This is a genomic window from Nitrospirota bacterium, from assembly GCA_040757335.1.
Lineage (GTDB): Bacteria > Nitrospirota > Nitrospiria > 2-01-FULL-66-17 > 2-01-FULL-66-17 > JBFLXB01.
In genome coordinates this window covers 56,883-100,532 of record JBFLXB010000004.1, presented here as the reverse complement: position 1 = coordinate 100,532, position 43,650 = coordinate 56,883, and the positions used below count along the sequence as shown (strand labels likewise).

The 43,650-nt window shown below is 65.0% G+C and carries 45 protein-coding genes (1 of these 45 cut by a window edge); 18 read left to right on the top strand and 27 right to left on the bottom strand.

Annotated elements, in window-relative coordinates; translation table 11 throughout:
• Both AB1451_04110 and AB1451_04105 read right to left on the bottom strand, forming a co-directional pair.
• A partial coding sequence (locus tag AB1451_04110) for a hypothetical protein (GenBank protein MEW6682097.1) occupies window positions 1-806 on the bottom strand: 806 nt, incomplete at its 3' end.
• 267 nt (window positions 807-1,073) lie between these two features.
• Window positions 1,074-1,589, bottom strand: coding sequence for a DUF3105 domain-containing protein (locus tag AB1451_04105; protein ID MEW6682096.1), 516 nt, complete (start codon window positions 1,587-1,589; stop codon window positions 1,074-1,076).
• Window positions 1,590-1,693: 104 nt separating this feature from the next.
• Between AB1451_04105 and AB1451_04100 the strand changes: the two genes are divergently transcribed.
• From AB1451_04100 to AB1451_04085, 4 genes are all read left to right on the top strand, one after another.
• Entirely contained in the window at window positions 1,694-2,662 is a 969-nt protein-coding gene (locus AB1451_04100) for a hypothetical protein (protein MEW6682095.1), read from the top strand.
• A 9-nt stretch (window positions 2,663-2,671) separates the two neighbouring features.
• Window positions 2,672-3,631, top strand: a complete 960-nt coding sequence (locus AB1451_04095) for a hypothetical protein (protein ID MEW6682094.1) — start codon at window positions 2,672-2,674, stop codon at window positions 3,629-3,631.
• A gap of 162 nt (window positions 3,632-3,793) precedes the next feature.
• Window positions 3,794-4,168, top strand: coding sequence for a c(7)-type cytochrome triheme domain-containing protein (locus AB1451_04090; GenBank protein MEW6682093.1), 375 nt, complete (start codon window positions 3,794-3,796; stop codon window positions 4,166-4,168).
• A gap of 2 nt (window positions 4,169-4,170) precedes the next feature.
• Window positions 4,171-4,785 (top strand): c(7)-type cytochrome triheme domain-containing protein, encoded by a 615-nt coding sequence (locus AB1451_04085; protein MEW6682092.1) that lies wholly within the window; start codon window positions 4,171-4,173, stop codon window positions 4,783-4,785.
• 63 nt (window positions 4,786-4,848) lie between these two features.
• On the opposite strand, the gene AB1451_04080 is transcribed toward AB1451_04085, so the two are convergent.
• On the bottom strand, window positions 4,849-6,150 hold the full coding sequence (locus tag AB1451_04080) for a UDP-glucose/GDP-mannose dehydrogenase family protein (protein MEW6682091.1): 1,302 nt from the start codon (window positions 6,148-6,150) through the stop codon (window positions 4,849-4,851).
• Between the two features lie 136 nt (window positions 6,151-6,286).
• Between AB1451_04080 and rsmI the strand changes: the two genes are divergently transcribed.
• Window positions 6,287-7,069: a 16S rRNA (cytidine(1402)-2'-O)-methyltransferase gene (rsmI, locus tag AB1451_04075; GenBank protein MEW6682090.1), complete on the top strand. Its 783-nt coding sequence runs from the start codon at window positions 6,287-6,289 to the stop codon at window positions 7,067-7,069.
• Here the strand turns inward: rsmI and AB1451_04070 are convergent.
• Window positions 7,044-8,366 (bottom strand): diguanylate cyclase, encoded by a 1,323-nt coding sequence (locus AB1451_04070; GenBank protein ID MEW6682089.1) that lies wholly within the window; start codon window positions 8,364-8,366, stop codon window positions 7,044-7,046. The genes rsmI and AB1451_04070 overlap by 26 nt on opposite strands.
• Window positions 8,367-8,470: 104 nt before the next feature.
• Window positions 8,471-8,716, bottom strand: a complete 246-nt coding sequence (locus tag AB1451_04065) for a sulfurtransferase TusA family protein (GenBank protein MEW6682088.1) — start codon at window positions 8,714-8,716, stop codon at window positions 8,471-8,473.
• Between the two features lie 174 nt (window positions 8,717-8,890).
• On the opposite strand from AB1451_04065, the gene AB1451_04060 reads away from it, so the two are divergent.
• The 5 genes from AB1451_04060 to AB1451_04040 are packed head-to-tail and all read left to right on the top strand — an operon-like array spanning window position 8,891 to window position 11,686.
• Window positions 8,891-9,616, top strand: a complete 726-nt coding sequence (locus AB1451_04060; GenBank protein ID MEW6682087.1) for a ComF family protein — start codon at window positions 8,891-8,893, stop codon at window positions 9,614-9,616.
• 11 nt (window positions 9,617-9,627) lie between these two features.
• Window positions 9,628-10,008, top strand: a complete 381-nt coding sequence (locus tag AB1451_04055; protein MEW6682086.1) for a zinc ribbon domain-containing protein — start codon at window positions 9,628-9,630, stop codon at window positions 10,006-10,008.
• Window positions 10,005-10,277, top strand: a complete 273-nt coding sequence (locus tag AB1451_04050; GenBank protein MEW6682085.1) for a hypothetical protein — start codon at window positions 10,005-10,007, stop codon at window positions 10,275-10,277. The genes AB1451_04055 and AB1451_04050 overlap by 4 nt, the downstream gene beginning before the upstream one ends.
• A 19-nt stretch (window positions 10,278-10,296) precedes the next feature.
• Window positions 10,297-10,989: a TIGR04283 family arsenosugar biosynthesis glycosyltransferase gene (locus AB1451_04045; protein MEW6682084.1), complete on the top strand. Its 693-nt coding sequence runs from the start codon at window positions 10,297-10,299 to the stop codon at window positions 10,987-10,989.
• Complete coding sequence (locus AB1451_04040; protein ID MEW6682083.1) at window positions 10,973-11,686, top strand: TIGR04282 family arsenosugar biosynthesis glycosyltransferase; 714 nt, start codon at window positions 10,973-10,975, stop codon at window positions 11,684-11,686. The genes AB1451_04045 and AB1451_04040 overlap by 17 nt, the downstream gene beginning before the upstream one ends.
• On the opposite strand, the gene priA is transcribed toward AB1451_04040, so the two are convergent.
• Window positions 11,681-14,146, bottom strand: a complete 2,466-nt coding sequence (gene priA / locus AB1451_04035; protein ID MEW6682082.1) for a primosomal protein N' — start codon at window positions 14,144-14,146, stop codon at window positions 11,681-11,683. The genes AB1451_04040 and priA overlap by 6 nt on opposite strands.
• Before the next feature lie 82 nt (window positions 14,147-14,228).
• Between priA and AB1451_04030 the strand changes: the two genes are divergently transcribed.
• The 5 genes from AB1451_04030 to AB1451_04010 all read left to right on the top strand — a co-directional run bounded on the left by AB1451_04030 (window position 14,229) and on the right by AB1451_04010 (window position 16,970).
• Window positions 14,229-14,885: a DUF3047 domain-containing protein gene (locus tag AB1451_04030; protein MEW6682081.1), complete on the top strand. Its 657-nt coding sequence runs from the start codon at window positions 14,229-14,231 to the stop codon at window positions 14,883-14,885.
• A gap of 6 nt (window positions 14,886-14,891) precedes the next feature.
• On the top strand, window positions 14,892-15,260 hold the full coding sequence (locus AB1451_04025; protein MEW6682080.1) for a metallopeptidase family protein: 369 nt from the start codon (window positions 14,892-14,894) through the stop codon (window positions 15,258-15,260).
• A 50-nt stretch (window positions 15,261-15,310) separates the two neighbouring features.
• Entirely contained in the window at window positions 15,311-15,553 is a 243-nt protein-coding gene (locus AB1451_04020) for a CDGSH iron-sulfur domain-containing protein (protein ID MEW6682079.1), read from the top strand.
• 72 nt (window positions 15,554-15,625) lie between these two features.
• Complete coding sequence (locus AB1451_04015; protein MEW6682078.1) at window positions 15,626-16,471, top strand: amidohydrolase family protein; 846 nt, start codon at window positions 15,626-15,628, stop codon at window positions 16,469-16,471.
• 85 nt (window positions 16,472-16,556) lie between these two features.
• Window positions 16,557-16,970 (top strand): CBS domain-containing protein, encoded by a 414-nt coding sequence (locus AB1451_04010; GenBank protein ID MEW6682077.1) that lies wholly within the window; start codon window positions 16,557-16,559, stop codon window positions 16,968-16,970.
• On the opposite strand, the gene hemG is transcribed toward AB1451_04010, so the two are convergent.
• Genes hemG through hemE form a run of 3 tightly spaced genes read right to left on the bottom strand, consistent with a single transcriptional unit; the run spans window position 16,967 to window position 20,365 of the window.
• Entirely contained in the window at window positions 16,967-18,322 is a 1,356-nt protein-coding gene (hemG, locus tag AB1451_04005; GenBank protein ID MEW6682076.1) for a protoporphyrinogen oxidase, read from the bottom strand. The genes AB1451_04010 and hemG overlap by 4 nt on opposite strands.
• Before the next feature lie 7 nt (window positions 18,323-18,329).
• Window positions 18,330-19,322 carry a ferrochelatase gene (gene hemH, locus AB1451_04000; GenBank protein ID MEW6682075.1) on the bottom strand — a complete coding sequence of 331 codons (993 nt, stop codon included), beginning with the start codon at window positions 19,320-19,322 and terminating at the stop codon, window positions 18,330-18,332.
• Window positions 19,319-20,365, bottom strand: a complete 1,047-nt coding sequence (gene hemE, locus AB1451_03995) for a uroporphyrinogen decarboxylase (protein ID MEW6682074.1) — start codon at window positions 20,363-20,365, stop codon at window positions 19,319-19,321. Before hemE ends, hemH begins: the two co-directional genes overlap by 4 nt.
• Window positions 20,366-20,544: 179 nt before the next feature.
• Here hemE and AB1451_03990 point away from each other — a divergent pair, with 179 nt between their 5' ends.
• Window positions 20,545-21,525 (top strand): beta-ketoacyl-ACP synthase 3, encoded by a 981-nt coding sequence (locus AB1451_03990; protein ID MEW6682073.1) that lies wholly within the window; start codon window positions 20,545-20,547, stop codon window positions 21,523-21,525.
• A gap of 175 nt (window positions 21,526-21,700) precedes the next feature.
• On the opposite strand, the gene AB1451_03985 is transcribed toward AB1451_03990, so the two are convergent.
• Both AB1451_03985 and tldD read right to left on the bottom strand, forming a co-directional pair.
• Window positions 21,701-23,047 carry a TldD/PmbA family protein gene (locus AB1451_03985; GenBank protein MEW6682072.1) on the bottom strand — a complete coding sequence of 449 codons (1,347 nt, stop codon included), beginning with the start codon at window positions 23,045-23,047 and terminating at the stop codon, window positions 21,701-21,703.
• Window positions 23,047-24,444 (bottom strand): metalloprotease TldD, encoded by a 1,398-nt coding sequence (gene tldD, locus AB1451_03980; protein ID MEW6682071.1) that lies wholly within the window; start codon window positions 24,442-24,444, stop codon window positions 23,047-23,049. The genes AB1451_03985 and tldD overlap by 1 nt, the downstream gene beginning before the upstream one ends.
• A 175-nt stretch (window positions 24,445-24,619) precedes the next feature.
• Between tldD and AB1451_03975 the strand changes: the two genes are divergently transcribed.
• Together AB1451_03975 and queG are read left to right on the top strand one after the other, a co-directional pair.
• The gene (locus AB1451_03975) at window positions 24,620-25,477 is read left to right on the top strand and encodes a formate dehydrogenase accessory protein FdhE (GenBank protein MEW6682070.1); all 858 of its coding nucleotides are present in this window, start codon (window positions 24,620-24,622) and stop codon (window positions 25,475-25,477) included.
• On the top strand, window positions 25,458-26,432 hold the full coding sequence (queG, locus tag AB1451_03970; protein ID MEW6682069.1) for a tRNA epoxyqueuosine(34) reductase QueG: 975 nt from the start codon (window positions 25,458-25,460) through the stop codon (window positions 26,430-26,432). The genes AB1451_03975 and queG overlap by 20 nt, the downstream gene beginning before the upstream one ends.
• On the opposite strand, the gene AB1451_03965 is transcribed toward queG, so the two are convergent.
• The 16 genes from AB1451_03965 to AB1451_03890 all read right to left on the bottom strand — a co-directional run.
• Window positions 26,429-26,794, bottom strand: a complete 366-nt coding sequence (locus tag AB1451_03965) for a TOBE domain-containing protein (GenBank protein MEW6682068.1) — start codon at window positions 26,792-26,794, stop codon at window positions 26,429-26,431. The two genes, queG and AB1451_03965, sit on opposite strands and share 4 nt — an antisense overlap.
• A 37-nt stretch (window positions 26,795-26,831) precedes the next feature.
• Window positions 26,832-27,923 (bottom strand): molybdenum ABC transporter ATP-binding protein, encoded by a 1,092-nt coding sequence (gene modC / locus AB1451_03960; GenBank protein MEW6682067.1) that lies wholly within the window; start codon window positions 27,921-27,923, stop codon window positions 26,832-26,834.
• On the bottom strand, window positions 27,920-28,591 hold the full coding sequence (modB, locus tag AB1451_03955) for a molybdate ABC transporter permease subunit (protein ID MEW6682066.1): 672 nt from the start codon (window positions 28,589-28,591) through the stop codon (window positions 27,920-27,922). The genes modC and modB overlap by 4 nt, the downstream gene beginning before the upstream one ends.
• Window positions 28,592-28,613: 22 nt before the next feature.
• Complete coding sequence (gene modA, locus AB1451_03950) at window positions 28,614-29,366, bottom strand: molybdate ABC transporter substrate-binding protein (GenBank protein ID MEW6682065.1); 753 nt, start codon at window positions 29,364-29,366, stop codon at window positions 28,614-28,616.
• A 123-nt stretch (window positions 29,367-29,489) separates the two neighbouring features.
• Window positions 29,490-31,547, bottom strand: coding sequence for a tetratricopeptide repeat protein (locus AB1451_03945; GenBank protein ID MEW6682064.1), 2,058 nt, complete (start codon window positions 31,545-31,547; stop codon window positions 29,490-29,492).
• A gap of 22 nt (window positions 31,548-31,569) precedes the next feature.
• Window positions 31,570-32,256 (bottom strand): c(7)-type cytochrome triheme domain-containing protein, encoded by a 687-nt coding sequence (locus AB1451_03940; protein ID MEW6682063.1) that lies wholly within the window; start codon window positions 32,254-32,256, stop codon window positions 31,570-31,572.
• Window positions 32,246-32,617 carry a plastocyanin/azurin family copper-binding protein gene (locus tag AB1451_03935; protein ID MEW6682062.1) on the bottom strand — a complete coding sequence of 124 codons (372 nt, stop codon included), beginning with the start codon at window positions 32,615-32,617 and terminating at the stop codon, window positions 32,246-32,248. Before AB1451_03935 ends, AB1451_03940 begins: the two co-directional genes overlap by 11 nt.
• Window positions 32,614-33,312, bottom strand: a complete 699-nt coding sequence (locus AB1451_03930) for a c(7)-type cytochrome triheme domain-containing protein (GenBank protein MEW6682061.1) — start codon at window positions 33,310-33,312, stop codon at window positions 32,614-32,616. Before AB1451_03930 ends, AB1451_03935 begins: the two co-directional genes overlap by 4 nt.
• The gene (locus tag AB1451_03925) at window positions 33,296-33,775 is read right to left on the bottom strand and encodes a cytochrome c3 family protein (GenBank protein MEW6682060.1); all 480 of its coding nucleotides are present in this window, start codon (window positions 33,773-33,775) and stop codon (window positions 33,296-33,298) included. The genes AB1451_03930 and AB1451_03925 overlap by 17 nt, the downstream gene beginning before the upstream one ends.
• Window positions 33,747-34,265: a type II secretion system protein gene (locus AB1451_03920; protein MEW6682059.1), complete on the bottom strand. Its 519-nt coding sequence runs from the start codon at window positions 34,263-34,265 to the stop codon at window positions 33,747-33,749. Before AB1451_03920 ends, AB1451_03925 begins: the two co-directional genes overlap by 29 nt.
• Window positions 34,266-34,284: 19 nt before the next feature.
• On the bottom strand, window positions 34,285-36,258 hold the full coding sequence (locus tag AB1451_03915) for a secretin N-terminal domain-containing protein (GenBank protein MEW6682058.1): 1,974 nt from the start codon (window positions 36,256-36,258) through the stop codon (window positions 34,285-34,287).
• A gap of 23 nt (window positions 36,259-36,281) precedes the next feature.
• Window positions 36,282-37,211, bottom strand: a complete 930-nt coding sequence (locus AB1451_03910) for an NAD-dependent epimerase/dehydratase family protein (GenBank protein MEW6682057.1) — start codon at window positions 37,209-37,211, stop codon at window positions 36,282-36,284.
• Between the two features lie 18 nt (window positions 37,212-37,229).
• Window positions 37,230-40,349 carry an NAD-dependent epimerase/dehydratase family protein gene (locus tag AB1451_03905; protein MEW6682056.1) on the bottom strand — a complete coding sequence of 1,040 codons (3,120 nt, stop codon included), beginning with the start codon at window positions 40,347-40,349 and terminating at the stop codon, window positions 37,230-37,232.
• 408 nt (window positions 40,350-40,757) lie between these two features.
• The gene (locus tag AB1451_03900) at window positions 40,758-42,734 is read right to left on the bottom strand and encodes an FG-GAP-like repeat-containing protein (protein ID MEW6682055.1); all 1,977 of its coding nucleotides are present in this window, start codon (window positions 42,732-42,734) and stop codon (window positions 40,758-40,760) included.
• On the bottom strand, window positions 42,727-43,581 hold the full coding sequence (panC, locus tag AB1451_03895) for a pantoate--beta-alanine ligase (protein ID MEW6682054.1): 855 nt from the start codon (window positions 43,579-43,581) through the stop codon (window positions 42,727-42,729). The genes AB1451_03900 and panC overlap by 8 nt, the downstream gene beginning before the upstream one ends.
• A 40-nt stretch (window positions 43,582-43,621) precedes the next feature.
• On the bottom strand, window positions 43,622-43,650 hold the final stretch of the coding sequence (locus AB1451_03890) for a deoxynucleoside kinase (protein MEW6682053.1). Its footprint extends 604 nt past the window's final position; 29 of the gene's 633 nt are visible here — the last part of the coding sequence; the start codon falls outside the window, past its right edge; the stop codon is at window positions 43,622-43,624.

Below are 43,650 nucleotides of genomic sequence, written 5' to 3'. Positions count from 1 at the left end.
GCCCCGAGCACGAAGTTCGACCCGGTGATGCTCACCTGCTGGCTCGGACTGACCCCATACGTGACCGAATTCGGGGACGTGGCGGCGGGGGCCGGCGTCGGCGCCAGCACCTGGAACGCGTTGGGCAGGATCGTGCTTTGTCCCCCCGCGGCCGCCGGGTTATACACCAGGATGTCGTACGTGCCGGGCGGCAACGAGTTGTTGGGCCACCAGAACCGCAACAGCCCGCTGTTCACGAAGACAAACGGGGTACTCGCCGACGCATTGCTGCCTTGTACGGTCCCGCCATTCAGATACCACGTTCCCCCGTCAGTTCCAATCGCAATCCCCGCCCCGAGCACGAAGTTCGACCCGGTGATGCTCACCTGCTGGCTCGGACTGACCCCATACGTGACCGAATTCGGGGACGTGGCGGCGGGGGCCGGCGTCGGCGCCAGCACCTGGAACGCGTTGGGCAGGATCGTGGTTTGGCCCCCCGCGGCCGGCGGATTCGACACCACGATGTCGTACGTGCCCGGCGGCAACGACGTGTTCAGCCACCAGAACCGCAACAGCCCGCTGTTCACATAGACAAACGGCGTATTTGCCGAAGCCGTGATCCCCTGCACGGTGCCGCCCGCCAGGTACCACGTGCCATCAGCGCCCTGAACCGCGATCCCTCCCCCGAGCACGAAGTTCGCTCCCGAGATGCTGATCTGCGTACTCGGCGTGACCCCATACGTGACTGGGGTCGGGGACACCCCGCTGATGACCGGCTGGGCAAACGCCTCGCCGCCGACGGACGCGAAGAGCGCGAGAGACAGCACCGCAACTGAGAGTGCTCCGCCGAGGCGCAGGTGGGCGCCGTTCAATCGAAGGCAACGGAAGATGTCTGTCAACACACCCGTTCTCTCAGCGGTCCGTATCGGACGCACCGGTTCTTCACCACGACGCAAGACGCCCTTGGCCGTAGAACTGCACGGACGGCTGTTTTATTCCGATTTTCCGCGTGGTTTCGCGTTGATCCACCCCACTGGAGTCAGCGGTTGGCGGCCACTATAGCCCTGAGGTTTCCAGCGAGTCAAGCCGGGCCGCTAGCGGCCCGGGGTTCCGGCAGCAGGGGCTGGCGGAGGATGGTGGTCCTGCCCTCGGTACGCGTCGATGAATCGACGCATCGCGGTCTCGTCCCAATGATCCATCGTCGCCAGCCGCCCCCATGCGGTGAGTGCAAATTTGGACGACAGACGGGGCTCGGGCGCCGCGATCACCTGCGTGGGATAGCTGGCCACCAGCCGATCGAGGCCGGACACCACGTCCGGACAAGGATCGTCGCAACGATAGTGGATGATGACCCCGCCATCCTCCAAATTGTGGACCTGAACCTGCCACGGGATCGGAATCCGGTGCATGCCCCAACGGGCCAGCCATGGGACGTGCGGGCCCGACGTCGGGGGTATCGAGTTGTACGGAGGGTGCGGGGATCCCGGTGACTGCAGATGCGTGTTGCCTTGCGCCGGGATGGCTTGACCTGCTTCAAAATCGACTGCCAGGGCAGGGGCCACCATCAGCCACGCAACTCCCAAACCCCACCCGATCCCCCAGCGTTGCACGCGACCCATCCTACGGCGATCACCGGACCATGTCAATCCGGCACTATCTTGATCTGCCGGCATTATCTTGACAGTGCCTCTCGGCCTTAAGTACAGTACGCGGCATGATCGGTTGTCCGTTCGTTCGCTCACTGGCACTCCGGGTAGGGATCGTTTCTCTCGCTTGGCCGGTTGCTGGCTGCAGCCTCTCTCCCCCGCCTGAGTTTGATTTCTCCGCCCAGGAAAGTCGCCTGGTCACGAGCGACGCGTTCGACAACCTCAATCCCGCGTGGAGCCCCGACGGGACAACGCTCGCCTACGTGTCCAACCGCGCAGGATCGTGGAATCTGTGGACGGTGCCGGTCGACGGCGGCGACCCACAGGCGCTCACGACCGGTCAAGGCGAGGATCGGTTTCCCGCGTTCTCCCCTGACGGAACACAGCTGGTCTTTGCTTCCCGTCGATCCGGCAACTGGGATATCTGGGTGGTCAACCGCGACGGCACCGGATTGCGGCAGTTGACCACGCACCGTATGGATGATCTGGCTCCGACCTGGAGCGCGGACGGACAGCGGATTGCCTTCGACTCGTACCGCGACTTCGAGTACAGCATTTACGTGATGGACGCGGACGGGGCGAACCAGCGCAAACTCACGACCGGCGGCAACGGTGATTGGGGCGCCGCGTTCCACCCCTCGGGGGACACCGTGGTGTTCGCGTCCACGCGCACGGGCGACGGCGACATCTATGCCATTGATGTCAACGGCGCGGGACCGTACCGACGGCTCACCGCCACCGAAGGTGAACGGGAGATGATCCCCGCATTCAACCCGGATGGGACCAAGATCGCGTTTGTCGCCGAGCGCAACGGTGGGCGCGATATCTGGGCCATGGAGCCCGACGGCACGCGCCAGGTCCGCCTCACGCGAAACCTCTCCGGCGCCTGGGAACCGCGCTATAGCGTCGACCGCCACCTGTACGCCGCAATCGGATACTTCACGCTGGCGTGGAGCCCCGACGGCGGGGCAATCGCCTATACACACGTCGGCTCCGGCGGGACTGGTCAGATCGGCATTCTGTCGTTGGCGCGTTAGCCGCCGGTGATGAGCGGTTACAGAGTGTCGGCACCGGCGATGGCGGCCGTCATGATTGCGCTGACCGTGAGCTCCGGTCTCATCGGCTGCAGCGCCGCCGCTCCCGGGACCGGCGCCCTCTTGCCGGCTTCCACCTCCGCTCCGCGCCAACTGACCTTCGCGCGGGGGGACGACTTTGCGCCCGCCTGGACTACCGACGGCCGATCGATCGTATTCGTGTCGGATCAACAAGGGGGCTGGAACCTGTGGCTGCTTGAGCTCAGATCTGCGACACCCCGCGCGCTCACGTTTGGACAATTCCAGTACACCAACCCCTTCGTGATGCCAGGCGGACGATCGATCGCGGTCGCCTCGGATCGGGGCTCCGCTACCCGCGCATGGACCGACTTGTGGGTACTGACGCTGGACGATTCGCAAGAGCGACGACTGGTATCGGAAAGCCCGTCAGTCAAGGAATTCACCCCGGTCATCTCCCCGGATGGCCGCTGGCTCGCGTATCTCGACCTCCCCATGAACCGGCCGCCCCAGTATCGGCTCGTCATCATGGAACTCCCGGCCGGGCTTCCCCGCGTGCTCACGGAAGACCGGGTGGTGTTTTCGCCGATCCGATTCAGTCCCGACAGCCGGTGGCTGCTCTACACCGCTTCGACCCTCGGCTCATCCGACGTCTGGACCATTGGAGTGGACGGGGCCGGGGGCCGCGCGCTCACCATGCGACCCAGCAGCGAGATCGCCGGCGATTACAGCCCCGACGGCACGACGATCGCGTTCGTGTCCAACCAAAGCGGCACGGACGAACTGTGGCTGATGGACCCCCAGGGCCGCCAGTCCCGGCAGCTCACCCGTGACGGGGCCACCGCGTCGCTTCCGGCGTTTTCTCCAGACGCCACCCAGATCGCATATACCTCCACGAAATCAGGCAATCAGGATATCTGGCTGATTGGATCGGGGCTGTCCCCCCGCCCGTAACGCACGGAGGGCGTCAATACGCCACACCAGCGTGTTGACAAATCCCAAGACCTTGGGCTAACATTCGCGTCCATCGTTTCTTCCGTCGACGTGGTTTCGCCAGGCGAAGAGCGAGCGGGACATCCCGAAGACTGACGTGACACGTAGGCCAGAGAGCGGCGGATGAAGCGCAGAGTGGGATTGGCAGTCGTGGCAGGGGTGGTGATCAGCGCCACGGTGTGGTTGTTCGCCGGAAAACCGGTCCAGGGGTATTACGGCGACATGGTGCTCAACAGTAAGGCCGAGCAGCGCGGCATGCCGCCCGTGGTGTTTCCGCACTGGATTCACCGCATCGAGTTCAAGTGTAAGGTGTGTCACCCCGCCATTTTCCAGATGAAGTCAGGGGCCAACGATATCGATATGGAAAAAATCGTGTTCAAGGGCGAGTTCTGCGGGAAATGCCACAACGGCGAGACCGCGTGGAAACCGGTGGTGTGCGCCCGATGCCATTCCGGGAAGCCGGGGATGGTCACGGGCCCGCTCCATGGAGTGAATTAGCGATGACCGGGCGTCTGATCAAGGGGCTGGGGCTCGTGGTCGTGACGGGTGCACTCCTCGTGGCATGCACGAACCCCTTTGCAAAAAGAACCGCCGCGCCCGCAGCAACCGTTGAGACAGCAGCGACCCCAGCCCCTCCGCCGGCCGCCGCACCGTCTCCGCCGCTGCCGACCCAGCTGGCCGATGATTTCGAAGACCCCACCGGGATGCCGACCCCTGGAGCACCGTTTGCAAAGGAGAACCGCAACCCAGAGGTGATCCTCAAAAATGTTCCCAGAGACCAGGGCGGCACGGTGGATTGGGTTCAGGCGTTCAAAGACAAACTGATCAGTCCTCGAGAATCATTGGATCCCACCAAACCGCCGGTGCCGCCGTTCGCCTTTGATATCGACATCCCTGCGGTGGGGGCCATGCCCAACGTGGTGTTCCCGCACTTTCCTCACACCTATTGGCTCGATTGCGGGAATTGCCACCCGGACATCTTTGTGATGAAGAAGGGTGCCAACCCGATTTCGATGGTCAAGATCGTGAATGGGGAGTTTTGCGGGCGGTGCCACGGGCGTGTAGCCTTCCCCATCTCGAACTGTTCGCGCTGCCACGTCAAACCCAAAAGCTGAACAACGGGTCAACAAGAGCGTCCGTGGCGCTCCCCGAGTGATCGATCGGTAAACAGCGATTGCTCAGCCTCGTCCCACCCCCACGTAAGTAAAGCCCAGTTCCTTCATCCTGCGCGGATCATAGACGTTCCGAAGGTCGATGAACGTCGGCCGCCGCAAGAGCGTTTTCACCCGTTCGAGGTCGAGATTCCGGAATTGATTCCACTCGGTCATCAGAATGACGGCATCGCATCCCGTCATCGTTTCATAGGGATCGGCGCACAGCGCGACCCCGGGAAGCGCGGCCTGCGCGTGCGCCATGGCGGCGGGGTCGTACGCGCGGATCGACGCCCCGAGTTTCTGGAGCGCGGGAAGAATGGTTAATGCCGGGGCCTCACGGATATCGTCGGTATTCGGCTTGAACGAGAGGCCCAGACACGCGAGCGTGGTTCCGGAGAGATTCCCAACGGCGCGCTGGATTTTCGCAATCATCAGGTCGCGGTGGCGGTGGTTAGCGGCATCCACCGCGCTCAGAATGTGGAAATCGTACTCGTTCCGCTTGGCCAGCGCCAACAGCGCGACCACGTCTTTTGGAAAACAGGACCCGCCGTAACCAGGGCCCGGGTGGAGAAACTTCGACCCGATCCGGCCATCCAACCCCATGGCGCGAGCCACCTGATGCACGTCCGCACCCACCCGTTCACAGAGGTTGGCGATCTCGTTGATGAAGGACACCTTGGTCGCGAGGAAGGCGTTCGAGGCGTATTTGATCATCTCCGCGGTCGCGATGTCCGTGATCACGATCGGGGTCTCGATGAGGTACAGGGGCCGGTAGAGGTCGCGCAGGATCGCGACGGCGTGATCGCTCTCGGCCCCGATCACGACCCGATTGGGCCGCATGAAATCCTCGATCGCAGCCCCTTCCCGCAGGAATTCGGGGTTGGACGCCACGTCGAAATTGACCCGCTCGGTCTGGGATTTCCCGATGATGGCGCGCAACCGGTCGCCGGTGCCCACCGGCACCGTGCTCTTGGTCACGATGACCTTGTAGCCGTTCATGTGTCGCGCAATCGTCTCCGCAACGGTTTCGACCGCCGACAGATCCGCTGATCCGTCGCCGCGCGGTGGCGTCCCCACCGCAATAAAAATGACCAACGATTGCCGGACCGCCTCCGCGGTATCGGTCGTAAACGAGAGGCGTCCTTCCCGTACGCCCTTTTGCACCAACTCCGAGAGTCCGGGCTCGTAAATCGGTACCTCGCCCCGCCTCAAGCGGTCCACCTTCGCCGAGTCGGCGTCCACACAGATCACGCTGACACCGAATTCGGCGAAGCAGGCTCCGGTGACCAGTCCCACGTATCCCGTTCCAACCATACAAATGTTCATGGCGTCTCCTGCATATGCGGATGCCGTTCGGTGACCAACGAACGGCCCGCGTACTATAACAGAGCTGCCTCCGGCGCCTCAACCAGTCGGCGTTGTGTTGCGATCGCGCGCGAGACTCTGTTAGGCTCGGCGGGCCGTGGAGCCATCCGATCACAAGGGAACCCTGTACCTCGTCAGCACGCCGATCGGACATCTCGAAGACATCACGCTGCGGGCCCTCAGAGTGTTAAAGGAGGTGGACCTGATCGCGGCGGAGGATACCCGGCACACGCAGAAGTTGCTCGCACGGTACGACATCCACGGCACGCTCACCAGCTACCATGACTTCAACAAAGAAACCAAGGCGCCCGTGTTGTTGGCTCGGATGCTCGACGGGGCGTCCGTCGCGCTGGTCTGCGATGCCGGAACGCCGACGATCTCTGATCCCGGATATTTTTTGATTACGCGCTGCATCGAGGCGGGTGTACCCGTTGTGCCGATCCCGGGTCCTTGCGCGGCGATCGCGGCGCTGGCTGCGTCCGGGCTGCCCTCGGATCGCTTCCACTTCGAGGGATTTCTCCCCAAACCGTCGGGGCGCCTCGCCAAACGCCTGGCCGTGCTCCGCGACTACCCGGAAACCCTCGTGCTCTACGAATCCCCTCACCGTCTGCTCAAGACGCTGAAGGCCTTACTTGCGGCGTGGGGCGATCGGCCGGCGGTGATTGCGCGAGAGCTGACCAAGATGCACGAGGAGTGCCTCCGTGGGACGCTCAGCTCTGTCATCGCCGAGGTGGAACGGCGTCCTCGACGCGGTGAGATTACGCTGCTGATCGGCGGTTGCGACCGCCTCCGACGGTCTACAGCGATGACTCCCCTGGAATCGGCAACCCAGGACGAGGGTGGTTCCCAACCCGCTACGTTTCACGCCGCTGATCAATGACAAACACGCTCTTGGGGAAACTCTTGGCGTACTTCTTGAGTTGCGCCGCGACCTCGGCGACCTGCATAGGAGACGTAATTTCTCGGCGTTCGTTCGTCACCACCGCGATAGACACCGTCATGATCAGAAACTGCTGGACGACCTCGTTCCGATCCCGGGAGATGATGTAGCCCCGCTCGCGGTCGTCGGAGTCGTAAAAATTGGGGATCGCGGCATCGAACTCCTTGATGATCTGCTGGCAGAGGCCGGAGACGCGTTCGGGCGGACAGATCAAGACGAAATCGTCTCCGCCGATGTGGCCGACGAAAATATCTCGTCGTTCGCCGTCTCCCAGACGCGAGAGAATCTGCCCCACCATCTTCAGCACCTCGCTTCCGCGTGCGTAACCGTAGTGGTCACCAAACGCCTTGAAGTTGTCGAGATCGACGTGACAAAACGCAAATCTTCGCTGGCGCTGAAGCCGCGTGAGCAGGGCTTTTTCGATCGCCAGATTGCCGGGAAGGCGTGTCAACGGATTGGCATCGAGGTTGGTCTCCTCGAGCTCCTTCAGCCGGTGACTCATCCACCGGAAGGATTCCGCCAGATCACCCATTTCGTCGCCGGTCTTGAGCGGCAGCAGATCGTCATACCGCCCCTTGCCGATCAGTTGGGTCGCAGTTTTGAATTGTTGAAGCGACCGCGCCAACGACCGGGAAAACAACAGCGTGAACGTGACGCCGAACACCAGCCCCACCGCACACGTGACCAGAGTCATCATCAGCGCATTACGAATCAGGCCCTGCGATTGTCGGAGCGCCTCCCATTGGGCGGTTTTGAGCGCCTGACTTAAAGAGCGAATCGCCGCCCGAAGGCGTTGGCGCGTTTCGGACACGAGATCGTCCCGGAACGCGCGAGCCAAGACATCGTCGCCGCGCTCCAGCGCTTCGCGCGCCTGAACAGACACGTGGTTGTACTCCACGTGGAGATCCTTGATTTGGTTGAGCGCGGTCAAAGCCCGCCCCGGCAGAACTCCAAACCGCCGGAGCGTCGATTCAAACTTGCCGCGTTGCTCATCCGCCAACGTCCGCAACGCGTGATCTCGTAGTTGGATGTATCGGTGTTCGTATTGGTCCTGAACGTTGAGAGACTCCTCCAATTGTGCCGCCAACTCCAGATTGGGGAGGTCGACTTGGACCAGGTTGGAGCCCAGCCCATAGAGAGTCTTGAGGCTGGCGAGCGCGGAGAGGCCGACGACCAGGATCAACAAGACCAGCGTCAGATTCCCCAGCAGCATCTTTCGAGCTAGGGTTAAGCGCATACACGCACCGCCCCTTCAGCGGGTGGCGGTGCGTGTTGAGTGTAGCGGAGAGGGGGGGGGTGTCAACCGGCGGGCGCGGCGACGCGCCTCAGCCGGGGAAACCGTTACCGTGTCTTTTCGATTACGATCCGGAGGGCGGAGTCGAGGGGAATGAGTTCCAACACCCGGTGGCCGTCGTCGGCGACGCTCCGCGGCACGTTCCGGGCGGGTTCGCCCGCGTCCACCGTCACGGCCAAGACCTCGCCGACCTTCATTTCTTCCAGCTTGAGCTTGGTGCGCACGTAGTTGTAGGGGCAGTGCACCCCCCGCAAGTTCAGTTCGACGTCGATTCGAGCGGCCGTCCGATCCATTGGCAAATTATACCGGGCGATTTTCTCAGGGGTCAAGGAAAGACCGATCTTCGGGGTGGCTCGCCGTGGCCTCAGATTCTCGACCATCCAGCCGCTTCGTTCATTCCCGCGTGAGAAGGTGCATGTGAGAAGGCGCGTTGACACCCTAAAATCGGTGTGCTACAACCCGCCAGGATGCGGGCGCTTGTGCGATCGGCGCTCGATGCGACGCTCCCGCGGCGATGCGGCATCTGTCGCCGGGGCATGTCCGCGAGCGAGGTTCGGGGCATCTGTTCGGCGTGTTGGGGCGCCATCCCGCGGATCGAGGGGCCGCGCTGTTCGTTGTGCGGCGTCCCATTCGGGTCCGAGGCCGCCGTCTCACACAGCCCAATGCACCGATGCGGAACATGTCGCGAGAGCCCTCCGTCGTTTACCCGGGCCGTCGCCGCCGGCCTGTACACGGGCGTGTTGGCCGAGGCCATTCGCCGGTGCAAGTACCAGAAGCAGGTCGACCTCGTTTCGATTCTGGGAGAACTCCTCGATCCGGTGCTGCAAACCCTCCCGCCGGTCGACGCCGTGGTAGCAGTGCCCTTGCACGTTCGGCGCTTGCGGCAACGCGAATTCAATCAATCCTTGCGGATCGCGGCGTGGGTGGCCCACCGCCTTGAGCGTCCGCTGTGGCCCGACGTGTTGCGGCGAATCCGGTGGACGGACTCCCAGACCGCGCTCGACCGGGCGGACCGAAAAACCAACGTCCGGCGCGCCTTCGCGGTCCGGGACAAAACCGCGGTGGCGGGCCGCCGGCTGGCGCTGGTGGATGATGTCTACACCACCGGAGCCACCGTCAACGAATGCGCCCGAGCGCTCCGCTCCGCCGGTGCGAGTGACGTGTACGTCGTGACCGTGGCCCATATGCCGTAACTGGTGATCCCATGCCGATCTACGAGTACCGTTGCGACGCCTGCCGAAGCCGGATGACCGTGCTGGCGGCCACGATCAACGCCCCGCCGCCCAGGTGTGAACGCTGCGGTCGCTCCGAGGTCACGCGCCTGCTGTCGCGCTTTGCGGCGCCGCGGTCGGACGCAGCGCGGATGGAAGCGCTTGCCGATCCATCGAGCCTCGCTCAGGTCGACGAACGCGATCCCAAGAGCGTGGCTCGCTGGATGCGGCGGTTGGGCCGCGAAACGGGTGAAGACCTCGATGACCGGTTCGAGGAAGAAATCGAACGGGCCGCAGAAGACGTGGCGGGAGACAACGATTCCTCCGCCGAGAACTTTCCAGGAACCGACGCCCCAGGAGCCACTGCCCCATGACCGATCCACTCCTTCGCTTCGAACGTCGTTCCACCGGGGTGTACCCCTGCTTGTTCCACGCGGGACCGTTTTATTGGCCCGTGACGCCGGAAGCCGTGAACACGCTCAAAACTCATGCGACCGACTCGCCCGAGGTGTTTCGCGCGGCGTTGGTCGCGGCGGTGGGGCTCACGCCGTACCTCACGCACCAGTTGGACGCCGTTCTCGCCGGTCTCGGTGACCGAGACGCCGGTCTCCGCGCGCTCCAAGCGTCGCTCGCCGCGCTCTGACCCGCACCACGTCGCCCCGGTGTCCCCGTCGCCTTCCACCGTGTCGATCATCATCCCCGTCCTCGATGAAGAATCGGGGATTGCAGACACCCTCGCCGCAGCCGCTGTCACGGGCGCCGGAGAGATCCTGGTGGTGGACGGCGGCAGCCAAGACCGCACGCGCGCCATCGCAGCGGCCCGGGGTTGTCGCGTGGTCGATGCCCCTGCCGGGCGCGCCGTGCAAATGAACGCGGGCGCCGCGGCCGCGACCGGCGACGTTTTGCTCTTCCTCCACGCCGACACCCGGTTGCCTCCCAATGGCGTCGCCGAGCTTCTCCGCGCGTTGTCCGACGAAGGGACCGTAGGCGGACGATTTGACGTCCACCTCGACGGGCCCGAGCCGATCTTCCGGATCATCGAGACGCTGATGAACGTTCGCTCCCGCGTCACCCACATCGCGACCGGCGATCAAGCGATCTTTGTCCGGCGCTCGGTGTTCGAAGTCCTCGGTGGATACGCGCCGATCCCGCTCATGGAGGACGTGGAGTTTTCCGCGCGCCTCAAACGACGCGGACGCGTCGCGTGCCTGCGGTCGCGGGTCCACACCTCCGTTCGCCGATGGCGACGGCACGGACCGTGGGCCACGATCGCCCGCATGTGGTGGCTGCGCGCGCGTTACGCCTTGGGCGCCAGCCCCGAGCGGCTGGCGCACGACTATGCGCATATTCGCTGAGCCACGGCCGCGCCGCCCTGAGACTTGTGCGCTCGCGGTCTTCGCCAAGGCGCCCATTCCCGGCACGGTCAAAACCCGGCTGATCCCCCCTCTCACCTCCGAGGAAGCCGCGCGGCTCCACGCGGCTTTGGTCGAGGACACGCTCTGCCGCACGGCGGCGCTCGACATGGTCCGCTACCTGGCGTGTACGCCGGACATCCGACATCCGTTCCTCCAGGCGTGTGCACAACGCTACGGCGCTCGGCTGATCGCGCAAGGGGCCGGCGATCTGGGCGATCGGATGCTGCGCGTCGTGAAAACCCTGTTGGCACGCCATGGCAAGGTGCTGCTGGTCGGAACCGACAGCCCGACGCTGCCCCTGGAATTTGTCGCGGAAGCCGAAGACCGGTTGAACGCGGCCGACCTCGTCTTCGGTCCCAGCGAAGATGGGGGGTACTATCTTCTGGGCCAGCGTCGACTGTACCCGGAGATCTTTCGTGGCGTGGCGTGGGGTGGGGCGGATGTGCTGCGCGCGACCCTTGCCAAGCTCGACCCGTCGCGCGTCCGGCTCCTGCCGCCGTGGTACGACGTGGACCGGCCCGAGGACCTGGCGCGCCTGCGACACGACCTGGCTGAGTCCGTGGGGTGCGAACGGACTACCGCCTGGTTTCGGGGGTGGCGGCAGCCAAGCCGCCCCCAAAAGCTCTTACGCCTATAACACGTGTTGCGGGTCCACGTCGGCGTCCAACCGGACGCTGCGAGGCAGAACCTTCAGCGCCAGCGCCGCGAGCGCACGCGCGACCTCACCAACCGCCGGGCCCTTGGGGCCCTTCAGCACGAGCTGCCAGCGGTGCCGTCCTTTCAGACGCCACAGCGGAGCGGGCGCCGGGCCAAGCAGCGAGACGCCCCCGCGCAGCACACCGGACGCCTCGCTGGCCAGGCGCTGGGCAGCGGCGATCACTTCCGCTTCTTTTGGCCCGGAGAGCAGGAGGATGATGAGCCTTCCGAACGGCGGGTAACCCAGCTCGCGGCGTCGCGCCAGCTCACGCTCATAGAAGCCCGCCACATCGTGGCGCTGCGCGAACACCACCACGTCGTGTGTCGGGCGACGGGTTTGCAGGATCACCTCTCCCGGACGATCGCCGCGTCCCGCCCGACCAGCGGCCTGGATCAGGAGATGAAAGACTCGCTCGCTCGCCCGAAAATCCGGCAGCGAGAGCCCCACGTCGGCGTTGACGATCCCCACGAGCGTGACGTTCGGCAAATCGTGGCCTTTGGCCACCATTTGCGTCCCCACCAACACATCCGCTTCACCGCGTCGCATGGCGCCCAGCAGGGTCTCATGCGCCCGCTTGGTTCCCGTGGTATCCCGATCCATCCTGGCGATCCGGGCGTGAGGCCACTCGGCCCGCACACGGGCTTCGATCTGTTCCGTGCCCACCCCCTGCAGCGTCACGCGATGTCCGTTGCAGACCGCGCACCGATCGAGCGGCACCGACGTCATCCCGCAGTAGTGGCAACAGAGGCGCCCGCGGGCCCGGTGATAAGTCAGCCCCACGCTGCACCGCGCGCATTGGGCGGTCGCGCCACAGTCCCGGCAGATCACCACCGGCGCGAACCCGCGCCGATTGAGCACCAGCAGGATCTGTTCGCGGCGGGTCATTCGTTCGTTGATGGCCTCCAGCAGCGCGCCGGAAAATACGTCGTCGGCGCCGGGGTCGGCGCGCACATCCACTGCGCGCACCGTCGGGAGGGGGCGCGCATGCACGCGTTCGGGCAGAATCACCAAGTGATACCGACCGCTCGCCGCGTTGGCGTACGATTCGAGGGACGGGGTGGCCGACCCCAACACCACCACGGCCTGGCGGGCTCGGCCCAGGACCAGGGCCGAATCCCGGGCGTGATACCGCACTCCGTCCTCCTGTTTATAGGAGGAGTCCTGCTCTTCATCCACCACGATCAATCCGACGTCGCGAAGCGGCGCAAACAGGGCCGAACGGGTGCCGAGCGCGATGCGCGCCTCGCCGCGGCGGATGCGCGACCACGCCGTCAGCCGTTCCGCGTTGGAAAGGCCGCTGTGCAGGACCGCGACGAGCTCGCCGAATCGCCCGCGGACTCGCGCCACCAGTTGGCCGGTCAGGGCGATCTCCGGGACCAGCAGCAACGCGCCTCGCCCATGGGCGAGCACGGACGCGATCGCATGGAGATAGACCTCGGTTTTCCCGCTGCCCGTGACACCCCAAAGCAGGAAGGGTGCAAAGCCGCCTGCATCGAGCGCGCGCCCGATCGTCTGCACCGCGTGTTGCTGGTGTTCGGTCAGCACCGGCACCTGATCGCTCGCGGGCGCGATCTCGTGCGGGTCTCTCAGATCTGCGCGCGACAACAGGACCACCAGCCCCCGGGCGGCCAGCGCCCGACACGCGGCCAACGCGCCCGGGCCCAGTTCCGACACAAAGGCGCCGCTGCGCGACGCGAGCGCCTCGATCACGGCCTGCCGGCGCCGCCCTCGCGCCACCTGTGCGGTCGGCTGAACCCCCGGCGCGAGCGTGACATAGGTTCGAAGTTTCGGCGCGCTGACCTGCGCCGCGTCTGGCTCCGCCACCCACCCCGCCCGCATCAACGCCCCCAAACTCCCCACCGCTCCGGTCATCGTCTGTAACCGCGAGAGGCTGATCGGCTTTTGGTACGCGCGCAGCGCGGTCAGGAGCCGCCGCTGCCCCGCGCCGCGGATCATGGCGAGGTCAACGACTCGTCCCGCGTCCGTCACCGCCACGCGTTTCGCCGCCGTGACTTTCAACCCGGCCGGGACCGAGGCCGTCAGGACGCGTCCCCACGGGGCCAGGTAATAGTCCGCGATCCACCGTGTGAGCGCCAAGATGGCCGGGTCAATCACCGGCTGATCGTCCAGCAGGGCGCCGAGCGGTTTGACCGAGTCAACCTCGGCCCGGTCAAGAAGCCGGACCAAATAGCCGTCGAGCACCCTGGGGCCGAAAGGCACTCTGACCCTCAGACCGGGTTGGACGAGCTGACCGAGGTGCGGCGGCACGCGGTAGTGGAAGAGTCGGTCGGGTTGGGCCGCCACCACGACCTCGGCAAAGCGCTCCGGACCACCATCTCCGGCGAGCGCGCCTTCGCGCAGCGGGATCGAGGGACCAATCGCAGGTGGGAGTGGATCCATACGCGGCGGGGGATTCTACCATACCCGGCGATCACGCCTCGCGCGTTGACAACGTCGAAGGCGTTCCTCTACCATCGGCTCCATGTCTCAACACACGGGTCGAAGGCGGCTGCTCGCCGTGGCAGCGGTGTGGTGGCTCGCCCCCTGGCTGTTCGCCCAGAGCGCCGCTTACGCCGAGATCCCGGGAACGTTGCTGGAGGACTTCGCGTCCTTCCCGCAACAGTGGAAGGTCAAGAACGATGATCCCCGCGCCGCGGAGGTCTATCGCGTGGCATCGGAGGAGGCCGGGCCGTACCTTGCGGCGAACGCGGGCCCCAAACCCGGCCTGCGCATCTTCAAATACGTTTCGTGGGATACCCGCAGTTTTCCGGTCGTGAGCTGGAAGTGGCGGCTCAAATCGTTTCCGCCTGACAAGCGACGGTCCGTGGCCTTTTACGTGTCCATCTACCGGGACTCGTTCGGCATTCCCACGATCGTCAAATACCTGTGGAGCACACAGGAGCCGGTGGGCACCGTTCGATCAGGCGGCTTTTTCGGTGCCACCGAAATCGTGATCCAGAGCGGGTCCGCACCGGACCCCGATGCCTGGGTCACCGCACGGGTGGATGCGGTCGCGGACTTTGAGCGACTCTACGGACAAGCGCCCAGCCCCGAGGGAGTGGGAATCGGAGTGACCGTAGGCATGGGGCTCGAAGCCGACATTGCCGAAGTCCGCGTAGAGCCGCGCGCGATCAACTAAACGTCGATGACACGTGACGAGTTCAAGCGCGTGGTCGCCACGGCGCTCGAACGCATCCCGGACGAATTTCGGATGGCCATGCAGAACGTGCAGATCGTGCTGGAGGATTGGCCCGAGCCGTCGCTGATGGAAGAAGTCGCGGGCGATCCGGATGAGGTGCTCTACGGCCTGTACACGGGCACCCCGCTTCCTGATCGCGGCGCCGACTATGCCAACACCACCCCCGACGTCATCATGATCTACCAACGCCCGCTTGAAGAGGACTTTCCCGATCCGGAGGAACTGAGCCACGAAATCGAGGTGACGTTGGTACACGAGATCGCCCACTATTTCGGTTTTGATGAAGACACGATCGAGCGGTACGGATACGACTGACCCACACCGGCAGACGCAACGAGGACCCTCCCACCAAGGAGAACGACGCGATGGACGAACCCGTGATCGCACAACGCGCACCGTACGTCAAAGAGATGACCCCGGGAACCTACTATTGGTGTCGCTGCGGCCGCTCGAAGGGCCAACCGTTCTGCGATGGCTCCCACAAGGCCACCGGGTTCAGCCCGGTGGAAACGACCATCACCGAACCCAAACGCGTGGCTTGGTGCGGGTGCAAGAGAACCGGGACCCAGCCCTTTTGCGACGGCACGCACTCGCGGCTGCCGCGGTAGCGGGTGCCGCGTCCGAACCGCACGGACAGGAGCGCGGTCCACGACGCGTTAAACCCGTCCAAGCCTCACAGCATGCGCGCGATTGATTTTCACGTCCACCCCGGAACCCGGGAGTACCTGATCGAGGGCGGCGGAAAGTACATGGCCGATGCGCTCGCGTATTTTCACAAACACGGCCCGCCCGTGACCCTCGCCGACATGGCGGACCTGTACCGCGCGGCCGACATGCGGGCCGTGTTGTTGGCCTGGGATACCGAAACCACGACCGGGCTCCCGCGCGTGTCCAATGATTTTGTGGCCGACGCGGTCCGCCAATATCCCGACGTCTTCATCGGGTTCGCCAGCGTCGACCCGTGGAAGGGCGAGCTCGCGATCGCGGAGTTGGAACGAGCCGTCACGACGCTGGCGCTGCGGGGTTTGAAGCTCCACCCGATTGTCCAGGCCTTTTGGCCGAACAATCGTCGGTTCTATCCGCTGTGGGAGACCTGTGCGAGATTGGGCGTCCCGGTAATGTTTCATACCGGAACCACCGGTGTGGGCGCCGGCGTCCGCGGCGGCAACGGCTTGCATCTGAAGTACGGCAACCCCATGCCGGCACTCGATGACCTCGCGGCGGACTTCCCGAGCCTGACCATCATCGGGGCGCACCCCTCGTTTCCCTGGCAAGACGAGATGCTGGCCATTGCCGTGCACAAGACCAACGTCTACATCGATCTGTCCGGTTGGTCGCCCAAGTATTTTTCTCCGCAATTGATCCAGTACGCCAAAACGCTGCTGCAGGACCGCACACTGTTCGGCACCGACTACCCGTTTCTGACGCCCGAGCAGTGGCTGATCGAGTTCGACAAACTCGGGTTCAAACCCGAAGTCCGACAAAAGATCCTGCTCGACAACGCTCGCAGACTCCTCGCTCTCTGAGGCTTCGGTCGACACGACCCCGCGAGTCTGGCGCAAACGCCATTCCTCGGCTACCCTTCACCGGTGCGTGCCGTGGAGAGAAGGGATGATTCCCCGAGTTCCGGTCAGAAAATTCATGTCCATGCGGATCCGCGGCGTACCGCCCTCGACGGATGCGCGCGAGATAGCGCGCATCATGGCCGACGAAGGCATCGGCTGCCTATTGGTGGAACAGCACGGCGGATTCGTGGGGATCGTGACCGAGACCGACCTCGTCCGGAAGGTGTTGAGCCAACCCATTGACCCGTCGGAGGTGTCCGCCGAGTCGATCATGAGCTTCCCCATCGCGTCGATCGATGAGGGCTCGACGCTCGAAACCGCCCACGAACTGATGGGTAGTCAACGCGTCCGCCACTTGCTCGTGACGCGAGACGGCATTCCGGTCGGGCTGATTTCGGTCCGGAGCCTGCTCGACGCCGCGTACGACTGGGCGCTTCAGATGAACAAGCCGCAGAACTAACGGCTCAGCCGTCGGCCCAACTCCACGCCGCGCGCGAGACAATCGCCCACCGCTACACCCTCCAGGTAGTTGCCAGCCAGCGCCAGACCAGGAAGCGCGTCCAACGCCCGTCGGATCCTCGCGACCCGATCCAGGTGCCCCATCAGGTACTGGGGAATGGCGCGGGGGTGGCGAATCACGCGGGACAAGACGGGCGCTGATCGCACCCCGAGCAGTCGCGCGAGATCCTCGCACACCAAGCGGACCAACTCGTCATCGGAACGGTCCACCAGATTGGGGTGTCTGGCGCCTCCCACGAAGTTGGTGAGCGCCACCAGGTCGCTGGGCGAGCGTCCAGGAAACAGCGACGAACTCCAGAGCGAGCCCAGGATGGTGTCTTGCTCGCGGCGGGGCACCAAACACCCAAACCCGTCGAGCGAGTGCGTGACCGCGGTCCGGGCAAACGCGGTAAAAACCACGGCCACCGGCGCGTACACGATCGCAGCGAGCTCTTCAGCAAGGCCTGGAGCCAGAGACCGGAGGAGGTCGGCAGCCACATGTGCCGGTGTCGCCACCACCACGCGCGCCGCCTCGATCTGCTGCGCCATCCCGCCCCGTTCAACGTGGACGCGAAACCCTGAGGCCATCGGCTCGATCCGGCGGCTACGCGTATTGACCCACAGGGCGTCGCCCAACCGCGAGCCGATGGCGCGAGGCAGCGCAGCCATACCGTCCCGAAACGAGTAGATTCCCCGGCGGACCGGTTTTGGCGCCTCGGAGCGACCGATCCGGGCAATCGCGCCGCGAATCAGTCCGCCATGGTTGCGCTCGAGCGCGGCCAGCCGAGGAAAGGTCGCGGCCAGCGACAAGGCTTCGGGATCACCGGCGTAGACGCCCGAGACAAAGGGATCGACCGCGTACTCCAGAAACTCCGCGCCCAGACGCCGCCGCACAAAATCCGCGACCGACTCGTCGCCTGGAGGAACCGGAGCCCGGAACACCTCGCCGAGCAGTCGCCACTTGGCGCGTCCACTCCACAGGGGCGTGGTCATGAAGGACCACAATCCAGTCGGAAGTGGAACCGGCACACCATGCTTGACGATGAATCGTTTGCGGGCCGACGACAACGCGAACACGCGCTCGGGGAGCAGCCCGAGCCGCTCGATCACGCGCTCGACCTCGAGCGAGGTGTTGAGCGCTGAGTTGGGACCGCATTCGATCAGGAATCCGTCGGCGCGGACACTGCGGATCACGCCCCCGACCTCCGCACCCGCTTCAAGCAACCGCACGGGGATCCCCGCCTGTTGCAACGAGTAGGCGACGCCAAGGCCAGAAATCCCGCCGCCGATCACCACGATCAGGCCGGAGGGCACGTGGGGGCTACCGGCGGGACAAAACCAGGTCGGCGAGCGCGCGGATAAACGCGGGCGAGTCGTTCAACGACGCCATCCGGGTGAAGGTCTTGATCCCGGCCTCGGTTGCGAGCTGACGGTACTGGATGTCGATTTCGTACAGCGTCTCGGAGTGATCCGACACAAAACTCAGCGGCACCACCAGGACGCGCGTCACCCCCTGCTTACCGAGGGTGTGAAGGACGGATTCGGTCGTTGGCTCCAACCACTTCGCGCGGCCGACCCGACTCTGGTACCCCAGGGACACCCGCCCGGGCGCCGACGCCCATTCGGGAAGCCGTGCGGTCAGCAGTCGAACCTGGTCTTCGATCTGACGTTGGTACGGATCGCCCTTACGAATCAGACTCAGGGGAAGCCCGTGTGCGGAATACACCAGGTGCACCGGCGAGCCATCGCCGACCGGCATGGCGTGTCGCGTCTCGGTGATCCGTTCGACCATGGCATCCAGATAGCCCGGGTGATCATACCAATGATCGATGGAGACCATGGGCACGCCCGAACGGCCGCGCCGGGCCCACACGGTTCGAAAGTAGTCGAGGCTGGACCGCGTGGTCGCGAACGAGTACTGCGGATACAACGGCAGCAGCACCAGTCGCTGCGGGCGGACAGCCGTGAGCTCGGCCACGGCATCCTCGGTGTCGGGTTTCCAACACCGCATCGCGACCACGACTTTATAAACGCCGTGTTCCGCCAACCGCTTTTCCAGCGCCGACGCCTGCGCCTCGGTATACCGGCGAAGCGGCGATCCGCCGCCGATCTTCTCGTAGTAGCCGCGCGCCGTGGGGGCGCGTCGCACCGCGATCCACCACGCCAAGAGCTGACGGAACGGGGACGGAAGGGGAATGACCTCGGGATCGGAAAACAGGTTCCGGAGAAACGGCTGGACGTCGTCGAGCGTGTCGGGCCCCCCGAGGTTGAGCAGCACGACGCCGGTCAGGGAAGCGTCCGGAGATCCGCTCACGACGATCGGATGGCGCGGCTGGCTTCGTGCACCGCGTGGACGAGCGTCTTGGCGCTCTCGACCGACACGTCGGGCAGGATTCCGTGACCGAGATTAAACACGTGGCCGGGTTCGCATCCGTACACGTCGAGGATCCGGCGTGCGTGGCGGCGAATCACGTCCGATGGGGCGTAAAGCACGCAGGGATCGAGGTTGCCTTGGAGGGCCACACGACCGCCCACCCGTGCCCTGGCTTCGACCAGCTCCACCCGCCAATCCACGCTGATCGCGTCCACGCCGGTGTCCGCCATGGCCTCCAGCAGGGTGGCGCAGCCGTTGACGTACAAGATCACCGGCACGCCCGTTTTCTTGACGGTCTCGACGATCCGCGCGGTGTACGGCGCGCAGAACGCGGCGTAATCCGCGGGCGACAGCGCGCCGGCCCAGGTGTCGAAGACCTGCACGGCATCCGCGCCGGCCTCGACCTGAGCCACCAAATAGTCCCCCACCATCCGGGTGAGGCGCTCCAGCAGCCGGTGGAGAAGATCCGGCGCCTGATACGCCACCCGTTTGATGCCGTAAAAGTTCTTGGACGTCTCTCCCTCGATCATGTAGGTGGCCAGCGTGTAGGGAGCGCCGGCGAATCCCAAGAGCGGCACGCGTCCGTCCAACGCCTTGACCGTCTCTTGAATCGAGGCGACCAGAAACCCGGTGGCGGTCCAGGGGTCGAAGTCCTTCAGCGCGTCGATGTCGGCGCGATCACGGATGGGAACCGGAAGCTGAGGGCCCTTGGACTCGGAGAAGACCAGCGGCATGCCCATCGCCTGGACCGGGATGAGGATGTCCGAAAAGATGATCGCCGCGTCGACACCCAGCAAGTCGATCGGCAACAACGTGGCGCGCGCCGCCAGCTCCGGGGTCCGACACAAGGTGAGGAAGTCCGCCTCGGCGCGTAACGCGCGATACTCCGGCATGTAGCGCCCGGCCTGACGCATGATCCAGACCGGCGTGACGTCCACCGCCTCCCGGCGGAGGGCACGCAGCACGCGATCATTCTTGAGCACCCGCGACACGTCGGCATCGTAGCGGGCGCCGACGCGAGGTGTCAAGGACGGCGCGGCTTGTCCCTCGCACCACGATTTGCTAGAGTGGCCGCGCATGAGGATTGCTTCCCACACCATGTTGCAAGCCGCCCGCCCCGACACCGGGCGCTCACCCACCTGCGTCATCACTCGGGCCTGAGGTGGGCGCCGGCATCATCGGAACCGGCATCGGCCTCCCGGACCGGATCGTCACGAACGAGGAGCTGGAAGCCGGACTCGGGCTGCCCGCGGGAGCCATCCTGCGGCGGACCGGCATCAAGACCCGTCGCTGGGTCCAGGAACATGAGGCCGCGTCGGACCTGGCTGCGACCGCGGCGCGGGCCGCCCTGAGCGCGGCAGGTCAACAGGCCTCCGACGTGGATCTGATCCTCGTCGCCACCACGTCCGGCGACATGGGCTTCGCTTCCACCGCGTGTCTGCTCCAACGGGAGTTGAAAACCGCGCGTTGCCCGGCGTTCGACTTGGCGGCGTCCTGTACCGGATTCCTCTACGGTCTGTCCATGGCCCAGGCGTTCGTACGCACCGGCCAGGCGCGCACCGTGCTCCTGGTCGCCACCGAGGTCAAATCACGGTTTCTCGACCGCCGCGAGGCCGCCAGCACGATCCTCTTCGGCGACGGAGCCGCCGCGGTGGTGGTGCGGGGCGCGGCCGACGATCGCGGGGTGGTGGACGTCGTGCTTCACGCGGACGGCGCGCGTTGGCCGCTGATTCACCTGCCGGCGGGAGGAACCCGCGAGCCCTTATCCGCGGAGAGTCTGGAAGCCGGGCGGCACACGATGCGGTTGGACGGGTCTGCGGTCTTCCGCATCGCGGTGCGAACGCTGGAAACCGCGGTGAGAGAACAGGCGGCGCGACTCAATCTGGCGCTCGATCAGATCCAGCACTTTGTGGTGCACCAGGCCAATCTGCGCATCCTGCAGCAGGTGAGGCGCCGATTGGACATCCCGCCCGAGAAGTTTCCCGTGACCCTCACCCGCTACGGCAACACCTCGTCGTCCGCTCTCCCCATTGCCCTGCATCACGCGGTGACCGAAGGCCGGATCCGATCCGGAGACTGGGTGATGCTGGCCGCGTTCGGCGGCGGGCTGACATGGGGCACCGCTCTGATCCGCTGGCCGTAGTCGCGGCGGGAGGTAGGCACCGCTGAGATTGCGCCCCGGTCTCGACGGGGCGAGCCTGTTCAGGAATGCGCCAGATGCAAGGCGCCGCGAGCACCGGACCGGAGCGTACTAAGTTCGTACGTGAGGACCGGACGCACAGCGGCAACGCCGCAGATGGCCGTTCCTGGACAGGCTCCTAGGTCCCCGCGATGGTCATTGAGGCGACTTTGACCGTCGGCGCGGAAATTCGCGAGCGAAACTCCAAGTCGCTGCCGACCATCTCAATGTCGCGGAAGATGTGCTTCAAATTCCCGGCGATGGTGATTTCTTCCACCGGAAACGCGAGTTCTCCGTTTTCGATCCACAGGCCGGCAGCACCCTGGGAATAATCGCCGGTCACGGTGTTGACCCCGAAGCCGATCAACTGGGTGACGTACAACCCGGACCGGACCGACCCGATGATCTCCCGGGGCGATGAGGTTCCAGCCATCAGGTAGCAGTTGGTGGGCGACACGCTCGGCGGGTCGCCCACCCCGCGCGCCGCGTTGCCGGTCGGGCTCAGACCGAGCTTCTTGGCGGAATAGGTGTCGAGCAGGTAGCTGGTCAACGTGCCCTTCTCGACCAGAACCGTTCGCCGCGTGGGCAAGCCCTCGCCGTCGAAGGGTTTCGAACCCAGTCCCATGGGAATCGTGCCGTCGTCGATGATGGTCACCAGCGGGGACGCGATCACCTGCCCCAACGCCCCGCCGAGGTACGACGCATTCTTGTACAGCGAGTACCCGGACGCGGCGGTCGCCACCGCGCTCACCAACCGGGCCGCCATCTGGGGATCGAACACCACCGGGGCGTCCTGCGTGGGCATCTTGCGCGCGCCCAATCGAGCCACGGCCCGTTGCGCCGCCACCTTCCCGATGACGTCCGGGGGATCCAGCAGGCGGAACTTGCGCTTCGCCGAGTACCAGTAGTCGCGTTGCATCGCGTCGCCGCGTCCGGCGATCGCCACGACCGACAGGGAGAACGAGGAGCTGCGGTAATTCCCGAAGACGCCGTTGGTGTCGGCGTAGACGATGTCCGATTGGCCTTGGTCGAACTCGGCGCCCTCCGAGTTGCTGATCCGCGGATCGTAGGCCAACGCAGCGGCCTCGGCCACGCGGGCCAGCTCGACTTTCTCCTCGGCCGGCGGGTCGCCGTAGGCCCCGTCCCACAGATCCAGGTCGGGAATCGCGGTGACCCCCGTCCCCGGCGGGGGAAGGCCCGCGTGCGGGTCCGGCGCCATCAGCGCCGCACGGGTGCAGGTTTCCGCAACCAACTGGTTGAGCGACTCGGGCGAAAGATCCGCAGTGGAGCTCACCGCGGTTCGCTGGTCGATGATCGCACGAAAGCCCAAGCGGCGTTCGCGGGCCTGTTCCAGTCGGTCGATCTGCCCCAGGCGGACGCGGGTCGAAAACGTGGTGCCTTCGACCGCGATGACGTCGGCGTCCGCCGCGCCGAGGCGGCGGGCCTTGTCGAGCAGGGCCTCGACGAGCTCACGATCCAGGACCATCAGCCTTGCGTGCCCCCAACGGTGAGTCCGTCGATGCGGATGGTGGGCAGACCCACGCCCACCGGCACGGATTGGCCATCTTTGCCGCAGGTGCCGACGCCGGCGTCCAACTCGAGGTCGTTGCCCACCATCGACACCCGCTTGAGCACGTCCGGACCGTTGCCGATCAGGGTGGCCCCTTTGACCGGATGGGTTACCCGTCCCTGTTCGATCAGATAGGCCTCGCTCGCCGAGAACACGAACTTCCCGCTCGTGATGTCCACTTGTCCGCCGCCGAACGCCACCGCGTAGAGACCGTACGGCACGGACGCGATGATCTCGTCGGGAGTGGAGTGGCCGGCCAACATGAAGGTATTGGTCATGCGGGGCATCGGCGCGTGCGCAAAACTCTCCCGACGCCCGTTCCCGGTCAGCGGCATCTTCATCAACCGAGCGTTGAGCCTGTCCTGCAAATACCCCTTCAGGATGCCGTTTTCGATGAGAACGGTCCGCCCGGTGGGGGTCCCCTCGTCATCCACGTTCAACGAACCGCGACGCCAGGGGATGGTCCCGTCATCCACAATCGTGCAAAGCTCCGACGCAACGCGCTGGCCCAGGAGATCCGAGAACGCCGACACCCGTTTGCGATTGAAATCGGCTTCGAGCCCGTGGCCCACGGCTTCGTGGAGTAAGATCCCGGGCCAACCCGACCCCAACACCACGGTCATGGTCCCCGCCGGCGCCGGTCGCGCGGACAGATTCACGATCGCGCGACGGGCCGCCTCGCGCGTAAATCGCCGCCAGCGATCCTGGTCAAAGAAGAAGTCGAACCCCACGCGCCCGCCGCCGCCGAAACTGCCGACCTGGCGATTGCCGCCCTCCTGGGCGATACACGTCACGTTGAGCCGCGCCAACGGACGTACGTCACCCACCATCCTCCCGTCCGACGTCACCACCAGGACCACCTTGGATTCACACGAAATGCCCGCCATCACGTGTTGGATCCGGGGGTCGTACGCACGCGCGAGGCGGTCGATTTCCTGGAGCAGATCGATCCGGGCCGGTAACGGCGCGTCGAGCACCGAGTGGTCCACCGGATACAGATCCCGGGACGGCCCTCCCACGCGTTGCGGCAGCACGTCACCCGCCCCGCCCGCGTCGGCCGCGATGGACCTCGCGGTCTGCGCCGCGATTTCGATTTGCGGAATGCTGATGTCGTTGGCGTAGGCAAAGCCGGTGCGATCGCCGGCCAGCGCGCGGACCCCCACGCCTTGGGTGATATCGCGCGAAGCGGTTTTCACCAACCCTTCTTCGAGCGAAACGCCCTCCGACACCTCGTATTCGAAGTACAAGTCGGCGTAGTCGATCCGCCGAGCCAACGCCCGCGCCATGACGGTTTCCAGATCGTCCGCCGTCAGGCCGAACCGGCTCTCGAAAAACCGTTGGGGGACCAATGCTTGTTCAGTCACGAGTCTCTCCAGACAAACCGCGCGCGGGAGGTACTGGTGGATTATAGGGGCAAGCCCGGAACAGGGTCAACCAACGCAAACCGGCTTGACCGCTCGGTGCGCGGCCGAGTAGGATCAACTCCCCATGACGTCGTCGACCGCGACCATCAAACGCTTGATGCGCGAGCGTCCTCATCTCCGCGAACCGCTGCAGTTTTACCGTCGGGTCTGCGAGCTGTGGCGCGCCGCGGTGCCCGACGATCTCAGCCAGGCGTTGGTGCCGCCGGATGAACGACCCCTGCGACTGGCCAAAGGGTTGCCGCTGCTCGACCCTCCGCGGCTGATTGCCGCCGACCTCCGGCACACCGCGGAGACGCTGACCCGGTTGCTCGCGCTCCTGCGCGCGAGAAACCCCGGGCTGGCCCGGGCCAGCGACGCGCTGAACGCGGCCCTGGGCGAGGGCCCCGAGCGAGCCCGCGCGCTCGCTCGCTGGGTGGGCGGACAGGAGGCGCCGCTCCCGCCCGACGTGCCGCGCGAGTTTGCGGGGTATGCCCTCCGGCTCGCGCTGCGTCCGTCGCTCGCCGCCCTGCTGCCGACGCTGCGGGAGACATTTACGGATCGCGCGTGGAATCATCCTGTGTGCCCGTTGTGCGGCTTTCCGCCCGCGATGGCCGAAGAACGGGATCGCGACCGTCGGTTCTTCTGCAGCCTCTGCCCCGCGGACTGGATTTATACCGTATCCGCCTGTCCGTTCTGCGGCAACGCGACCGAGCAACACCTGGCGTGCGCGGTGGAGGACGTGGAACCCGGCTATCACATCGCGATCTGCACCCGCTGTCACGGCTATCTGAAGACCGCCCATCCCCACGAGATGGGACGTGAGATCGATCCTCCGCTCGAAGACCTCTTGACCGTTCCGCTCGACCACGCGGCGCAGCGAGACGGTTACCGGTCTCCGATCGAGACCGCCGCTGCGGTGGCCGGTGTCTCTCCCGCTCGCTGAAGCGATCAAGCGCCAAGCCCGGGTTCTGGGATTTTCCGGCGTGGGCATTGCGTCGGCCGCGCCGTTGCCCGAACACCAACGCCGCTTCCGGCGGTATCTTGCCGAGGGGCGTCACGGCGGCATGGCGTACCTCGCCCAGGAGCCCGACCGCCGTGAAAATCCCGCGCGCCTGCTGCCAGGAGCCAAGAGCGTGATCTCGCTCGCGGTTCCGTACTACCAGGGCGACCATGGCGCCCCACCCGCCGATCCCTGCGGTCGGGTCGCGCGTTATGCCTGGGGCCGTGACTATCACCAGGCGACCGAGTCCCGACTCGAGGCGTTGAAAGCCTTCATCCTCGAGCGTGCCCCCGGTGCCGCGATCCGCTGCGCGGTGGACCACGCGCCGATCCTTGAGCGCGCGTACGCGCAGCAGGCGGGCGTCGGGTTCATTGGTAAACACACCTTGCTGATCACACCCGACCACGGGTCGTGGGTGCTGCTGGCTGAACTGATCACCGACCTGGAGCTGGACCCGGACGAGCCCGGGTTCACCCAGTGCGGAACCTGTACCCGCTGCCTGGATGCGTGTCCGACCGGCGCGCTGACCGAACCGTTCCACCTCGACGCGACCCGGTGCATTGCCTACCTGACGATCGAGCACAAGGGCGAGGCGCCGACCGAGCTGAGCCGAGAGGTGGGAGACTGGTTGTTCGGCTGCGATATCTGTCAGGAAGCGTGTCCGTACAACCGCATCGCCGCGTTACCGCCGGCGTTTCCGGAGCTCCATCGCGACGCTGGGGTCGGACCCTGGCTGTCGCTCGAAGACGCATCACGTCCCCGCTCACACGGCGCGTTCGATCGCCGGTTTGCAGCCAGCCCCCTGCACCGCGCCGGACGCAAGGGGTTACGCCGCAACGCGCACGTAGTTCGCAACAATCAGTACACCGGCGACCCCCTCGCGGGCGCGATCCGTTAGTTCGCGCGAATCACCATCACTTCGGTGGCTTTGATCAACGCCACCGCCCGGTCGCCGACCTTGAGATCCAAAGCATCCAGCGCGTCCCTGGTGATGACCGCGGTAATCCGGTACTCCCCGACATCGAGGTTCACCTGCGCCAGGATGGCGTCCCGCTTGATCGCCGACACCGTGCCGGGCAACTGGTTTCGGCCGCTGATCGCTTCGCCCTCCGGCCGCTTGCCCAACCACTGATCCAGCAGCGACGTTTTGAAGCGATACCGGCCTCCGATTTTGGTGCTCGGGATCTTGCCCGACCAAAGGTACCGATAAAACGTCGGCAGCGTGAGCCGAAGGTAACGGGCCGCTTCCCGGGCGGTCAAGACGCCCTCGGGAGCACCGGACCCTCTGCGTCGCCGCTCAGTCCCTGATTTCTTCATGCAGTGCCACCGCCTTGATGTAAGCCCAGACCCGCTGTCCGGGCGTGAGACGCAGGGTGAGCAACGATTTTCTGGTGATGCGGGCGATCACGACCTCGCCGACATCCAGGGTGACATCGACCGATCCACCGGATCCGTCCCGGATCGCCACCACGGCGGCTTCCAGCACGTTGAGCACGCTGATCGGCGTTCCGGGCGGACCAAGCGCCACGGCCACGTCGCGCGAATGGACGTGTACGCGCAGCCGGGTTCCGACGTCCAGGGGTTGGAGCGGCACGTACAGGGTTTGGTGGCTGAGCGCCAGCCTGGTGAGGTCGAATTCCGGTTCGTGGCCCGCAACGCGCGCCTCGATCACCGCGCCGACCTGATGGGGCTCCGACATCTCAGAAAACCCGGGGGATGAGAACACCTGGTTGAGTGTGCCCACGGTCACGACTCTTCCGTCCCGAAGCAACACGACTCGATCCGCGAGTTGGACGATTTCGCTCACGACGTGACTCACGTACACGATCGGGACGTCCAACTCCCGGCGCACCCGGGTGATGAACGCCAGGACTTCCCGCTTACGCGGAGGATCCAACCCTGTCAGCGGCTCGTCGAGAAGCAACAAGCGAGGGCTGGTCAACAAGGCCCGCCCGATCGCCACGCGTTGTTTCTCCCCGCCCGATAACGTGTGCGGGCGGCGATCCAACAGGCGGGCGAGGTCGAGGATCTCGGCGACACGCTGCAGGGTCAGCCTGCGTTCGGCTGGCGGCGTTCGCTCGAGCCCGTATCGGAGATTGGACCGGACGCTCAGATGGGGGAACAGCCGCGGTTCCTGGAACACATAGCCGACCGCGCGACGAGCAATGGGCGTGTACAGGCCCCGAGACTCGTCTTGCCAAACTTCGTCACCCAGCCGCATGAACCCGCTGGCTGACCGTTCCAGGCCGGACAAGCAGCGGAGCAAGGTGGTTTTGCCCGCACCCGATGGTCCGAACACGGCGGTCACGCCGGTTGCCGGCACGTCGAGATGGACCTGCAGGCGAAAGCTCGGGTGAGCGACGTCAAACCGTGCGGCAAGCCGGCTCATGACGCGCGGATCGGAAGACGCCGATCCACGAGGTACACGCTCAACAGGATCGCAAACGACACGATCAACATGAATGCGGACAACGCGTGCGCCCGCCCGTATTCCAGCGCCTCCACGTGGTCGAACAGCGCGGTGGACAAGACTTGGGTCTTCCCGGGAATAGACCCCCCGATCATCAACACCACGCCGAATTCTCCCATGGTGTGGGCGAACCCCAACACGATCCCGCTGAGGTAACCCCGGAACGCCATGGGCGAGGCGACCGTGAAGAACGCGTCGAGTCGCGAGGCGCGCAACGACCACGCAGCTTCCAAGGGCTCTCGTCCGATCGCTTCGAACGCCCCTTGCAGCGGCTGGACCACAAACGGCAGTGAATACACTGCCGAACCGACGACCAACCCAGAAAACGTAAACGCCAGCGTCGACCCGGTGATGCGCTCCCACGTACCGCCGAGCAGGCCGTGAGGTCCCAACGCCATCAGCAGATAAAACCCTAGTACCGTCGGCGGGAGTACGAGGGGAAGGGCCACCACGGCCTCCACCACGGTCTTTGTCCGCGACCGAGTCTGAGCCAGCCACCAGGCAATCGGGGTGCCAACGATCAAGAGCACGAGCACCGTGGTGCCAGCCAGACGCAACGTGACGCCTACAGCCGTCAAATCGATCACGGCTCACCTCTTTTCACGCGGGCTACTTCAACCCGTAGCCGAAGCGTTCAATGATCCGACGGGCATCGTGCCCGCGAACATACTCCAACAAGGCTCCCGCCGCGACGTTGGAACGGCCTTTGGCTAACAGCACGGCGTCCTGGTCAATCGGATCGTATAGGTCGAACGGAATCTCCCAACGGCTGCCGCCAGGATTCATCGCAGAATTCACGACCTGTGACAGCGCCACGAATCCCATCTGGGCATTGCCGGAGGTGATGAACCCCATGGTCTGCCCGAGGCTCTCGCCGCGAACGATGTGGGGCTGCAATTGGTTCCACAACCCGAGGTTCATCATGACCTGTTGGGCGGCGGCGCCGTAAGGCGCGAGCTGCGGATTGGCCATGGCGACGTATTTGAAGCGCCCGGAACGCAACGTCGTCGCCCCGCTGACCAACGCCGAGTCCGGGCTCCACAGGACAAGCCGCCCGATCGCGTAGGTAAAACGGCTGCCCCGCACCGCGAACCCCTCGTCTTCCAGCCGCTGCGGTCGTTTCTGATCAGCCGAGAAAAACACATCGAACGGGGCGCCGTTCCTGATCTGGCCGTAGAACCTCCCGCTGGAGCCCGGGATCGCCTGGACCCGATGCCCGGTGGCCCGCTCGAACTCGATCGCGATGGATCGAAACGCCGGCAGAAAATTGGCGGCGACCGCGGCCGTTACCTGGTCGGCTCGCGCCGGAATCGCCAGGCTGATCACGACCAGCAGCGAGGTGACTGCCCCTACCCCTTTCATCTTTCCGAGCTCCGCTCCGCCACCCACGCCCGAGCCGCGATGGTCGTTGTGATGATAAAATACGACCTATTTTAGAGTCAATAATGGCAATAGTAGTCCTATAATGTGGTGTAACTAGACGAATTATTGAATGGCGCGAGGCAACGGCTCGCCAGTGCCGGGCGACGCTCCCAAGGAGACCAGGCGCGCCGTCACCTCGCGTCGCGCCGGCTCCCAAACCGGATCCGGGGGCGCGGCTTCCAGAAACCGTCGATAGTGGACCGCAGCCTCATCGCGGCGTCCCAACGCGTCCACGACCCGCGCGAGGTCGTAGTGCGCCAGCGCGTGACCGGGGTGGCGCGCCAAAGCGTTTTCAAAGGCCCGAACCGCCTCATCGGCTCGTCCCGATCGCGCCGCCAACACGCCGAGTCGGTAGTGCACGTCGGGATCGGCAGGATTGAGGGCCAGCGCGCGCCGGAAATACTCCTCCGCCTTGGGGGCGAACCCGCGACGGTCCTCCACCAACCCCAGGTTGAACCACGCGGCGTACGCCGCGGAATCATCGGCCAGGGCCAGCTTGAAAGAGGCTTCGGCTCGGTCCATGTCTCCCGCTTGCAGGGCCAGCGCCCCGATCCGAAGTCGAAGGTCGCTGGTCTCGCCGAGTTGCCGGGCGAGGATCTCGTATTCAGCGATCGCCTCACTCCATCGGCCCGCGCGCTGGTACGCGAGGGTCAGGTTGCTTCGCGCCAGGTGGTACTCGGGGTCAATGGCAAGGGCTCGACGGTACTGGATGACGGCTTCCTCCCACCGGTCGAGCTTTGCATAGGCCGCGCCCAGATTGGTCGCAGCGAGGGGATACCTTGGGTCGAGAACCGTCGCGCGCTCAAGCGGTGTGACCGCGAGGTCAGGCCGATCCTGGCCCAGATACGCCGCGCCGAGCATCGCATACGCGAGCGGGCTGCGAGGTGCCTTCTCAGTCGCGTCGGTCCACAAAGCGACCTCGGACTTCCACAACACGGTCCGGGAGTGGCTCATCAACGACAGGCCCGCGAGCACGCCCGCCGCAATAACAACGGGAAGCGTCGTGCCGGTTCGGTTGGCGAGCGTTCGCCCTCCGCGCGCCGTGAACCACCCGATCGCGGCGACGAATCCCACCCCTGCAAGGTAGTACCGATGCTCCTGATACAGCGCGACGTGGGTGATGAACGGCAACGCGAGCGGGGGGAGCGCCGCCAACACCCACCATAAGGCACCGAACGCCGCGAGGCTGATCCCGGTATGGCGGGCCCGCTCCCGTTGCTGCCATGCCCAGACCCCGAGCACGAGCGTGGCGAACGCGATCCCCACCACACCCCACGCCGCGGCACCGCGTAGGGTGTCGATCCCGTGTTCCGCGCTCAGAAACCAGGGCCACCAGAAGTCCCGGGCGGCCAGCCCCACGACCCACAAACCCACAGCCAGCGCCTCGATCCGATCGCCCGCCGAATAATCAAAACCGCCGCTCACATCGGTCACAAACCCGAACCGCACCGCCACGTACCCCGCGACCAAGACGCCCCAAGGCCACAGCCGCGAGGCCCGGGCTCGCCACGTGTCGGTGGGCGCAATCACCGCGGCCTCGGCCAGCCACAACAAGGCCGGCAACGTGATGGCGGACTCCTTGGCTCCCAACGCCGCTGCGGAGCCGGCGAACGCCGCAACCCACCACCCACGGCCGCGCCCCGTCCGCCAGAGCGTGTAGGCCCCGAGGGCGAGCAACTCGGCACAGGCCGCGAGCACCGATGATCGGGCGCTGATATAGTTGGCGGCTTCCGCGTTGAACGGATGCACGGCAAACAGCGCGGCCGCAACCGCAGCCACGAGCGGATCGCTCCACCACAAACGCACCACCCACCACACCAACACCGACGCGGCGCCGTGGAGGAGGATGCTGGTGAGATGAAACCCCAGGGCTGGGAACCGCCGCACCGCGTCCGGCCACACCAGTTCCCACGCGTGGTCCACGGCCCGCGAAGCCGTGGTCACGGGGCGAAATCGTTCCGGATCGCTGGGCAGGGCCCGACCGGCCGGAAGCTGATCCGGACTCGAGGCAACAGCGGTGAACCAATCGTCGTACTGAAACGGGCTTTGAAGGCTTTCGGCGTACAGCAGAACCGCCAGCGCCCCGACGAGCACCGGCACCGACCTGACAATCCACGCCATGCTGGGTTTGCTCAGGGCGGGCCTACCCGCTGGCGCGCGGGATAATGTACGGCTTACCTGGTTTGGGGCGGGAATGGCAGCGATTGCAGTCCGCCAGCGAGAACGCCACCTTGCCGTGGCAGCGCCCGCAGAACTCTCCCTTGGCGATCCCTTCCATGGTGACGCGGTTGGCGCCCGCGCGCATCACGAAGATATTCGGGTGACAGTTCTTACAATCGAGCCATAGGGTGTGCCCGTAGTGCGGGTAGACCACGTCGGGAAGGTCCCCCTTGACCGGGAAGATCACGTTGAAGTCCATGGGCTCGAGCACCTTGGCCTTGGCGTCGAGTGAGTCCAGCGGTCGGATGACGCCGAAATCCACCGCGGCCACCCAATCCACGTATCCCTGGTCGGTCTGAGGGAGGAAGGCGAACGCCAGCGGGTGGAGTTCCTCGGTCAGCCCTGCCGCGGCTTCCGCCGGGTCCTGGGACGGTACGCCGAGCGCCTCGGGCGACGAGCCTTCTGTCGCTTCGCCGGGCAACACCACTCCCGGCGGGAGAACCGGGGTCTCCCCTTCCGCCGGAGCGGTTACCGCCTCCAGCGCAATCTCGAGCGGTGTCTTGCCTGACTGGGGTGCGCTGCGGCATCCTCCGACCAGCACCGCCAGACCGAGCGCAATGACGACGGGAAACGCGCCCGCGCCTCCGGCCTCGGGACTTCTATCGATCAACGACCACGACCTCGCCTTGCATCCGGTTGTGCACGAAACAAAAGTATGGATACCGACCCGGTTTCGTGAAGGTGTGAGCGCAGGTCTTTCCGGCATGAAGGTCTTCGCAAAAGATCTCGAGGTTCTCGTCGGGCCCGTAACCTGGGATGCTCGAGGTCAGGTGCCGGCGGGTGTCCTCATTGAGCCAGCGCACGGTGTCGCCGACCTCGATCGCAATGCGAGGCGGATCGAACGCGTAACTGTCCTTCGCAATCACGACGTCGAACACCCGCTCTTGCTGGCCTTGGGACGAAGCGAACGGCCACAACCCGATGCCGACGCCCATGACGAGAGCCGCAAGGATGCTCCGAGCGCGCGTCATTTCGGCCGGTCTTTCGCAAGAACGTGGCACCGCAGGCAGTCCGTCAATGGGAAAGCCACGCGGTCGTGGCAGCGGCCGCAATACTGGCCCGCCGCGATCTTGGTCATGTGCATTTCCGGATTTCCTCCCGCTTTCTTCTTGAAAATCTTCTCATGGCAATTGTCGCACGAGAGCCACAACGTATGGACCTTGTGCGAAAACAAGACGTCCGGCTGAAACTTGCTCTTGGTGGTGATGACCACGTCCAGATCGAAAGGCGGCACTTCGGGTACGCTCGGATCGATCGCGTCACGCGGCTTGATCTTCCCCTGCATCATCGTCGAGGCCCAGTCCACCAGCTCGTAGCGATCCTTGGGGAACCCCGAGAGTTCCAGCGCCGGCGGATGGTCGGCTTTGCCCGCCAACTCGGCGCGCCCGACCAGCCCAGCCGGATCCCCGGTCCCCGCGACGTTGCCTCGGCTATCCAGATAAATGACCATCGAGGGGTCGAGCGTCTTCAGCTTCTCTTTGATTCGCTGCAGGCGCTCCTGATCCCCGCCGGAGGCGGCGGGCGGGGCCGGGGCCGTCCCCTGGGAGGGCTGCGCTCCAACCGGGGACGGCGCAAGGGGCGCGGCAAAAAGCCCGATGAGCGCCAGACCCGCGAGCAACTCGATGAACGGACGGCTCGGCCGCACGCGGTTAGGGGGGCGAACCACCGCTTTCGGACGGTGCAATGGTATACTGGCTCTTACCCGAGTGGCAGCGGTCACAGTACAGAGGAGCCCACGCGATTCGGCCGTTGTGGCATTTGCCGCAATACTCGCCCTTGATGATCTTGATCATGGTGACCTCATTGGCTCCCGCTTTCATGACGAAGATGTCGTCATGGCAGACCTTGCATTTAAACCGGATGCGGTGAAACCAGTGAGGGAAGATCACGGGAGGCATCTCGGCTTTCTCGGCCTCCCGGTTCATCACAATGTCGCCGTACTCCGCGCCGACATTGGGTGCCCAGGCCAACGTGACCGCGATCAGCCCACCCGCGCCCAACGCCACCGCAGCCAGGAGCACCCAGCGCCCGATCACACGCCGTGCCATCACCAACGAGGGTAGAAAACGGACCACCGCGATGTCAACCCGGATCGAGGGGTCACCATTCGCGGTACGGGGTGCCGTCAAGGCCCGTCTTCTCGCTGGCCGAATGCACGTCGAACACGTCTTCACCGCACCAGGAGGTTTCGTCCGGATCGTCGGTGTAGCAGCGCAAGGACCATTCAGACTCCTCGGTCATGGGGTCCTTGGGGATCGTGCGAAGATACCGTCTGACGGTCGCGCCCTTGATGTTGGCCGCCTCGCCCGACAGCTCCACCAGCAGGAGCGTCTCCAAGGTCTTCGGGTACCCGTTGACGCTCACGACGTCTTTGCAGCTCAGTTGATTGCTCTGGCAGAGCGGTCCGATCAATCGGTCTCCGTCCCGGTTCCAGTCGTCTTTGAAGCGATCGATCGCCGTGCGCAGTTCCCGCAACGCCTGGCGCAGCTCGACTTCTTTCGCCCGTTTGGCGGTGATTTTCGAAAGCGGCATGGCCACCGATACCAGGATCATGATGATCGCCATGGTCGCGAGCAGTTCGAGGAAGGTCACTCCCCGCTCGCTGCGCCCTCTGGTCATGGTCGCGAAACGAATACGCCTAATTCGCCGTGGAGGGAGTCGGCACGGCCGGCACTGGCGTGGCGGGAAACACCACGGCCGGCTGGTTCGGGCGCGACTGCGGCTGGGTCGTGGGCGGCCGCGGCGCGGCGGCCGGTGACGGAGGCGCCGGCGCCGAGGGCGTGGTCGCCGGCGACCGCAAGGGCACGGTCTCGCCGGGCCCCGTAGAGGCCGCGGGCTGGCTCACGGCTTCCGACGGCGTAAAGAGCGGTTGCGTGGAATAGCCCTCTTCGGTCCCCGACCAGAACGACTGCACCCCCACATCGGGCGCGGAGAGCCCGCGGATTACGCGCGGCGTGATGGTGAGCAACACGTCGATCTTGCGCTTTTCATTCTCGGTGGTGCCGAACAGCTTGCCGAGCACCGGGATCTCGCCCAGCCAGGGAAGCTTGTTAGCCGCCGCCCGGTTTTCATCGGAAATCAGCCCGCCGATCACCACGGTCTCCCCGTCCCGGACGTTGATCGTGGTATCGGTGGTACGCGTCCCAAACCGGAACTGGCCGACGCGCTCGTCAAACTCTCCCAGCGACGTCACGTCGAGTTTGAGGTCCATGGTCACGTCGTTGTTGAGGCGGATGTTGGGCTTGATCTCGAGTTTGATGCCCACGTCTTTGAATTCCGTCGATGTCGTGGTGGTCTGATTGCCCGCGACCACAGTGGTGGCGGCCGCCGTGGTCGTGGTCGAGAGTAGGATCGGGATCTTGTTTCCGATGTTGATCTTGGCGGTCTTGTTGTCCACCACACGGATCTTGGGGTTGGCCAGCGTTTTGGAGTTCGCATCGGTCTTGATCAGGCTCACCTCCACGCTGGGCAGGGTCAGGAGAAAATCCGCGCTGGTGAGGTCCGACACCGCGTCCAACGCGATCGGATTGGGAGTCACCCCCAGGCTGGCCGTGGCATCGCCGGAACCCGACCTGAGGTTCCACCCCGCCTTGAAAAAGTCGATATTCGTCACCTCTAAGACTTCGATTTCGAACATCACCTCCGCCACCTGGCGATCATTGGCCTCGATGATCTTTTCCGCGATCCGGATCTTGTCCGGCGCGTCGCGCATCACAATGGTGTTGAGATCCTCGTTGACGAACATCCGGCGCGTGTCGAGCATGGTTCGCAGCAGGTTGACCACGTCCTTTGCCTTGGCGCTGGAGAGATAGAAGGTGCGGATCATCAGGTCCTGATATTGATCGATCTTCTGTTTGGTTTTGGGCAGGATCAGCACCGTGTCGGCCGCCACGCGTTTCATAAAGAGGTTGTTGGTCGTCAGCACGAGGTTGAGCGCGTCGCGGAACGTCGTGTTCTTGACGAAGATCGTCACCGGCTCGTCGCGGATGTCTCGGTCGAACAGAAAGTTCACGCCCGCCGTCTTCGAGAGCAGATCGAACACCTCCTTGAGCCGCGCATTCTGAAACCGCAGCGTGATCGGTTGATCGGAGGTCAGGGTCAATTCGTCCGACTCGGCGAGCAGCTTCAGCCGATCCTCGGCGTCGCGAATTCCTTGCAGGGCTCCCGCGTGGGCCGGATCCAGGGCCAGGACCCGTTCGAACTCCGCAATTGCGTCCTGGTGTCTCTCGGTCTTGAGGAGTTGGAGCGCGGCTTGGTAACGCTCCGCGGCCTCTTTGACCTTGAGCGCCTGGGCCAGCGTCTCGCGATACGCCTCGGTATTGGGGTCGTACGCCACCGCTTGTTTCAGAGCCTCAACGGCCGGCGCGACCGCGCGTTGGGCGAGCAGCGCCGTACCTCGCGCGTGTTGGGATTTTGCCGCCTCCAGCTTCGCGCGATCCAGTTTGGCCCTGAGCTTCTCGTCATCGGGTCGCTTGGAGAGGGCTTCCTGGTAGACCAGGACGGCCCCCTCCCAGTTGCCCTCGCGCGCGAACTGATCGGCCACGCGAACGGGTCTAGGGGCACAGCCCGCGGCGATCGACAGAACCAGCACCAGCACGACGGTCTTGACCATAGAGCGGATCGTCGGGCTCCCCGTCATCTGGGCTGGAGGGTCTGCCGGAAGTATTCCACGGTGCGCTTGAGACCGTCGGCCAGGCTCGTGCGGGCTTCCCACTCCGCCGCTCTGGCGAGCTTGCCGGCGTCCACGCAACTTCGAAGCTGCTCGCCGCGCCGCTCCGGACCGTACCGCTCTTTGATGGGAGATCCCACCGCCTCGGCCAACATGCGGAACAACTGGTTGACCGTTGTTTCCCGTCCCGTCCCGACGTTGAAGGTCTCGGTCAGGCGGTTGTTCAGCACGGCCATGTTGGCTTCGACCACGTCGTCGATGGCGATGTAGTCACGCGTCTGTTTTCCAGTGCCGTTGATCACGGGCTGTTCGTTCTGCAGCAACTTCAGCGTGAAGATGGCCACCACGCCCGCTTCGCCGAACGGATCCTGGCGCGGCCCATACACGTTGGCGTACCGCAGGCTTGTCCATTGCAGCCCGTAAGTACGACCATAGTAGTAGAGATAATGTTCCCCGGCGAGTTTGCTGATTCCGTAAGGACTCACCGGGCGGGTGGGGTGGGGTTCCGCCGCAGGAAACTGCTCCTGCTCGCCGTAGACCGCGCCGCCGGACGACGCGAAAATCACGCGCTTAGTCCCGACCTTGACCGCCTGCTCCAGCAGATTGACGGTCCCGAGGATGTTGACCTGCCCGTCGAAGAGCGGGTCTTTGACCGAACGACGCACGTCCATCTGCGCGGCGTGATGAAAAATCGCCTCGGGCCGCGCTTTCTTGAAGACCCGCTCCACCTTGGGGCTCAAAATGTCGAGCTTGTAAAACTCGGCTTTGGGGCTGACGTTTTTTTTCTTCCCGGTGGAGAGGTCGTCCACGATCGAGACCTCGTGCCCTTCCTGGATCAGGCGATCCACCAAATGAGAACCGATGAATCCGGCGCCGCCGGTCACCAATATCCGCATAGCGAACGTCCCCTCGCGTTATGCCGCGCCCATCTCAGCGCGATACCACGCCACGAACCGCGCCAGGCCTTGGTCGATCGACGTGGAAGGCTCGTAGCCCAGTAGCGCCTTGGCCTTTGTCACATCCGCGTACGTGATCGGGACGTCGCCGGGCTCGGCCGGGAGCGCGTGGACGATCGCGGCTTTGCCGATCAGCGGCTCGAGGCGTGCGATCAGGTCCCGCATGGCGATCGTCTGCGATTCCCCCAGGTTCACGATCTCATAGGGATGCGGGCGGTCCAGCGCCGCCACCACGCCCGCGATGATGTCGTCGATGTACGTAAAATCGCGCCGCGCGCTGCCGTCGCCGAACAGTTTGAGCGGCGCGCCTTGTGTCATGGCGCGGGTGAACGCGTGAATCGCCATCTCCGGCCGCTGACGCGGCCCGTACACCGTGAAGAACCGCAGGCACGTCACCGGCAAGCGATACAGGTGGTGGTACGTGAAACACATTAACTCGCACGCCTTCTTGGTCGCGGCGTAGGGGGAGATGGGGTGATCCACCGGGTCGGTCTCGGCGAACGGCACCTTCTTCTGTTCCCCGTACACCGAGGATGACGAGGCGAACACGAAGTTGGCCACGTTGTGGCGGACCGCCGCTTCCAACACGTGCAACGTGCCGCGCACGTTCACTTCCTCATACAGGAGCGGATCTTTCAGGGAAGGACGAACGCCCGCGCGCGCCGCGCCGTGAAAAATGCGATCGATGCGGCGCCCCGCAAACAACGCATCCACCTGGTCGCGCCGCCGCAAATCGCCTTCCACAAAGGTAAAGCGGGGATGCGAGGCCACGACCGCGAGGTTTCGGCGTTTGATCGCGGGGTCGTAGAACGGATCGAAGTTGTCGAACCCCACCACGGAGTGGCCCAGCGCCAAGAGGCGCTCGGTCAGGTGGGACCCGATAAACCCCGCGTTTCCAGTTACCAACACGGTGGGCATATGCTCAGAACCCGCATCGCGCGTCGCGCTCCCCGGCACTCCGCTCACGGAGTGCCACGCGCTTATTAGTGGTTCCTTCCACTTGGGTCGAAGCTCTGCGCAGGCAATGCGGGAAGCTTCAATACCGAAGCAGTCTACGCGGGCCGGCCCGCGCGCAGGCCGTACCCTATCAAGACAGCGGGGGTAAGTCAATCGAACTTGAGGCGGTCTGTCAATCCGGCGTCGCGTACCTCTAGGGCGGGTAGGCCCGCCGCGATTCCGGAGCACGGAGATCACGTCGTCGTTGGGGTGAACCACCGCCACATCGTCCCAACCATCGCCGTTGAAATCACCGGTCGTCACCGCCTCCGGCACGAGCCCCAGAGGGTACGTCTCGGAGCGCACCAGGGCTCCGTGGCCATCGCCGAAAAAGGTGGTCACCGTGTTGGCGCTCTGATCCGCCACCACGATGTCCGGGAACCCATCGTGATTGAAATTCCCGGTCGCCACCGCAACGGGCATCGGGCCTCCGTCGATCGACGGAGACGGCGCGCCGAACCGGCCTGTCTGCGGAGCGCCTGAGTTCAGAACCACTGAGACGCCGGGGGGCGTTCCAAGGGTGACGACGAGATCCGGGGCCGCGTCCCGGTTCAGGTCGACCGGGACCAGTGCCACAGGGACGTTTCCGGGCTGGAAGGTAATGGTCTGAGCGTTGCGGACACTCCCATCGGGGTCGGTCGACCACACCGACACGGTGTGGTCCCCAACCGCCACGGCCAGATCATCGCGTCCATTGCGGTCGAAGTCCCCAACGGCCACCGCGGTCGGCCGCAACATGCTGGCGGCATTTCCGAGGCTGGCGCGAAGCGAGAACCGACCGCCTCCCAGCCCTTGCAAGACATGCAGAGCGCCGGCCGATGCATCCGCCACGACCAGATCCAAGAGTGCATCGCCGTCGAACCCACCCGACGCCACGGCGACCAGGTCGGCATCGAGCGGCAGTTCCGACACGGCCTCGCTCTGGAAGGTGCCGTCACCCGCGCCGAGGCGCGCCCGTATCGCTCCGCCCGTGCCAGCGCCGTCAACCACCACAAGCGCTGCCGGCCCGGCGCCATCAAGCCGAGGCGCCACAAGAATCCGCGGCGCCGACGTTTCGGGTGAGCCGACCGGCAAGCGATACGGCGCCGCAAAACGGACCGAATCCGCCGCCATCAGGACGGACAATGTTCCGGACCCGGCGTTCGCGGTCGCCAGGTCGAACAAGCCGTCGGAGTTGAAATCCGCGGCCGCCAGCGCGGCGGGACGCGCGGACAGACACGGGAAGCACGCGTGAACCGGGATCGCCTCCGGCGCCAGAAATCGGCTGACCATCGTGACGGCGACCGCGTTCCTCGCCGCTGAATTGCCCACGACCACCGTTGCGGGGTTCGCGAGCCGAAACGGCGCCGCGTACGCTCCAAAGCCCGAGATCGTGCCGATCGTGGAATCACCCCCTCCTATACCGTTGATCGTCCATGTCGTGGGCGTGAACAGGATTTCCGACAGGGCGAGCGTGACAGACCCGCCGAGGCCGACGACCACACTCGGGGGCGAGATGGTGACCGGGACGGACTGTTCCTGAATGACCACCGGCCGCGTGCCCGATTTGGTAGGATCAGCCTCGCTGCGCGCATGGACCACCACGGTGATCGAACCGCTCGTGTCGAGATAGGGACGAACCAGTTCCAGCGCCGGCGCGGTGTACACGCCCTCGACCGTAATCGACCCTCCGGGAACCGGTTGGCCGGTCTCGATCGTCCAGATTACATTGCGGTTGCCGGCCCCGTTCACAGCGGCAAGGAACGCCACGATCCCTCCGGGCGGAAGGACGACGGCCGGGTCTGCTGGCGAGGTGATCGACACGCTGATCGCCACTGGGGACACCACGGTCACGGTTGCGCGGCCGCGGCTGGAGGGGGCGGCCAGACTCGCGGCGGCAATGTGATACGTGCCCGTTCGGGTGGGTGCTCGGTACACGCCGGTGGAGGAGATCCCCCCGCCGACGCTTCCCTCCTCCACCGACCAGGTCACCTCTGGATTCGCGGTCCCGGTCATCGCAGCAACAAAGGGCTGCGAGGTCCCCGCCACCACCGTCACAACGTCCGGCTCGATCGTAACGTCGACGGACCAGCCGGAGGGCATATCACCCGCGCTGCACGCAGCAAGCACGCACCCGCCCACGAGCCTTGCGGCACCTCCCAGAACTGTTCGGTAGCCGGGTCCGCGGAGCATGCCGTTCCTCGCCCCTTACGCATGATCTCGGCGCGATCCATTGCGTCAAACACCACCAAAACCCCAGGCCTCGATGACCCGGGCTGTGAGGGCTGTGGTCAACAGGCACAGCCAACAGCCCCTCACGGGTAAAACCCCTCCATGACAGAAAGACCACGGATGGCCTTCAGCTGTTCCCCGGAACGCCAAAATGCAATTAGAGGTCCCTCGGGCAAGAGGCGCTCGGTAGCATGACGTGCCTGATAGGTTGCGGCTTTGCGGGAGACGGAAGGCGCTACGCCTGGGCGTCTTGGGATGGGACCAGTACCGAGGGATGTACTAAGGCGCGGTAGGGCTGCCGCGGTTCCGAAGGATCGAGACCGTGTCGTCGCCGTTATTGGCCACGGCCACGTCGGACCAGCCATCCCCATTAAAGTCGCCGACCGCCACTGCCTGGGGTTGCAGGCCCACGTTATAGGTTTCAGATTGAACCAGCGAGCCGCCGCCTTGGCCGAGGTACGTGGTGACGGAATTGCTGCCTTGATTCGCAACCACAACGTCTTGAAACGTATCTTTGTTGAAATCTCCCTTCGCGACGGCTACCGGCGAAGTGCCGGTCGATAGTGGGGTCGGCGAAGCGGTAAACGTTCCGCTGGAGTTCAAGAGAGGGGTCAACTTACTATTGAACGCCGTCGTAACAACGAGATCCAGATAGTTGCCACCACCAGTGAGCGCGACCGCAGCCAACGCGCTGGGACTGTTCTGACCTAGCGACACGACCTGTGGAGCCGCAAACGTGCCATTTGCATTGCTGAGGAAGATGGACACGGTACCGTCCTGGCTGTTTGCCACTGCGAGGTCGTCCCAACCGTCCCCGTTGAACGATGCCGCTACAATGCCCAGCGGACCTGAAACGCCATTGGTGAGCACGGTCGGGGGAGTATAGGATCTAAAGGTTCCATCACCAACGCCCTGAAGAACCTCAACTGTGCTGGTTAGGAAATTTGCCACTGCCACGTCCGGAAATGCATCGGAATCCATGAGGCCAACCGCAACTGAAAGGGGGTTGCTGTTCGACGAAAGCGCGGATGCACGTTCAGATCCGAACGTTCCATCACCCTCGCCCAGGAAACTGCGCACGGCCAAGCCGCTGGGATCCGCATCCGCAACGACCAGGTCAACCACCCCTCCAACAAGATTCAGATCCGCGACAGCGAGAGCTTCGGGATCACCGGAAGCCAGATTGCCCACCTGAGGCCTTACCGCCTCGCCAAAATGGGATTTGTCCGCCGCGATTAAGATCGAGAGCGTCCCGGTTCCCGAATTTGCCGTGGCTAGATCATCCAATCCGTCACCATTGAAATCTTCTGCCACGATCGCGTTGGGTAGATCCGTCTCACACCCGCCGCACCCGTCGACCGGGAGCGTTTCCGGAGGCAGAAATCGGCTGGCCAGCGTGATCACGGCTTTGTCCGTAGTACTGATATGCCTAACCTCGATCGCGGTGTTGGAGGTCGGCATTTGAAACGGTGCCGTGTATAATCCGACCCCAACGCTAATCGTGCCAAACTTGGAGTCGCCGCTCAAGGACCACGCCCCACCAACAAGTCTAGTGAGCGAAAACTGTACCTGTCCGCCGAGGCCGACCCTGACGTCAGACGGTGAAATCATGATTGAGGTTGCGACGATATTGACCGTCACTTGAGCGAACTTGGTCGGGTCAACAACGCTTGTCGCAGTGACCAGGTCGACACCGGGCGTACTTGGGTCCGAGTAAACACCTAGTGGATTGATCTTGCCCCCTGCGCCGCCCGGCTGCACCGACCACGTCACCGCAGTGTTTGTGGTCCCGGTCACCGTCGCAAGAAATGTCTGGCTGCCGCCTACCTCGACCTCGACGGGCACGGAACCGGAGGGGCTAATGGCTACAGTGATTGGCTGAGCCTGCTCGACCGTCACGGCAACCGTCGCGGTCCCGCAGGGATCCTCTTGGCTCGTCGCGACCACATGGTATGTGCCGGGTGCGGCAGGTGCGGTGTACAGACCGGTTGCCGAGATGTCTCCGCCCCCGGCCTCTTGCACGCTCCACGTCACCGCGGTATTCGTCGCTCCCGTCACCGTGGCTATGAACGGTTGCGGGGTGTTGGCAATCACCGTCGGCGCAGCGGGCTCGATCAAAACGCTGACCGTGGACGATGCGCAGGCGGGGCCGTTGTTGTCTCCGCCGCCCCCCCCCGAACACGCGGCGAGCAAGGCACAAAAAACGAGGGCTCCTGCCCTCGCTCTCGTCGTCCGGCGATCTCTCACGTCACCCATCAGCTACCTCGATCTCCACATTGTCGATCAGGCGCGTGGCGCCTACCCATACCGCCACCGCAATCACCACCCGGCCGGCCAGTTGTTCCACCGGCCGGAGCGTGTCGGGATGGACCACCGCTGCGTAGTCCACGCGGACCGCAGCTCCGCTCGACAGCAAGACCTCCAGCACGTCCCGAATCTTCCCGCCGGAGCGCTCGCCGGCCTTGATCAGCCGCTCGGCTTCGGCCAAGGCCGCGGGCACGCGCAGTGCCCGTTTTCGTTCCTCCGGCGACAGATAGGCGTTCCGGGAGCTGGCGGCCAGGCCGTCGGCATCGCGCACCGTGGGGCAGACCACGATCTCGACCCCGAACCGCAGATCCTCCACCAGCCGCCGGATGACCACAGTTTGCTGGTAGTCCTTGCGGCCGAAGAACGCGCGATGGGGGTTCACGATAGCGAACAATTTGGCGACGACCGTGGCCACGCCTCGGAAATGACCCGGGCGCGACGCGCCGCAGAGCACGGTGCCGAGCGACCCCACGTCCACGATGGTCTCGTTCCCGGGAGGGTAGATCTCGGGGACCGCGGGCGCGAACACCACGTCCGCGCCTTCGCGCTCGCACAACGCGCGATCCGCCTCGAACATGCGGGGGTAGCGCTCGTAGTCTTCGGTGGGACCGAATTGCGTGGGATTAACGAACACGCTGACCACGACCCGATCGCTCGCGGCACGCGCCGCGCGAATGAGGCTGGCGTGACCGTGGTGCAGCGCCCCCATCGTGGGCACAAACCCGATCGCGTGCCCGCGACCGCGTTCAGCGTCCGACCACGTATGCATGTCGCGCGCGGTGGTGAGGGTCAGCACGGTCGCTCCCAGCCGTGGCTGCTACGAGACGCGCGCCCCGTCATCGGGCCGGCACATAGTACTGCACGC

Bases quoted from the DNA above. Each gene is read 5' to 3' on its own strand.
- AB1451_03985 (MEW6682072.1), bottom strand. From the start codon at position 23,047: ATGGTCCTGGATCGTGAGCTCGTCGAGGCCCTGCTCGACAAGGCCCGC.
- AB1451_04095 (MEW6682094.1), top strand. From the start codon at position 2,672: ATGAGCGGTTACAGAGTGTCGGCACCGGCGATGGCGGCCGTCATGATT.
- AB1451_03915 (MEW6682058.1), bottom strand. From the start codon at position 36,258: ATGGTCAAGACCGTCGTGCTGGTGCTGGTTCTGTCGATCGCCGCGGGC.
- AB1451_03975 (MEW6682070.1), top strand. From the start codon at position 24,620: ATGACGTCGTCGACCGCGACCATCAAACGCTTGATGCGCGAGCGTCCT.
- AB1451_04055 (MEW6682086.1), top strand. From the start codon at position 9,628: ATGCCGATCTACGAGTACCGTTGCGACGCCTGCCGAAGCCGGATGACC.
- AB1451_04080 (MEW6682091.1), bottom strand. From the start codon at position 6,150: ATGAACATTTGTATGGTTGGAACGGGATACGTGGGACTGGTCACCGGA.
- AB1451_04040 (MEW6682083.1), top strand. From the start codon at position 10,973: ATGCGCATATTCGCTGAGCCACGGCCGCGCCGCCCTGAGACTTGTGCG.
- AB1451_03935 (MEW6682062.1), bottom strand. From the start codon at position 32,617: ATGACGCGCGCTCGGAGCATCCTTGCGGCTCTCGTCATGGGCGTCGGC.
- AB1451_04065 (MEW6682088.1), bottom strand. From the start codon at position 8,716: ATGGATCGGACGGCCGCTCGAATCGACGTCGAACTGAACTTGCGGGGG.
- AB1451_03910 (MEW6682057.1), bottom strand. From the start codon at position 37,211: ATGCGGATATTGGTGACCGGCGGCGCCGGATTCATCGGTTCTCATTTG.
- AB1451_03920 (MEW6682059.1), bottom strand. From the start codon at position 34,265: ATGACCAGAGGGCGCAGCGAGCGGGGAGTGACCTTCCTCGAACTGCTC.
- AB1451_03945 (MEW6682064.1), bottom strand. From the start codon at position 31,547: ATGGCGTGGATTGTCAGGTCGGTGCCGGTGCTCGTCGGGGCGCTGGCG.
- AB1451_03905 (MEW6682056.1), bottom strand. From the start codon at position 40,349: ATGCCCTCCGGCTGGTCCGTCGACGTTACGATCGAGCCGGACGTTGTG.
- AB1451_04100 (MEW6682095.1), top strand. From the start codon at position 1,694: ATGATCGGTTGTCCGTTCGTTCGCTCACTGGCACTCCGGGTAGGGATC.
- modA (MEW6682065.1), bottom strand. From the start codon at position 29,366: ATGAAAGGGGTAGGGGCAGTCACCTCGCTGCTGGTCGTGATCAGCCTG.
- AB1451_04025 (MEW6682080.1), top strand. From the start codon at position 14,892: ATGACACGTGACGAGTTCAAGCGCGTGGTCGCCACGGCGCTCGAACGC.
- modC (MEW6682067.1), bottom strand. From the start codon at position 27,923: ATGAGCCGGCTTGCCGCACGGTTTGACGTCGCTCACCCGAGCTTTCGC.
- AB1451_04010 (MEW6682077.1), top strand. From the start codon at position 16,557: ATGATTCCCCGAGTTCCGGTCAGAAAATTCATGTCCATGCGGATCCGC.
- AB1451_04070 (MEW6682089.1), bottom strand. From the start codon at position 8,366: ATGCGCTTAACCCTAGCTCGAAAGATGCTGCTGGGGAATCTGACGCTG.
- AB1451_04060 (MEW6682087.1), top strand. From the start codon at position 8,891: ATGCGGGCGCTTGTGCGATCGGCGCTCGATGCGACGCTCCCGCGGCGA.
- priA (MEW6682082.1), bottom strand. From the start codon at position 14,146: ATGGATCCACTCCCACCTGCGATTGGTCCCTCGATCCCGCTGCGCGAA.
- AB1451_04020 (MEW6682079.1), top strand. From the start codon at position 15,311: ATGGACGAACCCGTGATCGCACAACGCGCACCGTACGTCAAAGAGATG.
- AB1451_04050 (MEW6682085.1), top strand. From the start codon at position 10,005: ATGACCGATCCACTCCTTCGCTTCGAACGTCGTTCCACCGGGGTGTAC.
- AB1451_03900 (MEW6682055.1), bottom strand. From the start codon at position 42,734: ATGGGTGACGTGAGAGATCGCCGGACGACGAGAGCGAGGGCAGGAGCC.
- AB1451_04090 (MEW6682093.1), top strand. From the start codon at position 3,794: ATGAAGCGCAGAGTGGGATTGGCAGTCGTGGCAGGGGTGGTGATCAGC.
- AB1451_04085 (MEW6682092.1), top strand. From the start codon at position 4,171: ATGACCGGGCGTCTGATCAAGGGGCTGGGGCTCGTGGTCGTGACGGGT.
- AB1451_04015 (MEW6682078.1), top strand. From the start codon at position 15,626: ATGCGCGCGATTGATTTTCACGTCCACCCCGGAACCCGGGAGTACCTG.
- AB1451_04030 (MEW6682081.1), top strand. From the start codon at position 14,229: ATGTCTCAACACACGGGTCGAAGGCGGCTGCTCGCCGTGGCAGCGGTG.